This window comes from Streptomyces sp. BR123, from assembly GCF_013401435.1.
In the GTDB taxonomy this organism is placed as follows: Bacteria; Actinomycetota; Actinomycetes; order Streptomycetales; family Streptomycetaceae; genus Streptomyces.
Genome location: NZ_JACBGN010000007.1, coordinates 1 through 54,538 on the forward strand (window position 1 = coordinate 1; position 54,538 = coordinate 54,538).

The window sequence follows — 54,538 nt, forward strand, 5'->3', positions numbered from 1 at the left end:
AGTTCCGCGCGATCGCGACCAGGTACGACAAGCTCGCCGACCGCTACCGCGCCGGAGTCGTGCTGGCCTCGCTGATCCTCTGGCTCCGCGAACCAGCCAGATGATCATTTGTCAGACACTGCCTAGCGCGATGAGCATGTGGGACTTGCCCGTTCCGGAGTCGCCGATGAGGCAGAGCGGCTGGCTCTTCTTGATCCATTCGCAGCTGGCGAGGGTGTGGATGGTGGCCGCGTCGATGTTCGGGTTCGCGTCGAAGTCGAAGGTCCGCAGGGACTTGTCCCGGGGGAAGCCGGCCGCCTTGATCTGGCGCTCGGAACGCGCTGACGCTGCCCACGGGCGAACTCCTCAGCCTCCTGGACCGGGGCTGGAAGCACGCCTTCAAGGTCCTCTCCCCCACCGCCGCCATCACCACGGTCCAGGGGATGCCCACCATCACCGGCGCGCTGTCCGACTGACGCCCCACCGGACCCGCTCCGGTGAAGTGCAGAACCGTGTCCGCCGACCCCACTCCGCCCCGGTCCGGTGCCGTCGTACTTGTCCGCGACGGCACCGGACTGGCACGCAGCAGCAGGCCAGAACCCACCCGAACACCCGTCGACTTCGAGGACCCCGATGCCCGCCCCGGACACCCGACCCAGCGCCCAGCGCCTCGCCGACCGCCTTCCGCCTTTACCTCCGGCCATGCGCGGCAACGCAGGCCGAGAACGTGCCCGTCACGCCTTTGTCACCCGCACCCTCACCACACTGCGTACGGAACAGAGCATCACCGGTGACCGCGCGGAGGACTGGCGCCGGGTGGCCTCAGAACTCGCCATGCTCGGGCAGATGGCCGCCCTCGGGGACGACTTCCAGGTGGCCGTCTTCGAACTGGAAGCGCTCGCCAGGCTGACCGCCGGTCTTGAACCGGCACCCGCAGGTCTTCCCTCCGGCACCGGCCCCCAGGGAGGAGACCTGATCTTCCCCTGGCAGGCCGGCGAGGACGACTGGATCTCGGTGCCGGGCGGCCCGGCGGGGCCCTTCGTGTCGACGGCTATGGCGATGCCGAACCAGGCGGGTATCGCCCGGACCGTGGTCGTGGTCAGCCAACGCCATCGGTACCACGCTGGTTCGTCGCATGCCGATGTCCACATCGAGGACGGAACGCGCATCGAACGTCTGGACGCAGAAGTGGAGCGGGTCCGGGCCCGGAAGCAGTGGAACGAGGACCACTCTGCTTGGCACAACCGCTGACCGGGCTGGGGCGCCTGGCCAGATCAGCCGAGCGACAAGGGGCGACGGTGCCCGGACCGTTCGGTCACCGCGCGTCGTCGTCCGCATCCTCCAGGGCGGGGGGCTCCTGCCAAGTCAGCGTGTCCAGTGGCCGCGGCAGGTTCCGGGCCTCGCCAGGCACGGCTCTCGTCACCGCAGAAGCCTCGTCGCTGAAGAGGGCGACGGGGGCGCCCGGCGTACGGCTGGGCACTGATACTGCCGAGCTTGAGGTCTTCGTCGTGGTGGTCATCTTGTCCCCCTGATTCGTCCCGGGCCGAGCCCGGCTGCAGGCCGGCGCGCAGGCCGGCTGCGAAAGCGTATACAGATTCCGAACTGCGGCCCGAGGAGATTTCCTTCGGGCCGCATTCCCATGTCAAGCCTCGCTCGCTCCCGACCGCCGCTCCTCCTGGCCGCTCGCCTGCGCCACGTCCGCCGGCACGAACACGTCGTCGACCACTGCCTCCGGGCCCGAACCGTCACCGCTCGTCCGCCCCTTCACGCTCACCCCTCGGAGACCACTAGAGCGGTCGCAATGGCCGACTCATTTCGTACACCCAGCGGGTGGGCCCGGCCAGCGCCGGGCCGGAGGCAGGCTGGCGTTACAGGCCTTCGCCGAACGCCGCTCGGTCCGCCGGCGTGATGGGGAATTCCGCTGGACGCCGACTGCGTGCTCGAGGGCCGGGGCCGGCCGGCTCCGCCGCACCGCAGATAGTGGACCGCGGTGCGGCAGGGCATGCGTGAACGGCTCGCGAGACGAGGCGGGGGGCGGACCGGCTGTCAGTCCTTGATCTTGTACTCACAGGGCTTGGGCGACTTGCCGTCCTGGTTGTCAGCGACCTGCTTGCCGTCGACCTTGATCGTGCACGGGGCTGGCTTGAGCATCCCGTCCGGGCCCGTGACCGAGCCGGGCACCACCGAGACCGTGACGCCGACCTTCAGCTCGGCACCCTCCAGCTGCATGGCCTCCGTCTTGGTCCAGGGCAGCGTTACCTGGTCGAAGTGGTTGCTGTTCCCGTTCCACATGACCTGGGCCGCGCCCGTCCCGCCCACCTCGAAGACCACCTGGTGCGGAACACCCTTCTTCCCCGAGGACGAGCCGTTCGCCTCGCTGCTCGCCGAGGCGCTCGGTGAGACCTCGCTTGCCTTGGCCGGGCTGTCGTCCTTCTTCTCGCTGCCGCACCCGGTCACCAGGACCGCCGCCGTGAGCAGACTGATGGTGAGTGTTGCTGTCTTGCTCATGTGCGTATTTCCCCGTTGCTGAAGATCAGTGCTGGTGCGGTAACGACCGTAGATCATGCCGCCGCGCGGGTTGCCATCGCCTGAGGGGCGGGGCCTAGAACAGGGTCAGGGGCGCAGGTGGGGGCGGGTTGGTCTGGTGTGCCCGGATGGCGTCCCGCAGGTGGGCGGGGGTCACGAGGGTGGCGTCGAACGTCTCGGTCCAGCCGTTGGGCATCTGGGCGGCGGTGAGGAAGATGCCGTGCCCGTCGGCGCGGAGCCGGCGCAGGATCGTCTGCTCGACGGACAGGGCGTCGTCGCCGGTGGGCACGTGGCGTTCGTAGAACAGGGCCCATCCGAGGCGGCGGTGCTGGGCGATACGGTCGTTGCGCTGGAGAGCGCCTGCAACGCCGATCTTGACGGCGCCGTGCTGTGCGTGGGTGACGACGTAGACGCGGGCGGGCGCGGCACGGTCGAAGCCGTGGCGGGCGCAGTACTTGCATCTGCGGCCGCTGCGGATCTTGGCCAGGGTGGGGGTCGAGGTGCGGCCGCAGGTGGTGCAGCGGCAGCGCCAGGGCGTCATGGCCGTGGTGTAGGGCTCCAGGGGCTCGAGGCCGGCTTCGCGCATGGAGGCGGTGGCGCGGTCGGGGTCTTCCCGTCGTGCGGCGGCGGCGCGGAGGTCGGCGCAGCGTCGGCATCCGCTCTGGCCGGCGAGGATGGAGCCGAAGGTCGGTGAGGTGATGGTGCCGCAGCCGTGGCACAGGCACCGGGGTGCTTGACCCCGCGGTACGGTTCCTGGGGTTCGAATCCGTGCTCGCGCATCTCGGCGACGGCCAGGTCCTCGTCGTGGCGCTGTGCCTCACCGTTGGCCCGGTCGGCGCATCGTTTGCAGGCCGCACGTCGGCTCCGGCCGGCCAGGGAGCACAGGCGCGGGGAGACGATGGCCCCGCACTTGGTGCAGCGGCTCTTCCACGGGAACGCGGTGCCGAGGTAGGGCTCCAGCGGCTCCAGGCCCGCCGCCCGCATCACCGCGGCCGCGGTCTCGGCGTCGTGGCGCATCGACGCGTTGGCCTTGCGCCGGCCACAGGGGTAGCAGCCGCCCTGCCCCCGCCGGATGGAGCCCAGCGTGGGGGTACCGGGCGCTCCGCACGCCCGGCAGCGGACGGGCCACGGCGTGTCCACTCCCGGGTACGGGGTGAGGGGTTCCAGGCCCGCGGCCCGCATGTCGGCCGCGGCGACGGCCGGGTCGACTGGCGCGTTCGGTGCGCACCACCGGCAGGGTCCGGAGCCGGAGTTGATCCGGACGTAGGTGGGTGTGACCTCGCGTCCGCATGCGAGGTGGCGGCATCGCCACTTGCGGTCGCTGCCGGGGTAGGGCTCCAGGGGTTCCAGGCCCGCCGCCCGCATCACCGCGGCCGCGGCGTCGGGGTCGATGCGGGCCCGCCCGGAGCAGTACACGCAGCCGCGCTGTCCCGTGGTGACGTTGCTCAGGCGGGGGGTGACCTCCCGCCCGCACGTCGTATGGCGGCATCGCCACGGGGCGGAGCTGCCGGGGTAGGGCTCCAGCGGCTCCAGGTCGGCCGCCCGCATAATCTCTTCCGGCTCGCGGGGGTCCTTCCGCGGTCTGCCGGTGCGCGCCATGGGGCCAACTCCCCGCACTTGAAGGGTGAGCGAGGTCGTGCCTCGCTGTGCGGCGCAGCATAGGGGTGGCCACTGACATCGATGCTGGGCCTGGCCTTGTCGCCGATGGGAACGGGTCCCGGGCGGTCCGGCGGCTCAGTGAGGAAGCGGCCTACAGGTGGTGGCGTCGTTCAGGTGGGGGTAGCGGCGGGCCGGGGCCGGGTGCCGAGCCGGAGTTCGAGGCTCGCGGTCCTTCGCCGACGTGGGAGGGGCATGGCGGGTTCGGCGCGGTGTGAGGACCGCGGTGAGAAGTGCTGCGGCCGGCCACAGCACGACGCCGGCGGTGACGAGCGTGAGCGGCGGAAGGCCGGCGTGGGGGGCGGCGACCAGCACCGTGGTGGTCTGCAGGGCGCCGGCGGTCGTCGCGAGGTCGCCGTGCCAGGCCGTGCGGTGGAGCGTGTACTCGACCAGGTGGCGCAGAGCGCTGGCGCAGGCGAGTAGGGCCGGGCCGCCGAGGACGCTGATGGTCAGGGCGGCCGCCCAACGGGAGACGTCGGTGACGAGGATGGTGAACGCCGCGCCGCCGGTGAGGAGCAGGAGGGTCATGAGGGCGGCCGTGGTGATCTTCAACTGTCCGGGGTGCGGTGGCTGGGGCGGGTCGAGAAGGTAGAGGACGGCGAGCAGCAGCCCGGCGAGAGCGCCAAGGCTGGCCGTCCCGGGCATCGGCAACGTGGTGGTGAGCGAGAGGGCTCCGGTGATGGCGGCCGCGGTCAGGCCGGCCGCGCACATCGTGGTGCGGCGCGCGCCCGGCTCGAGGCGGTGGCCGACGCCGTGGGTGGCAGTCAGGGTGGCGACCAGGGTGGGCGGGTGCTGGTGCGCTGGCGCGGTGGGTGCGTCGGCGAACGCGCCCAGCGCGGTGTGCAGCCGGGTGAGCCGCGTGCGGGTGGCGGCCGCGGTGGGCCGGCGGTCGGGGTCCTTGTCGAGGAGCTCCAGGACCAGCTGCTCGAGCTCGCGGGGTACACCGGGGCGCAGGGCGGACAGCGGGGCCGGCGCGTCGTTGATGTGCTGGTTGAGGACCTGCCAGCCGGTGCCGGTGAACGGGACGTGGCCAGTGAGCAGCTCGTGGAGGAGGCAGCCGAGCGAGTAGAGGTCGCTGGGTGCGCCCAGGGTTGTGTCTCCGCGGGCCTGCTCGGGCGACATGTAGGCGGGGGTTCCGATGGCGATGCCGGTCACGGTCAGGGTGTGGTGGGTGGCCTCGGCCAGGCGCGCGATGCCGAAGTCGCACAGCTTCGCAGCGCTGCCGGAGGCCTGGTCGAGCAGGATGTTGGACGGCTTGAGGTCGCGGTGGACGATGCCGCGGTGGTGGGCGGCTTCCAGGGCCTGGCTGATCTGGATCGCCCAGGTCAGGGCCTCGGGGAGCGGGATTGGGCGGCCGGTGAGCGTGTTCAGCGGGCGACCGAGGACGAGGTCCATGGCCAGGAAGAGGATCCGGTGGCCGTCGAGGTCGGCGGCGCTGTGGTCCCGGACGGCGACGACGTTCGGGTGGGACAGGCGCGCGGCGACCTGTGCCTCGCGCCGGAAGGCCGCTTCCCGCACCGGGTCCCCCTCGCCAACCGGAATGATCTTGAGGGCGACGTCGTGGTTCTCGTGGAGGTCCTCGGCACGCCACACGGTGCCCATGCCTCCGCGGCCGATCGCCTCCTTCAGCCGGTACCGGCCGGCGACCGTCGTGCCGAGCATCAAGTCCTCCAGCCCTGCGTGTCCGAGCACCGGGGCCGGCCGGCTCCAGGCGCACCGCGGACGAGGGCGTTGCCCGCGGTGCGCCGGAGCATACGAAAACGCTCCGCCGGGGCCGGGCCGAGCGATGCCGGCTCAGAGGCTCCCGGCCACGACCAAGGGGTGTTTTGCAGGTCAGCTGGGTGATGGCGGCTGTTTCGGGGTGCGTGGCCGGCCGCGTCGTTCGCAGACGCGGCGGGCGTGCTGTCATCGGGTTCCGGTGGAATCCTTCGGATATGGACGACAGGTGTTGCGCGTGGTGCGGCGCCAGGCTTCCAGGTGGGCGGCGCCGCCGGTACTGCCCTCGTCCGCGTTCCTGCCGGCAGGAGGCGTACCGGGAGCGACGGCGGGCCGCGGCCGCTCTGCGGGCCCGGATCGCTCTGCTGCAGATCTCTCGGGAGATCCGGGCCCGGTGCGAGGCCCTGGAGCTGCTGGTGGCTGACGCGATCGGTAGCGAGCGAGCCGGCGCCGGGCTGCACAGCACCGCTGCTGCGGACTTCCATCACCTGACCAGCGAACTGGTGCGGTGCGCGGTGATCGCGGATCGGGAGGTGGGTGCGACCTGGGAGCAGATCGGGCGCCCGCACGGGCTGAGCGCGGACGCGGCCCGTGCCCGGTACGGCCGGGCACGGCTCGTGTGGCCTCCTCCGATGCCCGAGTGATCGGGGTTCGCGGGGAGGAGCTGGTCAACTGCGCCGGGAGGAGGCGAGGACGTCGTTGGCGCCTTGGGCGATGAGGTCCTGGGCGACCGCGTGGCCCACGGCCTGTGGGTCGGGGCCGGTCCGTGTGGCGGCCAGCATCTGCGATCCGTCCGGGGTGTAGACCCGGGCGGCCAGGTGAAGGTCGCCCGCCACGGCGGTGGTGGTGGCGTGGCCTGCGATCGGGGCGTGGCAGTGCCCGGCGAGGGCGCGCAGCAGGGTCCGTTCCGCGAGGGCGGCCCGGGTGGCGGTGGCGTCGGTGAGCGGGGTAAGGAGGTCGAGGAGGTTCTGGTCGTCGGCGCGGATCTGCAGGGCGAGCTGGCCGGCGCCGAGGGCGGGCATCATCCGGTCGGTGTCGATGATCTCGGTGCTTCGGCTTCTCGGCCCAGACGGCGCAGACCGGCGAGCGCGAGGATCACCGCGTCGACGTCGCCGGCGTGGGCGAGACCAAGGCGGGTGTCGGCGTTGCCGCGTACGGGGACGATCGTCAGGTGGGGGTGCGAGGCGCTGAGCTGGGCGATCCGGCGGGGCGCGGAGGTGCCGATGCGGGTGCCGGCGGGCAGGTCGTCGAGTTTGCGTCCGGCGGGGTCGACCAGGACGTCGTGGACGGCGTCGCGCCGCGGGTACAGGCAGAGGGTGCCGTCCGGCTCGGGCTCGTCGCCAGGCATGTCCTTCGCGCAGTGCAGCGCGAGGTCCGTGCGGCCGTCGAGCACGGCCTGGGCCACGGCGCTGGTGAAGGCGCCCTTGCCGCCGACCTCGGCCAGGGGCCCGCTCCAGCGGTCGCCGACCGTCGTGATGGGTACGAACTCTGGTACGACGCCGGGGCTCGCGCGGGTGATCTCTTCCATCAGCCAGTTGACTTGTGCTGTCGCCATGGTGGATGCGCGGCTCGCGATCCTGATGTGCTGCGTCATACCCATGCACCGTAAGCCCGGCGTGGGGATGCACATGCCGGCACGGTGTCCGTTGTGGGGCCGGGTTTCGCCTGTCGCGGAGAATGCGCCGCAGCGCGCGGCACGCGAGGAAGGCCGGCAGCGAGTGAGCCGACGTGTACGAAAGGTGCCGGAGCCGATGGTCAACGGCTTGCGGCCGACTGCCACCGAGCCGTGAAACAGTGGAGCGCACCAGCACGCAGCCGGTGCCCTCAGCCGCCCGCCGCAGGTCCCGGGCCGCCGCAGTCGCCCGGTGAGGCACTGTTCCGACGAGGGCCTTGGCCGCTCCCGGGGAGGGCTGAACTGCAAGATTCACCTGGCCAGCGAGGGCGGTCGTCACCCGTTGGCTTTCGTCATCACGCCCGGACAGTGGGGTAACGCCCCGCAGTTCATACCTGTGCTCGGCCCTTCAAGATGACCGGCCATCCGGAGCCGCCCGGCTGCCAGGCCGGTGATGAAGCGTCGACCGGTGCGCGGCGGTCGCGGTCCACCGTCACCGTGATGCCGTCGCCGGAGGCGGCCAAGTGGAAGTTCGTCACTCCCCCGGCGTGGCGCTGGGCGTTGGTGACGAGTTCGGTGACGACGAGCAACAGCGGGCCCGACTCGGTTTGTGGCGGTATTCCGTGTGCGGTCAGGAAGTCACGTGTGAGGTCGCGCGCCGCCGCAGCGCTCAGCATGCTCGGCGCTGGGGGGGCCGGCTGTGGGCCTTGATCCATCTGCATTCGTCCTCCCCCTCCTGGTGGTGCTGCGTGCCTGCAGCCTACGACGCTCGGCCACGTCGACGGCCCCGCGTCCCGCCGAGGATCTAGCGTGGCCGGGCTCGGTGCGCGTTTGCTGCCGTGTGGCGCCGGCCCGCGTGGGAGCACCCCCGCGCACGGGTGTCAGGGGTTGAAGCGTCCGGTGAAGGTGCGCAAGGAATCGAGGTAGCCGGGGGTGAAGAGGCTGCGGGGGGCGAAGACCGCCGTCAGGAAGGCGCGCGTCTCGGAGCGGATCACGTCGAGGTCGGCCAGGCCGTGGTCGGCCTGCGCGTAGTGCTCCACCTGCAAGGAGCTAGGCGGAAGTTCGCGGCGGTAGACCGTCTCGGTCTCGGCCACGTCGACGTTGCGGTCGTGCCCGGCCAGCACCAGGAGCGTGGGAACGCCGCGGGCGCCGGCCGCTCGTAGGTCAGAAGTGGCGTCGGAAGCCCAGTTGCGGCTGATGAAGTGCCAGCGGTCCGCCGTCATCGCCCGGTCGGAGGGCACGGCCGCGCGGTAGTCGGCGTACGTGCCACCACGGCGCAGCACCGCAAGGGCGGCTTCACGGCGAGCGAGGGCAGCATCCCGCTCGGCCGGCGGTGCGCCGCGGTCGGCAAGCTCGGCGAGGGTGTTGTAGCGGCCTTGCCGCAGCCAGTTGATGGCTGGTGAGACGGCGATGACGAAACGGATGCCGGGGGTGGTGGCCGCGACCTTGGGCAGGACCCAACCGGCCTGGCTGGCGCCCCACAGGCCGACGCGGCGGCCGTCGAGGTCGGGCCGGGTGCGGGCCCATGCGATGGCGTCGGCGGTCTCGGCGGCGCGGTCGGCCATGCTCTGGTCAAGCCAGTTGCCCGCGGACCCGCCGACGCCCGGCTTGTTCCAGGACAGCAAGGCGTAGCCGGCCTGGGCGAACGCCTCCCACATGGGCCGGTAGAAGGTGTCGTGGGTGGCGTCGATGGGTCCGTCGCCGTGGACGAAGACCACCACACCGAACGGGCCCCGGCCGCGGTGGGGCAGGGCCAGGACCGCGTTCAGGGCTCGGCCGCCGGTGTGGATCACTACGTGCTCCTCGCGCAGGTCGTATGTGTTTTGCCAGGCGGCGAGGCCAGTGAGAGCGACGGCAGCCAGCGACAGTGCGGCCGCCGTTGCGGCAATTGCCCGCAGAAAGCGGCGCCTTCGCGAACGCGGTCTGCTCGCGGGGCCGAGCTGTCCCTCGGCTTCCTGCTCGGTCTCGTGGGTGTGCGACATCGGCTTCCTCCCCCTTCGCGCGCCCTCTGACGCGCCCTCCCGCTCTTGCTATTGGATAGCAAACTATCGTTTCACATTCGAACGTACTACAGTTGATCACATGATGGCTTTGACGGAGATCCGGCGGGGCGTGCCCGAGGGCGCCGAGGGACGGGTGGCACAGCTCTACTGGGAGGCGTTCGGGCGCAAACTGGGCCCGGCCCTCGGCCCGTCCGAGGCGGGGCAGGCCTTCCTTGCCGCCCACCTGCACCGCGATCGGGCCGTGGTGGCCCTGCGCGAGGGACGGGTCGTCGCGGTCGGCGGGTACAAGACCGCCGATGGCCGGGGCCTTACGGGCGGTGGCGCGGTGGACGTCCTGCGCGCGTATGGCCCTGTGCGTGGGCTGCCCCGGCTCGCGCTGCTCGCCCTGCTGGAGCGCGATGCGGCAAGGGGGGAGATGGTGATGGACGGGCTCGCCGTCGCGCCGGAGCTGCGGGGCAACGGCATCGGGGCGCGCCTGCTGCGGGAGGTGTACGCGGTCGCGGCAGAGCACGGCTGCGACCGGCTGCGGTTGGACGTGATCGATGTCAACCCCCTGGCCCGCGCACTGTACGAACGCCAGGGCTTTCGCGCCACGGCGACCCAGCGCACTCCCTTCCTGCGGGATCTGATGGGATTCGAGGCCGTGACCACCATGCACCGCCCCGTCACCGCAGCCGACCGCACCCCAGGAGCGACATCATGATGAGCGAGGCCGCGAAGGCCACCGGGCATGCGCCCCGGGCCGCAGCCCGGACCGGGGCCCGCGCCGCCACGGGGGTCAAGGCCCCCGAGATCCCGACCCGGCTCCTGGTCGAGGCCCTCGTACGCGAGGACGGCAGCGTGGACGCGGGCGAGCTGTACGCCGTGGCGACAGCCCTGGGCATGACGGACCAGCAGGTCCGCCTGTGCATCAAGCGGCTGGTCGCGGAGGGGCGGTTCAGCCACGAGGGGCGGGGGCGCAAGGCCGTCCTGCGCGCCGTCACCGACGCTTCGGGGGCGCTCGCCCCGGACGCGGCCTTCGTACGCTTCGCCTATCGCCAAGACCGCGGCCAGGCCCCGTGGGACGGCCGGTGGCACCTGATCGCCTTCGCCGTACCGGAGTCCCGGCGCCCCGCCCGCGACGCGCTGCGCGACCGGCTGCTGTCGCTCGGGGCAGCACCGCTGCAAGGCGGGCTGTACGTGACCGCCAATGACGTCGGGCCGTACGTGAGCGCGGCCGCGGCCGAACTCGGCATCGCTTCGGCCATCACCACGCTCACGAGCACCGATCTTCGTGTCGGGGGGACGTCCGACCCGAGCAAGCTGGCTGCCTGCTTGTGGCCGCTTCAGGAGATCGCCGCACGGTACGAGGACCTTGCCGCGCTCGCCATGGACCGGCTGGCACGCATCGAGGCGGCACTGGACGCCGGAGCCGGACCCGGGCAACTGGGTGCAGTGCAGCGGCTGACGTACGCGGTGGAGACGGCCGCGGAGTTCACGCGGGCCATGACTCCCGACCCGCTGCTTCCACCGGAGCTCCTGCCCGCGGACTGGGCCGGGAGGCGAGCACGGGCGCTGGCGGCTCAGTTGTGGCAGCGGCTGGCCGAACTGCCCGCCGAGCCGAACGAGCCCCGGCTCTTCCGGCTTTACACCCAGGGCACCGGACACGCTCCGAACCCATAGGCGAGCACGACGGCAGCAGGGCGAAGCAGTCGGTCACCCCGCCTGGGGCCGCCCCAGGCAGCTGCCGAGCCGGCTTTCGAGGCCATCCTAGAGCGAAGTGCCAGCGGCGCCCGCCAACTGCCGAGGCTTTGCTCTGACTGGCCCGGCGGCAGGGCGTGTGCGACCACCCGACCCTCCCCGCAGGGCACCATCGGGCTCACCGCCGCCCTGCACAGCCGCTCCGATCCCGGCCCGCCGCGGAGCAGGGACGCGCCCTGGTCGTTATCGTGCGGGCGACACGACGCTGGACGGCTTGGCGCACGCACCGGCCGCCACTGGCTCGCAGGGCCGCCGCACGTCCTCGACGCGGTGGTGGCCGCCACCGCTCCTCCTTCCCGCGCGCATAGACCAGGGGTGAGTGGAAAGGCGCCGACCATGAGGCCCACAGGCAACGAGCAGCACGGTGACAAGCGGCGCGCTGCTCGAGCGAACGCCGATCACAGGGGCGGGGCGGGGTCCGGCCCCGACCGGGAGGTGTCCATCGTGGACTCGACTTCCTGCCGCTGGTGCTGGACCGGCAGGTGACCTTCATGGCGAAGGCGGAGTACATCGACGGAGGTTCCTGGCCGAGGCGGATCGTCTCGGCCTTCATGCGGGGCAGGGGGCAGGTTCCGGTCGACCGCGGGAACCAACGTGCGGCAGTGGCCTCGCTTGACGCGTGTCTTCGGGTGGTGAAGGACGGGGGCGTCTTCTGCATCTGCCCCGAGGGCACACGCTCCCCGGGCGGCCGGCTCTACCGGGCCAGGACGGGCGTGGCATGGCTGGCTCTCACGTCCGGCGCGCCCGTGGGGCCTGCGGCCATGAGCGGCACCGATCGCGTCCTGGCACCCGGGCGCGTGCTTCCGCGTCCGGCCAAGGTCAAGGTCACCTTCGGCAAGCCCGTCGACCTCTCCCTGCACGAGGGCTCCGTCGCTGACGCCGGCGCGCGAAGGGCGGTCTCCGACCTGATTGTGCGGGCCATAGCGGAGGTGTCCGGCCAGGAGTACGTGCCGGTCTACGCGGCGAGCGCGAAGACGCGCGGCTGACCCGGCCCCGTTCTCTCCGAAACTGCGGCGAAGTGACAAGCGCCCCTGTCCTCCGCCACGGCCGGAACGAGCACGCTGAGCTGCTGCGCCGGAGAGCCTCCGACGGGGCGCCATCCCGCCGGGCGGGGGGAGCCGTGACCGGTCCACGTGCGGCGCCCGGTGGCACGACGCCCCCGAACTCAGGAGCGTCGAGGCGTGTCACGCCCGCGATGGTCTTCTGCCCCACCTCGACAGCGGCCTCGACGCCCTCGGGGAGGTAGACGTCGACGCGCGAGCCGAAGCGGATCAGGCCGATGCGGTCACCCTGCTCCACCTTCGAGCTCTGTGGGATGTACGGCACGATGCGCCGCGCGACGGTCCCGCGATCTGGACCATCTCGATGTCGCCGAGCTCGGTGTCGAAGTGTCAGACTGACACTGCGTCCCCTGCTGCCCTACGGCGGCACGGGTGAGGACGGCCACCCGGTGCCCGCACCGCCCGCGGCGCTCCCTGCACCCGGGGACGCCGTCGTGGGGCACGGCGTCGTGGACGATGTGCGCTGGTCGCTCGTCGCACGAACCGACCTCGGCACCCCCGGGGGCACCCCTCGCGGAGCCGGTACGTCAGGCACGGACTGTCAGATGAAGCTCTCCGTGCAGCCGGCGGCCGACTCCGTGGCCCCGGAACGCCGGGACCGCCCGCCGACCCCCGGCTCGGAGGGCCGCTGGTTCCCCTGCCCGCAGCCGCCCGACCCCCGGCTGGAGGCCGACCACGGCGACGGCAGCCGCTGGGGGACCCTGCTGACCGCCCGTGAGACGGGCGTACCCGGCCTCACGATCTGGCTGGGCAGCCCCGGTCCGAACGCCCGTACCGGACGGCTCGTCTTCGAGGACGGGCTGATCCTCATCGCACCCGTCGGCGACGTCCCCGCGATCGGCCGGCGTACCTGCGCTCTCGCCTGGAACACCGAGGAGCACCGGCTCGCGGGCTACCGGGAACTGGACGTCGACGGCCACACCGTCTCCCGGTTCGAGGTCCAGGGTGCCAGACAGCCGGCTCCCTGAGGCGCCTTTCCGTTGGCGCTTCGGCTCCTCGTGCCGAGCATGCCTTTTCAGGGGCGGGCGACGGGTTCTGCGCTGCGGCGCAGGGCGCGGGAGGCCAGGGCGTGCAGGAAGCGGACGTAGGGCGACCAGCCGGCGGAGCGGGAGACGGTGCCGGTGCAGGCGAGTTCGGCGCGGTCGAAGGCGTCCTCCATGCAGGCGTCGTGCATGGGGCGGAAGACCAGGGGCCAGGTGATCCGGGCCTGGCCGCGGGGGGACATGGTCAGGGTGTGATGCAGGCGCGTGCGGTCCGGGCCGGCGGGCAGGACGGCCAGTTCGTGGAAGCCGTGGAAACCGCTGGGGCCGGTGAACTCGAAGCGGATCCACTGCCCCGGCACGTATCCGGCCACGGTGTAGCGGACCGGTCCGTGCCCTCCCGCGGCGCCGGGTCCCAGCGGGCGGTCGAACTCCATCGGCGACCAATGGCGGCCAGGCCAGAGCCGGTCGTCTTCCCCACTGGCCAGCGTGTCGATGAGTGCGCCCACCTCGTCGGCCTTTGCGGCCAGCAGGCGCTCGTGGACGTTGTAGACACCCATGCCATCTCCTCCGCACGTTTTGGAGACATGCCTCTAATAAATTGGAGGGTACTCTCTGTTTCATGGCGAGACCACCCCGCTTCGACACAGGGCAGCTCCTCGACGCCGCCGTCCGCCTCGCCGCGAGCGGCGGACCGGCCTGCGTGACCATGTCGGCGGTCGCCCAGGCCGTCGGGGCGCCGAGCGGATCCGTCTACCACCGCTTCAGCGGCCGCACGGCCCTGCTCGCTGAGGTGTGGCTGCGCACGGTCGAGCGCTTCCAGGAGAGCTACACGGCTGTGCTCGGCAGCCACGACGACCCGCGTCTCGCGGCGCGCGCGGCATCCCGGCACGTGATCGCCTGGAGCCGCCACCACCCCGACGAGGCCGCCCTGCTCCTCTACGGCGCCGCCGACTTCGACCGCGCCCACTGGTCGCAGGAGCACACCGCACGCGCCGACGCCGGCAACCGCCAGACACTCACCGCCGTCCACGACCTCGGCAAGGCCCTCGGCGCCACCGGCGAACAGGCACGCGAGCGCATCACGCTCGCCCTGATCGACTTCCCGCTGTCCCTCGTCCGCCGCCATCTCCGCGCGGGCGCGGAACTCCCCCCGCACGCAGAAGACCTGGCCGAGGAGTGCACCGCAGCACTCCTGTGAAGACCGCACCCGCGCGCGGAACCGCGGCCTGTCGCCCCTCGCCGCCCGGGGCGCGGCCGGGGTGCGATCGGACTGGAGGACACTTCGTGGGCGCGTGAGATCGAGGTGCGCGACTGCGCGGCCGCCGCCAGCCGCGGACCGGCCGCGCTGCTCATCTGCGGTCGGCCAGGAAGGCGGGGATGTCCTCGCGGGTCGGGTAGTTGGGCAGGGGGGCCGGCCGGCCCTGGAGGAACGCGCTGATGACGGCGGCGGCTCGCTCGTCGTTGTCGTCCAGGCCGTTCCACATGTGGTGTCCGACCCCGGGCATGAACTGCGTGCGCTCGACGGCCGGATCACGGGCGAGGACCGCGGTCGCCCACTGGCGCAGCTGGGAGAAGCACTCGGCGATCATCAGCATCGCCGGGGTCGTCGACCGGCTCAGTTGCGGGGCGAGGGAGGGCGAGTCCCTGACCGTCTGCTGGACACGGAGGCTGGCGGCGGGGCTGAAGGAGAAGTTCTGCGGTGTGTCCTCGACGGGGATGCGGTGCGCGTCGCGCGCGCAGTAGGCGGATGCGGTGTCGCCGCCGAGGTCGGCGGCGGTGAAGGCGTTGTCGCCCTCGGCCTGTCCGACCAGCCCCGTTTCGGGTGTGAGCAGTCCCAGCCGCATGAGGCCGAACGCCGCGGCGTAGCGGGGGACGTGCGTCGATCGCGGTCCGGCGGGGGCAGGTGCGAGGCCCCGAGCCGACGGCCGGCCCTTGTGTCCGTCGGCGCGCGCGGTGGGGCCGTCCATGGGGCCCGGCTCGGCGATCACGGCGCGGTGCAGGCGCCCGGCGACGTCCGGGTCGGCCAGGGCCCTGGCCAGGACCGCCCCGCCCGCGGAGAAGCCGAGAACGTCGACCTCGCCCTTGCCGAGGCGGTCGACGAACGCGGCGAGGTCGCGGACCGACCTGGAGACCGTGTACTGGCCCATGGGCAGCAGGTCGCTTCGGCCGCCGCCGGCCTGCTCGTAGGCGTAGACGTCGTAGCCGCGCCGTGCCAGCAGCTGCAGGAAGCGGTGGTCGAGCACCGAGATGCCGCGGACCGGTCCGCCGTGGAGGTACACCAGCGGAACGGGCTGCCGGGCACCGGGGCCCGCGGACGGATAGTGGTACACCGCAACGCGGCTGCCGGTGGCCAGGCTCCAGTGCTGCGTGGCCACGAACGGCAGGGCGGGCGGGGCCTGCCGGGCGGTCGGCACCGTCGGAATGCAGACGGCCGCCGACAGGGCCGCCGCGACGACGACCAGCAGGAACGGCACCAGCTGCGCCGGCCAGGCGCGCCGCCGTCGCCGCACCCGCCACACGGCGAGGGCCGATCCCACCCCCAGGGCCGTCAGCCATGCCGGGAGGCCCGAGCCCGCGCCGTCCGTGAGGACGACCAGCACGAGAAAGACGACGACCAGCGCGGCAACGGCCGCCACGGCCAGGGATAAGCGGCCGATGGAGCGTACGAGACGTATGGCGGGTGAGGGCAAGGCGGACCTCCGGACAGTTTCGGAACAGTGTTTTGAAACGACGTTATCAGAGAAGGTAGGCTGCGGGACGTGGGTAGGCCGAGAACGAACGACGACGCCGTCAGGGAACGGCTCGTGGCATGCGCGACCGAGATGCTCGCCACCCGCCCCAGGGAGTCGGTCACCGTCCGCGCCGTGGCCGCCGCGGCCGACGCGTCCACGACGGCGGTGTACTCCCTCTTCGGCGGCAAGGACGGGCTGATCGGCGCGGTGCGCGACAGAGCCGTCGCCGGCCTCTTCCGGAGCCTGTCGGCGGTGCAGCCCTCCCCGGAACCCCTCGCCGACCTCTACGCGCTGGCCGCCGCCTACCGCCGCTGGGGACTCGGGCACACCCACCTGTACACGGTCCTGTTCGGCGGTGTTCAGGCCTTCGACCCCGCCGGGCAGGTCGGCGCCGCCGACCCCGTCCGACCCCTCATCGAAGCGATCGACCGCGCACGGGCGGCGTCCCTCCTCGCCGGCGAGCCGACACCCATCGCCCTCTCGATCTGGGCCACCCTCCACGGACTCGTCACCCTCGAACTCGCCGGGGCCCTCGACACCGCCACCGCCGACACCGCATTCCGGTCGGCGATCCACGCCACACTCCGCGGATGGACCACCCCCGCGGTGTTCCGGACCCTCCGCCAGAGCGAAGCCGCCCCCTGACCACGCGGCCGCGGCACCGGCACCGGGCAGGGGCGGGGCGCGGCATTGCAGGAGCACGAGGCGGGACGTCCGGGACGGTCGGGCCGCCTTGCGCATCAGGCACGGCAGTTGCCCACTGCCGACACGCCGGCGTGCTAATCGAAGGCAAGGCCTGCGACTGGGGTTTCGACCGGGTGCGCCACCACCACACCCGCTTCACGCCGCCGTTCCCGCTGGAGGACACCCAGGCGTACACGATCGCCAGCGACAAGATGATCATTACCGGGTTCCGGGGCACCGAGCCCGCGCAGGGTTCACCGACCACAGCCTCGGCGGCGCACTTGCCATGCCCGCCGGATGCCGCATGTACCTGGAGGCCCCGTGCCTGCAGGCCGACGGCATCTCCACCTACGGCCAGCCCCGTACCTGCGACCGCCTCCTGGCCGCCTCCTGCAACAAGGGCTTCAAGAACCGCCTGCAGCTACGTCGACAACAACGACATGTCCCCCAGCTGCCGCCCGAGCCCGCCTGCACCCATCTCGAGACCCTGCACTACATCGACGCCAGCGGTCGCGTCCGCTCCTCGCCGATTGAAGCACTACGTCGCCGCCCTGGAGAAGAACCTCGTCTGCGCCGGCTGCGGGCTGTGCTGCCTGGCGGTGTGGTCGATCGTCGAGGGTGGGGACACGGCATTCTCCCGGCCGGCGTCGAGGATGGGTGGGACCTCCGCGGAGCGGCCCGCGGGTGACCAGCCCGGCGCGTGGCGGCCTGCGGAAGGGCCGTCGCGAGGCCGGGTACCGAGACGCTGGCTGGGGACCGGTGCGGCGTGAGGGCACCACCGCCCGGGTGGCCTACCGGAACGATCCCGCATCACCCGTACGCCGTGAAGGAGGCCCACTCGCCTGGTCCACATAGCCTGGGCGGCGCGCACCGCCCGCCGGCCTTCGACCGCGAGGCAGCGAAACACCGTCGAGCGCTGCATCAACAAGCTCAAGCAGCGGCGCGGTCGAGCCACTCGGTACAACAAGACCGCCACCATCTACCTCGCCGCACTCCACCTCGCCGCCATTTCATCTGGCCGGCAAGGTGATCCGGAGGGAACGGCCCACACCAGGCCGGCGATCGAGGGCATCCGCGTCGGCCGCCCCTACACCGAACTCGGCTGGACCTGACCCGGGGGGAGCGGCCGCTTCCTCACCGGGTCAGCCGGTGATCGAGAAGAAGATCGAGCCGTCCTCGGCCCACCACCAGGCGCCCTCGCCCTTGTTCCACTCCGAGGCCCAGCCGTCGAGGGCCTCGATGAGCTCCCCGAGGTCGTACCGGAGATCGGCGTCGACGCGGTCCAGCACGGCGCGGTAGGCCTCCACCGCGGGGCCGGCCTTCGCGAGTGGCCAGCAGCCGATCTCCGGTGAGCCCTCCAGGGGATGGGGTATGTGGAACCCGATCTCCGAGGGCGGGCCGCTGAAGACGTACTGGTAGGGCAGCAGGTCGGCCGGGACGCCCGCCGAGCTGAGGGCGTCGTCCAGGGCGGAGAAGTAGGTGACGGGGCTCCGGTAGCTCGCCAGGGTCGAGCTGTCGCTCGCGTTGTGGTCGATGATGATCTGGAGGGCCGCGTAGTAGGCGCAACCGGCGTAATCGGCGGAGGAGTCGGCCCGGCCGGAGACCAGCTGCTCCAAGGCGTCCGGGACCGACAGCCCCCAGTCCACGCCCTGATGGTCGAGGCTGTCCTGACGTGCCTTCGCCCTGACACGCATGTTGTCCAGGCGTCGTGATTCGTCGGCGCTCAGGTCCAGGGCGGGCACGAAGCGCACGATCGCGCCGCGGTTCGCCATGCTGTAGTTCACTACCTTGCTCATGGATTCATGCTGCCAAAGGGCACTGACAGCCCGGTGTCCGGGAGCGGGTCTACGCCAACGTCCTGCGCCCGGGGCGGGAGCGCCCGTAGCGGGAGCCTGGGCAAGCCGCCCTCGCGGTGGGCTTGCCCAGGGTCGCCTAAGTGCCTGTTTCTGAACCTCTACGGCGGGATTCTGAGCGGGAGCATCGGGCCAAGCCCGTGCTTGTGGGAGCCAGCCGAGGGCGGACATGGCCCCAGTAGGGCACGGCTGTTCCGTGGAACTACGGTGGCTCGTTATGAACTCTGAAGACTGGTTGGCAGACACCCAGGCGTCCTACGACACCGTCGCCGTCACCTACACGGACCAGGTGCGCGACCTCCTGGATGAAACGCCCTACGAACGTGCGGTCCTGGAGTTGTTTGCCGGCCTGGTGACCACCGCAGGCGGAGGACCGGTGGCTGATGTGGGCTGTGGACCGGGGAGGATCACGGCCTACCTGCATGGACTGGGCATGAACGCGTTCGGAATCGACCTGTCGCCCGCGATGATAGAGATAGCTCGGCGTGAGCACTCTGGTCTCCGGTTCGAGGTCGGTTCCATGACGGACCTAGACCTAGCCGACGCCTCGTTGGCCGGCCTGGTCGCGTGGTACTCACTGATCCACGTTCCTGACGATGAGATCAGCTCAGTTCTCACGCACTTCCGGCGAGTGCTGCGGCCCGGTGGGCCGCTGCTGCTCGGCTTCCATGTTGGTGACGAGTCGAGGCTGAAGACGGAGGGCTATGGCGGCCACCCGATGAAGGTCTACGTCCATCTGCGTCAGCCTGACCAACTGGCCGCATGGCTCAACGATGCCGGCTTCAGGGTCGAGGCACAGATGACTCTCACCTCAGCAGAGAGTCCGCTCGGAGGGATTCTCTTCGCGCGTCGCCAGCCGGATACTCAGGAAGGTCCGGGCAGCGAGAAGTCCTGACCTGGGCGGTGCCGTGAACGGGGCAGGAGCGGGGTGACGGTCGCCCGGGCGACCGTCAGTCTCGTTCGCCCTCGCGAGAGAGGGCTTGACCGGTCCTTCGGGACTGCCGACGGGTGATTCTCCTGGTCATGAGCGTGATCGCGGCCCAGGTGATCAGCGACTCGGAGTGCTGGATGAGCCGTTCGTAGTCGCGGGCGTGTCGGCGGGCGTGCATGATCCAGGCCAGCGACCGCTCGACGACCCAGCGGCGGGGCAGGATGACGAACCCGACGGCTCCCTTGGGCCGGCTGACGGTCTTGAGCGTGAGGTTCAGATACTTCTTCGCCCAGTTCACGAGCTGTCCGGCATAGCCGGAGTCGGCCCAGACGATGGTGATCTCGGGGTGCATGAGGCGGAGCCGGAAGAGGACTTCCTTGGCCGCGTCGCGGTCGGTCATGTCGGCGGGGGTGACCATGACGAACAGTGGCAGGCCCTTTGTGTCCACGACCAGGTGCCGTTTGCGGCCGTTGATTTTCTTTGCTCCGTCGTAGCCGCGTGAGTCCTTGCCGACGGTCTCGGCGGCTTTCACGGACTGGGAGTCGATGACGGTGGCGACCGCGCCGGGGGCCCGGCCCATCTCGCGGCGGATGCGTTTGCGGAGCTGGTCGCGGATCTGTCCGACGATACCGGCCGCCACCCAGCGGGCCATGAAGCCGTAGCAGGTCCGCCAGGGCGGGAAGTCTCTGGGGAGGGCTCGCCACTTGCAGCTGGTGTCTACGACGTACCGGATCGCGTCGACGATCTCACGACGGGGGTGTTTCTCCGGGCGTCCGCCCCTGCGGCTCTCGCAGGCCGGTGACGGCAGCAGCGGTTCGATCAGGGCCCATTCGTCGTCGAAGGTGTCGGAGGGGTAGCAGCGGCGCCGGGCCAACGGTCCCTCCCTGGAAGACGGGCCGGGGCCGGCCGCTTCGCGGCTGGCCCCGGCGGTCAGGCGTCGATGAAGTCGGCGATCACATCGAGCGTGGACTCCACCGAGCTGAGCTGGGTGTTCAGGTGCTTGATCCACCGTCCCTTCGGTTGCAGGGCGGCGTGCGGGGCGACGACGCCGGTGATGAACCGGCGGATCTCGGTGAGCTTCTCTCGGATGATCGCGACTTCGTACGCCTGGAGCTCGGCCAGGTCGGAGCAGAACTTGTAGCCGTCGGTCCTGGTCCAGATCAGGGGCGGCCAGCCGCGCTCGGTGATGATGTCTCTCAGGCAGGCCAGGCCCGCGCGGGCCTGGCTGGGCGACAGCTCGCTGGATCGGATCAGCTGGTTGAAGGCCAGGCCCGCCGGCCTCGCCTCGAAGAGTACGAACCGGACGGTGTCGGCGTGTCGCTGGGCGGCGGGTGATCTGCGCTCGGCAGCGCGGGGCATCGCCTATTCACCTTGCAGGAGACGGGCCAGCTCTCTGTCGACGTCAACCTTTCCGGTGTCGACGGCCGTCTCGATCCAGTCCAGCGTCGCCCGGACGCGGGCGATGTTCTCGTGGACGACTCCGCGTTCGTCGTCGCCGAGCTGGCGGTCGCGCAGGCCCGGGACGACACGACCTGCCGCCGCGACGAACGCGTGGCAGGCGGTGACCAGGTCCAAGAACTCCACCGACCGGTCGATGCTGCGGATCGCCGGAGCGACGGGGCTGGTCTCCTCGAAGTGCTCGCGGGCCTGCCGGCCGCGTTCGACCTGGGCGTGGTTGACCTGGTGGCGGGCGGTGTCGTCCGACATTGCGCGGAAGGCGACGTCGGGACGCCGCAGCAGGCCGGTGGTCACCGTCGCGGCGACCTGGTCGTCGCGGGTGAGTTCTTCGACGGCCCGGACCTTGTCCTCCTGTCTGACCTGGGCGACCACTGTCGGACGCCGCAGCAGGTCGCTGGTGACGGTGGCGGCGACCTTCTCGTCCCTCGCGAGGGTGTGGATCGCGCTGACCTTCTCCTGCGGGGTGATCGGGTGCTCGACCTGTCGGCCGACCCGGCGCCGGGCCTCGTCCGCGGTCCACCGCGGTTTGCCCTCCGGCGGGGTCAGGATCGCGGCGAACCGTTCCCGCTCGTCGCCGATGCCCGCCAGGATCTTGTGGACGGTGAAGGACACCGTGCTCTGCCGGTGTTCCTTCGGCCAGCGTGAGGCCGTCCACCTGGCCTCTTTCACCGTCGAGTACGACAGTCCGATGTCCTCGGCCAGGCGGAACATCGACTCCTTGACCGTGAATAGCTCCTCGCCCCGCTCCTGGCCGCCGGCCTCGCGCATCGGCTCGATCTCCAGCGCGTAGTCGCCGATCGTGAACTGGCCCCGGGTCTGGTTCTCCACCACCGTGCGCAGCTCGGCCACGATCTGCTCGTAGCGGCTGGAGCTGACGCTGCCGACCATGTCGGCGTTCTTGATCTCTTCGGGCATGGCATTCACCACCCACCGCGGGCCGGGGCACAGCCCCTCGGCCGTGACAAGACGCGGCCCGCTTCCTGGCCCGAGAGTCAGACCGGAAATCCTAAGATCACAACGAACGACCACGAATGACCGGAATCTGACCGAAGGTGCGATTCTGATGCGTTCGCGATGCGGTCACTGTGACCGTTCGCCGAACGTTTCCTTCCGGGCCCGCCAGGCCCTCACGACGCACCGACGTGAGCAGTAGACGGCGTTCGACCGCCGGTCCACCCCCGCCACCCAAGCCGTCCCGCACTCGGGACACTCAGCCCGGCCGGCACCACTCAACTCCGCGGCCACCCGCTTGCGCAGACGGCGGCCCCGGCGCCACTGCCTGGCACGACAGGCCGTCGAGCAGTACACGGCATCGGGCCGCGCTTCCGGCCTCAGCCGTTCACCGCAGCCCCCACACACCCGCTCTCCGGCCCGCCCGAAACGCTCGGACACCACGCCAGCGTAGGCCCCCTGAGGCTACTCAGCACGGCAGTTCAGAAACAGGCACTAAGGCTTGCCCGGCCGCTCAGGCTGCCCGGCAGCCGCTTCAGTGCACCATGGTGCGCGGATAGGACGACCGGCCGTCGTGCGGGAGAGAACTCGTGTGAACGGTGATGTCGATGACCGGCAGACAAGAGGGACGCATACCCCCGCCGGTACGCCAGCAGCGCTCGCACCTCGGCCGGACCTCGGGCTGGTGGCGCCCGCACCGGGCGGCTGGCACGGGCGTCTTCACCACGCGGGGTGCCGGCGTCAGTTCGCCCATACGGGCGCCCACAGGCTGACGCTCCAGATGTCCCCGTGCCCCACGTGGTAACCCCTCTCCTCCTCCTCGTCGTCCACGACGATGACGGAGACACAGGACGCCTCCGACCGGTACTCCAGGAAACCGCCCTGGTCGGTGACGGTGAACTCCGGAACCGGAGCGACGTTGGAGAGCGCCTGCCGCACGTCCGCCCAGGCGGTGTATGGGGTGAACTCGACGCCCGTGCTGCCGCTCCACCGCGTCGCCGGCTCGAGGGCGTTGGCGAGGCGGTGCAGCTCGATCGACCCGCCGGACATCACCCGCTCCTCCCCGAGTGTCGGGCCCCCAAGTGGGTACCGAAGGAGACCCCGAAGTGCCCTCTCAAGGAGCTCCCTTCGGCTTGCCCAGCCAGCGCGCGGCTTGCCCACGTCCAGGTCGACGCGCGGCCGGGCCGCCGACCGCACGCCGTCTCCCGGGCGGCAGTGGATCGTCGCCATCGTCGTATCTCCTTCACTCCTCCTTCACCGCCCCCCAGCGTGCCACGCCCGCGCGTGCACGCCTCATGGCGGTGCCCCATTACGCACGCCTAGCTCCTACCTGCGCTTCCCCACTGATATGCCCAGCGGAGGGTGCCAGCACCGCGCCTGTGGAAGTCGTTCCCGGGCGCGGTGGTTCACAGGGCCCCTGACGGGCCGAGGTGCGGCGGCTTCGGTGAGGCGGTCGAGGCGCTCGTGGGCGGCGCGGATCAGGCGGGCTCGCCACTGGGCGCAGCGGACGGTGCCGTGCGGGGCGGTGCCTGCTACGCGGCCAACGTCGCGTAACGCCTGGACACGCCCGGCGCCCGCGCGTTCCCCGCCCCGCTCGCCCCACTGCCGTAGCGGGCAACCGCCCTGCGCCCCCGTCCGGACTCGGACAACTGTTCATGACCGCCTGCGCAGGGCGGTGCCGTGCCCCTACGCTCGGCCTGGGCAGACGTGCAGTCGACGGGGACGGGGTGGGATGCGTGGAGATCGGGTTGGCGGACGCCGTGGCGGCGGTGCGGGACGAGCTGCTGGAAGCCGCGGCGAGCGGTGCGGGACACGAGATCTCGTTCGTGGTCGGGCCGGTGGAGATGGAGTTCGAGGTCGAGCTGCGCGCCGATGCGCGGGCGAAGGCGGGCTTCCGGGTGTGGGCCGTGACGGCGGACGCGGAGGCCGGGGTGGCCCGCGGCCGGACGCACCGGGTGTCGTTCACCCTCACCCCGAGGAGTCCCGCCGGCGGCGATCTGCTGGTCAGCGGGGGCGCGGACCGGCCGGCCGGTCCCGGCGACGTGAGCGGCCGGATCCAGGACTGACCGGGCGTCGCCGTACGGAACGGGGGATGCGATGAGGCGGGATCGTCTGGTCGCGGTCGGAGGACCGGGCGGGCCGGGATCGGGGTACGTGATCGGTCCGCGGCTGGTGCTGACCTCGGCACACGTGGCCGGTCGGCGCGGCACGCGGGTGCAGGTGTTCCGGCCGGGCGGCAACGCGGTGTTCGGCGGGGCCGTGGTGTGGTGCGGCACGCCCGGCGGGCGCGACGATGCGGCCCTGGTGGAAGTGGACGACGCCGGGTGGCGGCCACCGGCGGGCGCGGGGGTGCACTGGGGCCGCCTGGTGACCGAGCAGCCCGGCCAACCCTGCGCGACCTGGGGCGTACCGGACGTGGTGCAGCGGCCGGGGGCGGCGGTGGAGGCCGCGCAGCTGGCGGGGACGGTGAATCCGGGCAGTGGCTTCGTGGCCAACCGGCACGTGATGGACCTCGGCCCATATCCGCCGGTCTGGCCGACCGACGGGTCGTCGCCGTGGGGCGGGCTGTCAGGGGCCGCGATGTTCTGCGGCCGCCTGCTGACCGGGGTGGTCGCGGCCGACGCGGGCCGCTCCGGGCATGCCGCGCTCTCGGTGGTGCCGGCGTACGTACTGCACCACGACGCGGAGTTCCGGGCCGTGCTGGCCGAGCACTGCGCCGGTGCGATGGTGCTCGAAGCGGTGGAGTTCCAGGACGTGGCCGAGGCCGGTCCGGTGGCGCCGGCCGGCGGTCTGGGCTCGGCGGCGGCGCTGCTGCAGGCTGGCCGGCAAGTCGTGGCGTTCCACGGCCGCGAGGAACTGCTGGGCCGGTTGGCTCGCTGGTGCCGGCAGGAGGGGTTCGGCAGCTGGCTGCTGCACGGCCCGGCCGGGCAGGGGAAGACCCGGCTGGCCCACCAGCTCGCCGCCACCCTGGCTCCGGACGGCTGGGCGGTGCTGTGGCCGCGCGCCGGTGCCACCCCGGCAGAACTGCGGGCGGTGGGCCGGGCCGCCAAGCCGCTGCTGGTGGTGCTGGATTACGCGGAGACCCGCGCAGCACAGCTCGCCGCGATCCTGGAGGCCGCCGCCGAGCACGGGGGTGCCACGCCGTTCAAGGTTTTCCTGCTGGCCCGGACGGCCGGGGACTGGTGGGCCAGCGCGCAGGCAGTGAGCCGTACCGCCGAAGAACTACTCGACGGCACCCCGGTGGCCGCGCTGCCGGCGCTGGAGAGCGATGCAGCCGCGCGTCCGGAGGCGTACCGGCGGGCGGCGGAGGCCTTCGCGGCCGCGCTGCCCGAGGTGCGCGGCCGGCAGGGGCCCGACTGGCCGGCGCTGGCCGCCGCCCTCCCCTCCCTCGAGGTGAACCGGGCGAGCATGGACAACGCGCTGACCCTGCACATGACCGCCCTGGCCGATCTGCTGGACGCCGCCGACCCCGGTCCGGCCGAGGACGGGGCGGGACCCGCGGCCGGCGTCGAGGACCGCCTGCTCCTGCACGAGCGCCGCTACTGGGAGCAGAGCGCGACTGCCTGCGGTCTCCGTCCGGCGCTGAGCACGGCCACCCTCGATGCCGCGCTCGCCGCCGCCCTGCTGGTGGGGGCCGCCGGCCGCGATCAGGCCGCCGAGGTCCTGCGCAAGGTCGGCGGGCTGGCCGACCAGCCGCGCGACCGCCGCGATGCCGTACTGGCCTGGATCGCCGCCCTCTATCCTTCGGCCGATCCGGGTCCTTGGGGCAGCCTGCAGCCCGACCGGCTGACGGAGCGTCTGATCGGCCGCCGCCTGGAAGCGCAACCCGGGCTGGCCCACGACCTCGTACCGGGCATCACCGAAGAGCAGGCGGGCCGGCTGCTGACCCTCTACAGCCGCGCGGCCGCGCACGCCGTCTTCGCGGGGCAGCTCGACGACCAGCTGACCGCGCTGTGCGTCCGGCACCGCACCGTCCTGGCACCCACGGCGATGGCCGCCGCCACCCAAGTGGAGCGTCCCGGCCCGCTCGTGGCCGGCCTGCAGCAGATCGCCGCGGATCCCCGGACCCCGCTGGACACCCTCAGGCAGCTCGACGACCGAGTCCCGCGCAGCCAGCGCCTGGCCGTCTGGGCCTGTGACCTGGCCTGGCACCTGGTCGCCCGCCACCGCGGGCTCCCCCACAGCCCCGACCTGGTGTGGAGCCTGCATTCCCTCTCCTCGCGCCTGGCGGCTCTGGACCGACGGGAGGAGGCGGTGGCCCCCGCCGAGGAAGCCGTCACCGTCGCCCGTTCACTGTCGGACGCCGTCCCCCTGATCGCGAGCCTGAACGCGTACGCCGACCGGCTGCGTGACCTCGGGAGCCGTGAGGAGGCCCTGGCCACGATCACAGAAGCCGTGGCGCTCTCCCGCAGCCTTGGCAGCGGCCGCACCTCCGACCTCGTCGAGAGTCTGAACAAGCTCGCCGCCCTGCTGGGCGATCTCCGGCGACAGGAGGCGGCACTGGCCGCGTCCGAGGAGGCGGTGCGCCTGCGTCGCGATGCCGGGACAGGTTCGGACGCCGAGGCCCGCCAGCTCGCCCGGAGCCTGAACGTCCACTCCGAACGCCTGTGGGACCTGGGCCGGAAGGAGGAGGCCATGGAGGCGCTCATCGAAGCCGCCCGGCTGCACGACGGCCTGGCCGGTGCAGGCTCTGCGTACTCTCCCGCCCATGTCGCGACGCTGAGCGAGATGGCGGTCAAAGGTGCGGAGATGGGCTGGCTGAAGGGGGCCCTGTCGGTGGCCGAACGCGTGGTGCACCTCAGCCGCGCCATGGCCAGGACCCGTCCCGACGCCCACCTGCCCCAGCTGGCCCAGAGTCTGGGTCGGCTGGCCTGGGCCCTGGAGGACTCGGGCCGGAAGGAAGAGGCCCTGGCCGCCGCCGAAGAGGCCCTGGCCATTCACCGGGGCCTGGTCGCCATCCATCCCGACGCCCACCTGATGGCGCTCAACGCGAGCCTGAGCACGGTCGCGGCGCTCCACGCGGCCCTGGATCGGCCCGAGCAGGCACTCGCCGCCACCGAGGAGTGCGTACGGATCCTCCGCGGCCTGACGCGCGCCTACCCCGAGGCCCACCTGTCCCACCTGCCGGTGCAACTGCACACCCTCGGCACCCGGCTGGCGGCCGTGGGGCGCACGGAGCAGGCCCTGGCGGCCCTCGAGGAAGCCCTCGACATCCGCCGCACCCTCGCTTCCCGCGACCCGGACGCCCACCTGCAAGGGCTGGCGAGCAGCCTGATCGCCGTGACCGTACGGCGGGAGCAGTCCGGCCGGCCGGGGGAGGCCCTCGCCGCCCTCGAGGAAGCCGTCGCCGTCTATCGCACCCTGGCCGCCACCCGCCCCGCCCACGTCCCCGACCTCGCCAAGGCCCTGTACACGCTCTCCCGCAGGCTGGAGGGGCAGCACCGGTGGGACGAGGCGCTGGCCGCGGCCCGCGAGGCGTTCCGCCTCCTGCCCGAACTCGCGCTGTACGAGCGGCGCTGATCCGGCGGGCGTCGTGCGGGATCCCGGCGAGCCGGGGCTGCGGGGCGCGGGCTTCGGCGCCAGGTGGACCTCGGGGGCGAGCATGCACCATGCGTTCACGCTGTAGCGGGCGAGGATGCGGGTGGCGAACTGCTCGCGGACCTCCGGGCCACCAAGGGCGCAGGCCACTTCGACGGCCGGGGAGGTCTCTTGGAAGAGCCGAACGATTTACAGTCCCGGGCCCGGCCGCCGCCGTACCCCCGCCCTTGGCCAGCCACTCGGGCGGCACGGTGTCCGGGTAGTCCTCGACCCGGCGCAGCGGGAACTCCCCCAGGCCCGGGGGCAGGGCGTGGGTGCCGGACTCCGGCAGCCGCAACGTCCGGATAGAACGGGTCTACACCCCTTGACCAAGGAACAGTGCATTTCCATCGACCCGTACCGAACCTGTCACCACGGACCCTTCATCCCGTTCGAAGCCATAATCGCCGCAGAAGCGCCGGTCGAGCCGGATCGTTACCTCAAGTTTCGCCCAGATCCAGTGACACCGAGGCGGCAGCATTCTTAGCTTCCTCTTACACGCGTCTTGACGCTTCTACGTACCCCGCGGTTCCACGCGCACCGGCGATCCCGCTCCGCGTCCCGCGTCCCCGAGGAAAGAGTTGCAACATGAAGGTCCCCAAGGCTGGCGCGATGGCCGCTGTGATCGGCCTCGCCCTGACCGCCACCGGCTGCGGCGGCGACGAAGGACCCAAGGGGACCCTCTCCATCGGCATCGCCTTTGACCAGCCCGGTGTCGGCCTGCGCGAGGCGGGGGGCACCTTCTCCGGCTTCGACGTGGACGTCTCCAGGTACATCGCCAAGGAGCTCGGCTACAAGCCGGAGCAGATCGAGTTCAAGAAGGTCGACAGCTCCGAACGCGAGCTGCTGCTCCAGTACAACGAGGTCAAGTTCGTCGCCGCGACCTACACGATCAACGACAAGCGCCGGGAGAAGGTCGACTTCGCGGGCCCGTACTTCACGGCCCACCAGGACCTGCTCGTCCGCGCCAACGACGCCACAATCACCAAGGCCGAGGACCTCAACAACAAGACGCTCTGCTCCACCGCCGGCTCCACCTCGGCGCAGAACGTCAAGCAGAACCTGGCGCCGAAGGCCAGCGTGCTGGAGCTCGACGGCTACTCGGAGTGCGTGATCGCCCTCCAGGACGGCGTGGTCGACGCCATGACCACGGACAACGCGATCCTGGCCGGGTACGCCGCCCAGAAGGGCAACACGGGCAAGTTCCGGCTCGTCGGGCTGAGCCTGAGCAACGAGAGCTACGGCATCGGCATCAAGAAGGGCAACAAGGATCTGCACGCCAAGATCAATGCCGCCCTCAAGAAGATGGTCCAGGACGGCTCCTGGGACGCGGCCGTGAAGAAGAACTTCGGCCAGTCCAACTTCAAGCACGAGCCCGCCCCGCAGGTCACCTCCGCGGGCAGCTGACGGCGCCCGGGGCGGCGGCAAGGGAGAACCGGAAACCCCCTTGCCGCACCCGGGTCAGGTCAGCGGCGCCTTGTCGGCCAGCACCTTGAGGAACTCCCGCTTCCAGGCCGGGTGGTCGGGCCAGGCCCGGGCCGAGACAAGGGTGCCGTCGACCACGGCCTCGGAGTCCTCGAAGGCCGCCCCCACCGCCTTCATGTCCGGCTCCAGGGCCGGGTACGCGGTCACCCGCCGACCGCCCGGGAGGGCCTGGCCGAGCTGCTGGACCGTGAGACGCCGCTCAGGCCGGAGCAGGCGGCAGCTCGGCTCGGCGTCCGTCGGGTCGATTTTGAGTGGATGCGCCGCCTGGGCTGGATCGCTCCGATCTCCTGGGGCTGCGTCCAGTTCGGCGCGAGCAAGGCCGGCGCCGTCGACGTCCCCCGCTTCTCCGCCGGCCACGTCGACGACCTGCCCAGGGCACACCCCAGGTCGACTGGGCGCAGCTGCGCACGGTCGGCAAGGGCCGGCGCTCTCCCCTCGCCGGACTCCAGGCGCAGCCGGCCTGAGCTCCGCGGCCCGGCCCTGAAGGGACGACACCTCTTCCCCTCGGCTATCGCGTGGGAAAGACACCTCATGCGGTTAAGCCGTCAAGCGAAGACCGGTCCCTTGCGGAAATCGGATACTCGCCGCGGATACGGCCTGCGAGGCTGTGGGGGTGACTGAGACGACCCCTTACGACGCCGACCGTGCCCGATTCACCCGCCAGGCTCTGGCACGCCTGGTCCTCTGCGACCACTCCGTGAACGTGGCCGACCACGCGAGTGGCTTGGTGGCCACCGAGTGGGACGCCGACACCGGTCCCGGGGGCCGGGTAAGCCAGGCATTCCAGCTCATCGAGCTCGCAGAGCGCGCTCTGGCCGCGGCCGTGATCTACGAACGCGAGCGCGGCAGTTCCTGGGCGGAGATCGCCCAGTACCTGGGAATCGGTCCGGCGCAGGCGGAAGAGCGTTTTGCCGCGGACCTGGACGGCTGGAACACAGCTTTCGACGTTCCCTACCGCCTCGACGAGACCGGCCGCAAGCGCATACCGCAGCTGCCCACGGCAGCGTACGACCCCGACTCGGCCTGCTACCTCCTCAACCGCTGGGCCTCCGTCCAGCGCGTGGGGATCGACGCCGTGAGCTCGGGCCTGGTCATGGCCGCGCCGGAGGAAGAGTGCCCGTCAGTCACCCCGTAGCGGCGTTCGCGGGGAAAGCGATCGCTTCGTCGAACAGACTGCGCGTCTGAAGGCAGTGGTGGAGTTGGCCGAGCATCCGGTTGAACAGGTGCCGGAGGGCCTGCGTGTGCCAGTCACCTCCTGCTCGGCGGCGCCGGTGGTGGGAGTCCGCGCCGGATGAACCGCTGAGGGAGGTGAAGGCCCACAGGTGGCCGACGTGGTTGAGCCGGTTGTTCTTGACGAACCGGCGTCCGACGTAGCGGCGCTTACCGGAGGCCCGCGTGATCGGGGCCGAGCCGGCGTACGCCTTCAGTCCTCCAGCCGTGGCGAACCGGCTCCTGCCGTCGCCGATCTCGCCCAGGATGCGGGCACCGACCTGGAGGCCGATCCCGGGGAAGCTCAGCATGATCGTCGCGTCCGGGTGTGACCGAAAGGCCTGCTCGGTGGCGCTCGCCAGGTCATCGACCGCCTGACAGGCCGCGTCCAGCTGCAGCAACAAGGCCAGTGCCTGCTTGCCCATGGCGTCCTCGACGAGAGGCAGCTGCCGAGGAGCTTCCTCGCGGAAGAGCTGCTGGATTCGCTCCGCGTCCGTCTCGATGCCCCGGCGGCGGCCGGCTCGCCGGAGCATGGCGGTCAGCTTCCCCATCGGCAGCTTGGCCGCCAGAGCAGGTGTGGGCGCGACGGCCAGGATGCGGCGGGCATCGGGGCGGGTCAGGGTTCCCGGCTTGTCCCTGAACGCCTCGATCATCGCCGGGAAGTACTCCCTGAGCAGGGACCGCAGCTGATTGGCGACCTGCTGCCGGTTCCAGACCGCGTCCTGCTGTGCGCAGGCCAGGACAGAGACGGCTTGGGCCAGGTCGTTGTCAGCGGGTAGCGGGTAGCGGGGCGGTGTACCGGCGCGTCGGTGCGGATGATGTTCGCGAGCACCAGGGCGTGGCCCGGGTCTGACTTCTTGCGGCTGACTCCGTGCCGGTCGCGGTAGCGGGAGGCAACCATCGGGTTGACCGCGTAGATCTTGCGGGGGCCCTGCCGCAGCGTGGCGACCAGCAGGCCGCGGCTGGTCTCGATGGCCACCGGGATCGGCGCTTCCGCGGTGTCGCCGTGCTCGGCCAAGAGGTCCAGCAGCAGCCGGTAGCCGTCCAGGTCGTCGTTGATCCGGCACTTGGCCAGCAGCTTGCCGGTGTCATCGACGAGCGCGACGTCGTGGTGTCCCTCTGACCAGTCGATTCCGCAGAACACGTCCATGGATCCCGCCCCTTCTCCGGTGCTGTTCTCGAAGGCGAGCACGCAGGGCCGCACGGCGCACTAATTCCAGGGCTCCAAGGCCCGCCACCTCATCAGCCGTGCGCGGCACCGCCGGACCGCACGGGCGCACGCCGTGTCCAGAGCTCGAAGCTGGCCGTTCCCGACGACCCGCCACACTCGGCCGTCGGCTCCGTCGCGGGTCAGCCGGGGCAGGGTGGTGGTCGCCACGGTGAGCCGGTAGTTCACGTTCCCGACCCGGCGGGCCCGCTCGTGGAAGACGGCCCCTCGTAGCCGGCGCCGCGCGGCGCGGGGCCGGGCGAAGGCGAACAGCACCGCCGGGAAGGGCCGCGCCAGAGACGGCCCGGCTTGCCACCTGAGCAACCCTCACCCACCACCGCGAGGCCTGAGCCGCAGCGGATACGGCCTCGCGGTGATGCACGTTTCCGGCAGGAACTGGCGAGCCGCTACCAACGCGCTGTCTTCCAGGTCACCGACTGACGTACTCGAAAACGCCTCCGTCCGGGTGCCGCAAGACCGCCCGACGTCCGTTCGGCGTGACCGCAGGAGCGGCGATCACCTCAGCGCCCGCCGCCTCGCAGGCCGCGACCGCGGAGTCCAGGTCCGGGACGGACAAGGTGGCTGCCACCCCGGCGAACCGCTCCGCGGCCTCCCTCGGCCCAGTGAACAGGAGAAAGGGGCCCGTGCTGGCCAGCTTCAGCCCCGCGAACTCAAACCGGACCGCCGGCTCACCAGTCAGTCCCTCATAGAAAAGCGCGGCCGATTCGAGGTCGTCCACACGCCGTCGCAGAACCACTGAGTCAATCGCCATGATCACATCATCGCAGCAGAGCGGCGCCCATCCGAGCGATCAGCATAAATCCCCTTGCTGATCAAGTAGCCCGCCGCAGAACTCTGCACACGACCCCGTACTCAGCTCTGCAGATGAACTCGTACGCCGACACCACCTGGAGGAGCCGGCGGCACGCTGCCGATTGAGCCCGGCGAGGTGATGCATCAGGGCGAGGACCTCGGGTGGTGGGTGCGCAGCCAGGAGCTGGCCCGCATCAGCCACCACCAGCACGAAGGCGCCTCATGCTTGCCGATGCAGGTGATCGTCGTCGGTGGCGAGGGATGTCAAGCGTGCTGCCCAGGGCGGGTCGGCGCCGGGGACGGAGCAGGTGAGGGCGGCCACGTGCGCTGCGAAGGAGCAGGCGTTGGCGGTGTCATCGAGGGTCAGGGTGTCGAGTCGGCCGCCGAGGTGACCGAGTGCGGTGAGGCGGTGGAGCAGCCCGGCGGTGAAGGAGTCGCCGGCGCCGACGGTGTCGACGACTTCGACGGCCGGTGCGGGGACGGTGACGCGGTGGCCGTCGAGGGAGGCGAGGGCGCCGCGGCTGCCGAGGGTGATGACGACGAGGCGGGCTCCGGCCTCGTGCCAGGTGTCGCAGGCCTGCTCGGGAGTGGCTCCGGGAAGAAGCAGGGCGAGGTCGTCTTCGCTGAGGCGGAGGATGTCGGCGAGGGCGCACCAGCGGTGGAGTTGCCTGCGGTAGGCGGCGGGCGGTACGAGCAGGGGACGGACATTGGGGTCGATGGAAACGCTGGCGTGCTCGCGTGCGTCGGCGAGGTGGTCCTCGATGTGGCTTCCGCCGGGCCGGCGGATCAGTGCCAGGGATCCGGTGTGCAGGGCGGCGGTGTGCCCGTCCGGTGCGGTGGTCAGTTCGTCGGGATTCCACTGCCAGTCGGCGGCACCGTCGGCAAAGAAGGAGTAGGTGGCCTGGCCGGCCTCGTCGAGGTTGGCGATGGCGAGGGTGCTGGGCTCGGGGGCGTTCACGCTGTCGGTCAGGTCGACGCCGGAGGCGGTGAGGTGGTTGCGGAAGAGGGTGCCGAAGACGTCGTGGGAGATGCGGGCAAGGAAGCGGGTGGGAGTGCCGAGCCGGGCGAGGGCGACGGCCGTGTTGGCGGGGCCGCCGCCGGGGAGGACGTTCAAGGCGAGTTGGGCGGGGACGGAGTGGGAAGCGTCGGTGAAGGCGTCGGCGACGCATTCACCGATGACGGTGATGCCGCAGGTGGCCGTGCTCATGAAGTGTCTCTCTGCGGGGGTGGACGTGGGGTGCGCACGCAGGTGCGGGTGCTCGGTCGGTGGGTCAGCCCTTGACGGCGGAGCTGGCGACGCTCTGGACGAACCACCGCTGGAAGAACGCGAAGACGATCAGGACGGGCAGGACGAGCAGGACGCCGAAGGCGAGGACCTGGCCCCAGTCGACGGGCGTCTGTCCCTGGAAGACGCTCATTTCCAGCGGCAGGGGGCGGACCGAGGGATCGGAGACCATGAGGACGGGCCAGAGGAAGGAGCCCCACTGGGTGAGGAAGGTCAGGATGGCGACCGAGGCGAAGACCGGCTTCGACATCGGGACGATGATCGCGAAGAAGGTCCGCCAGGGGCCGGCGCCGTCGATGCGGGCTGCCTCTTCGATGCTGGGCGGGATGGCCCGGAAGAAGGTGGCGAACTGGTAGATGGAGAAGGCGTTGGCGATGAAGGGGATCGCCTGCATGTAGATGGTGTTGCGCTGGTTGTTGAACATGTAGAACAGCGGCACGGCCACCGCTTCGAACGGGACCAGCATCAGCAGCAGGATGAGGGCGAAGACGACGCCCTGACCTTTCCAGCGCAGGCGGGCCAGCCCATAGGCGGCCATGGAGTTGACGATCAGGCCGCCGAGGACGACGACGGTGGACAGCAGCAGGGAGATGCCCATGAAGCGCCAGAAGTAGCCGGTGGCGTCGGAGTCGAAGCTGTCCAGGACGGCGCTGTAGTTGTCGAAGGAGAGGTGGGTGGGCAGGAAGCCGGTGAGGCCGCTCAGGACTTCGTCCGAGGGCTTGAAGCTGCCGAGGATCAGGTAGAGGACGGGCAGGACGAAGATGAAGGACAGCACGCTCAGGACGGCGTAGTCGAGGAAGCGGCGCAGGGAGCTTCGGGTCTGGGCCATGGGGATCAGTCCTCGTTGCCGGTGCGGAGGACGCGGCGCTGGATGAGGGTCAGGGCGACGACGATCAGGAAGAAGACGACGGTGATCGCGGATGCCTGGCCGATGTTGTTCTGGTCGAAGGCGGTGGTGACGGCCTGGTACATCACGGTGCGGGTGGCGTCCTCGTCGAGTCCGCCGCCCTTGACGAGGACGTAGACCTGGTCGAAGACGCGGAAGGACAGCACCGAGGTGAGCATGGCGACGAAGGCGAGAGTGCCACGGATGCCGGGCAGGGTGACGTGGCGGAACTGCTGCCAGCGGGAGGCCCGGTCGAGTTCGGCGGCCTCGTAGAGCTCGCCGGGGATCTGCTGGAGTCCTGCGAGGAGGATGACCATCTGGAAGCCGACACCTTGCCAGATGGACAGCACGATGATCGAGGCCATGGCGGTCAGACCGTCGCCGAGCCAGTCGAAGGCCCCCCAGTTGCCGAAACTCACCGCGTCCAGCGCGGAGTTGAGCAGGCCGTCGCCGCTGCGGGCGAGGATGAGCCGCCAGATGACGGCGACCAGGGCCATGGGGAAGACGACCGGCAGGAAGAACAGCGACCGGAAGACGCCGATGGCCTTGAGTTTGCGGTTGAGCAGGATCGCGAGTGCCAGCGCGAGGCCGGTCTGTACGGGGACCACGACCACGGTGAAGGTGAGGTTGTTCAGCAGGGCCCGCAGGAACGGGCCGGACATGTCGGGGTCGGTGAACAGGCGCCGGTACTGCTCGATGCCGAAGAAGCGGGGCGGCAGCGGGGAGCCGAGGCGGACGTTGTAGAAGGAGAGCACGACGGCGTAGACGAAAGGTACGCCGACGAAGGCGATCAGTCCGCCGAGGGCGGGCGCGGACATGAGCAGTCCGCGCAGCCAGTCGCGGTTCCTGCGCCCGGGTCGTTTGCGAATCCGGGAGGTCGATGGCGGAGTCGGTTTCCTGCCTGCGGGGGCGGCGGGTGCAGGGCTCACGGTGGTCACGGTAGGGGTCCTCTCCCGGCTGCTGGATGCCGGCTATGGCGACTGACCGCCGGCTACGGCAGCTTGTAGCCGTCGTTGTCCGAGAAGTCCTGGTCGATGGCGCGGGCGGCCTTCTCGAGGGCGGCCTTCGGATCGGCCCCGCCGTAGATGCCGGCCAGCGCCTGGCTGAACTTGGCAGTGACCGTGGGGTATCCGGCGGTGACCGGGCGGGTCACGGCGACGCAGGACTTGTCGCTCCGGGAGTCGCCGCAGGGCTTGGCGAGCTGGTCGGCGAAGAGCTGGAGCGGGCCGCCCTGCTTGTACAGGTCGCTCTTGGCGAGCACGGACGTGGTCCCGGGAGGGGCACCGTTGGCTGTGGTCATCGCGGTGACGTTGGTGTCGTTGAGGAGGGAGTCGAGGAAGGCGCCGGCGGCCTTGCCGTTCTTGGTGTTGGCGCCGATGCCCCACTGCCAGGAGCCCTGACCGGTCTTGGGGCCGTTGCCGAAGTCGGGCAGCGGCAGGACGACCAGGTCGTCGCCGAGGGCCTTGCTGTAGGTGGGGTACATCCAGTGGCCGACCCAGCTCAGGGCAACGCGGCCCTTGGCGAAGGCGTTGCCGTCGGTGTTGGGGTCGGTGTACTTCTTCCAGTCCTGGAACGTCTTCAGGGCCGACGCCACCGCCGGGGTGTCCAGGACGCCTTCCGCCTTGCCGTTCTCCAGCAGCGAGCCGCCGGCCGACCAGATGATCGGGGCGAAGCCGTAGGTGCCCCATTCGTTGGCGTAGCCGCCGCTCTCCTGGAGGTCCAGGCTCTTGCCGTCGGAGTCCTTGGCGGCGAGGTTCGTGACGGCGGCTGTGAACTCGGCCGCGGTCCAGTCGTCGGACAGCCCAGTGGGGTACTTGATCCCGGCCGCGTCGAGAAGCTTCTTGTTGCCGTAGATACCGAGCCCGGAGTCGTACATGCCCAGGCCGTAGTGCTTGCCGTTGATCTCGCCCTGGGCCTTGATGGCGTCCGTGGCGTTGGCCATGGTCTTGACGGAAACGTAGTCGTCGATCGCGGCGAGCTTCTTGTTGTAGACGAAGTTCGCCATGGTCGGACCGTCGAACTCCATCACGTCCGGCAGCTTGGAGGCGTCGGTCGCGGTGAGGGTCTTGGTGTAGTCGGTGTCCGGAATCAGGGTCAGCTTGACCTTGACCTTGTCCTGGGAGGAGTTGAACGACTTCACCGCGTTCTGCAGGGCGGTCGACTCACCGGCCTGGCCCTGGTGGGCCCAGACGGTGATGGTGCCGGTGCCGCTGCCCTTCTCGGCGGAGGTGGCGGTGTTGCTGCCGCCCCCGCAGGCGCCCAGCGCCGCCAGGGGAAGGGCCAGGGCCAGGGCCGTACAGGCTGTCCGGCGTGATCTCCTGCTCGGCGTGTTCATGGTGGGTTCCTCCGGTGTCGGTGCGGGTGAGGGTGGGTGGTGCGCAGGTGCATGGGGGGGGATTCGCCCTTGCCGGTGTACGGCGTGGTGGCCTCCGCCTTGGCGGACGCGCCCTTCGCGACCTTGAGGGCGGTCGGGATCACCTCGGGCCGTGGCCACGGCGGCGGGATGACGGATCCGTCAGGGGGACTGCTCGTGCAGCAGTCCGGTGTCGGCGCTCGGCTCCTTGACGACCAGTGGGCGCAGGTTCCAGGCATCGACGGTGTAGCCCAGGCGTGTGTCCGGTGCGCTGTGGGCCTGCAAGCGCCACGGGGCGTCGCCGGTTGGGTAGAAGCGCAGGGTGAGAACCTGACCGGTGGAGGTCAGGAAGACTTCGGCGACGGAGTGGTCGACGACCACACGCAACTCGACCGGCCGGCCGGCGGGGCAGGGCATCCGGTAGGAACCGGCCCGTGCGCGGGCGTCCAGCGAGGCGTGGTCGCGGTCCACGACCAGCTCGCCGGTGGCGGCGTCACAGCGGATGTCGAGGTATTCGGAGCCGTCGGGGGTGGTGAGCAGTCGCAGACCGGCCCCTTCGGCGGGCTCCAGGCGGGCCACCAGCTCGAAGGCGCGGCCGATGGAACCGAGGTCCACCGGATCCGGGCCGTGCATCTCGCCCGAGGCATGGACGGCGTGCTCGCCTCGCAGGGCGAGCAGTTCAGCCGCCGGCTGCTGCCGGAGTGTACCGTCGCCGCCGACCTGGACCTCGCGAGGCAACGTGAGCACCCCAGCCCATCCGTCGGCGACCGCCCAGCTTTCCTCGCGGGCCTCTGCGGACCAGCCCCACAGCAGCCATCGGCCGCCCGGTGCACGCAAGAGGGCGGGCGCGTAGCAGTCCGGGCCGTAGTCGACGAGAACGGGCTGGCCGGCTTCGAAGGCGTCCCCGTTCTCCTCGCCGATCAGGGCTGTGACGCAGCGGTCGCCGTCGTGGTCGTTCCAGGCACTGAAGATCAGGGCACCGCGGTGTCCGGACTGCGGCGGCAGGTACTGGGGGCACTCCCAGCCCTCGCCGGTGTGCAGACCGGTGCCTCCGATCGGCTCCTGCTCGCGCCCCTCGAAGGGGCCCAGATAGGTCCAGCTCCCCAGGTCCGCCGACTCGTACAGCAGGGCCGCGCCCCGGCCGTCCGCGAGGGCCGCGCCGACCAGCATCCGCCACCGCTCGCCCTCCCGCCACACATACGGGTCGCGGTACATCGTGCAGTCGTCGGGCCATGCGGGGATGACCAGGTCGTTCCGTGGAGTGAAGGTCCGGCCGCCGTCGAGGGAGGTGGCGGTGGTGACCGGCTGGTGCTGGGGCGAGCGGTCCCAGCGGTTCGCGGAGTAGAAGACGACGAGGCGGTCGCCGTCGGAGACGGCGTTGCCGGAGAAGCACCCGTCCGCGTCCACGCCGCCGGGGGTCGGGACGAGGGCGATCGGCAGCGGTTCCCAGCTCAGCAGGTCGGGGCTGCGGAAGTGACCCCAGTGCATGTTCGCGTGCGTCGCGCCAGAGGGGTTGTACTGGTGGAAGACGTGGTAGTGGCCGTCATGGAAGACCAGCCCGTTGGGGTCGTTGATCCAGTTCCGGGGCGGGCGCAGATGCGCGATCGGCCGGTACGGATCGCAGGGCGCGGTGGACACACGCGTGCCTTTCGGTATGTGCAGCAGAGCATGCGAGGACGACGGGCGCCGGACGCAGCCGGCCACGATCCCCTCGGGGGACTCAGTGAAAACGCCTGCCCCCGGCAACCGCTGCCAGCCCTCAAGGCAGAGCATGGGAGGACCGGCACGGCGAGATGCCGACGGCGAAGGGTGGGAAGGCGGTCTGAAGCGCCGGCACAGGGACGGCGGGAAGAGCGCGGCTCAGTACTCCGCGGCGCTGTCGGACATCAGGCGGGAATGCCGCCTGGACCGCTCATCGAAAATCTCAGGCGACATCTGTGTACCCTCACTGTGTTCCATGTATTGACAGGACCGACGACCGGTCGCAACGGTCGCCTGTCACGGTGTGAAGTGCTTCGCCGTCCCGGGGTCAGAGTCGGGGCGGCGAAGCGACCGATGCCCGCGCCACCAGCGGGCAAGGCAGCAATTCCTTCATGTCCGGGCCCGGTGGCCGGCCCGGGGACTTGGTGAGAGCGAACAACCGAGCCACAGCCTGTGCCCCCATCTCGTAGTGCGGCAGCTGAACCGTGCTCAGCTGCGGGTAAACCGACTCGCAGACCAGCTCCTGGTTGTCGAACCCGATGACCGACAGGTCACCGGGGATGGACAGCCCCAGCTCGGCAGCAGCTCGGTAAGCACCAGCCGCCATCCGGTCGTTGAAGCAGAACAACGCCGTGGGGCGCTGCTCCGCCGTCAGCAGCCGCCGCGCGGCCCGGTAACCCGCCTCCACGTCACCGCCGACCGTGTTGAACGGCACCGCCGTCTCGGCAGCGACCAGCGACGGGTCGTAGGTGACGCCGACTTCCGCCAGCGCCTTGCGGTAGCCCTCCAGGCGGCCCCGCCGGGCGGGAAGGTCGACGGTCTGCACGGTCACTCCTATCCGGCGATGGCCGTAATCGGTCAGCTCGCGCACCGCCGCGTAGCCACCCTGGACCTCATCGGGTACCACCGAGGGGACGGCAGGATCGGCCGAGCCCGCGTCGAGCAGCACGGTCGGCGTGGCGTGCAGGGCGCCGGGCAGTTCCACGATGCGGTGGTACATGGCCGCGTACACCACGCCGTCCACCTGCCGCTGGAGCAGCATCTGGATGCTTGTGCGTTCCAGTTCGGCGTCCCCGCTGGTGTTGACCAGCAACAGAACCACACCCTCGGCCGCGGCGGCCTCCTGGGCTCCCAGGATCATCCGGCCCGCGTGGGGGGTGGTGGCGATCTGGTCGCTGACGAAGCCGATGGTCTGCGACCGCTGCATCCTCAGCCCGCGAGCCAGTCCGTTGGGCGCGTACCCGAGCTCATCGGCAGCCTTCCAGACGCGCTGACGCGTCTCTTCGCTGATCCGCTTGCCCTCGACCCGGTTCAGGACGTGCGAGACGGTGGCGGTCGACACACCTGCCGCCGCAGCCACGTCCTTGATCCCGATCCGGCGCATCGTTGAACCTTCTCAAATTGGTCGATAACGGTTTGCCTAATCGTTTAGCCAACCGTGTGGAGATGAGACTGCCTCCAGCCGAAGCCACTGTCAATGGCTCGTTACGAACTCGTGGCCACGGCATGTCGGGCGACTTTGCGGGTTCCGGCCGCTCACCTACCGACGAGACGGCGGCACGGACGAGCGGAACAACCTTCGCCTCGTGCACTCCGAATGCCACCGCCAGCATCACGCTGGCGACGGCAGACGGGCCACGTGACCCTGCTGACCTGCGAAGCCATCGTGGCTTGCTTCAGCCGGATGCGCTGAAAGGTGCACGTCCGGTTCTGAGGGGCGGGGTCACGGCAACGTGATCCGGCTACCCGACCACAGCTGCCTGTATCCACAGGCCGACGGCTGTAGAAGGGAGGTGTCCGCTTCCGGGTGTGAGGTGCCTGGACGCACACCGAAAGACATCTCACGGCCCTACTGATCTTGTCGTAAGCTCGGTGGGTGTAGTGGCGGTGTGGGTGGGAGGCTGTCGGGGTGGCTTATCAACCTTCGCCTTCTACGGCCAGCGCCTGCCTTCCGCCGTTGTCGCGACCTCACTTGGCGGAGGCGCGTCGTGTCCGGGCGGTCGAGTTGTTCGAGGACGGTGTCTCGAATGCGGAGATCGCGCGGGCGGTGGGGGTGTGCGCCGAGAGCGTGCGGCGATGGCGGCGGGCGTGGGAGGAAGGTGGTGCTTCGGCCCTGCGGCGGCGTGCCGCCACCGGTCGCCCGCCCAAGCTGACGACGCCCAGGTCGAGATCGTCCGGGCCGCGTTGGAGCGGGTTGCCCAGGCCCATCGTTTCGAGGCTGACCTGTGGACCCTGGAGCGAGTCGGCGCCGTCGTTGAGCGGGTGACGGGAGTGGTTCTGTCGAGGGCGTCGGTGTGGCGGTTGCTGACCGGCCGACTCGGATGGGGTCTGCAGCGGCCCGAGCGGCGGGCGGTCGAGAGGGACGAGTCGGAGATCGCCCGCTGGATCGCGCACGAGTGGCCGCGCATCCAGGGGCTTCAAGGTCATCCCGCGGCGATGGGTCGTGGAGAGGACGTTCGGCTGGCCCATGCACCACCGCCGCCTGGCCCGCGACTACGAAACCCACCCCCACCGCTCCGAAGCCATGGCCCGCCTCGCGGTGATCGACTTCATGAGCCGAAGACTGACGAGAGAGTCGACTCCGAACTGGAAGTCACGATCCGTTTCCACCAGCTCCAGCGGGCACGCTGAGCCGCGGAGAACTTAAATGCGTCGACAGCGCCCCTCGGCACCCGGCACAGTGGCCACCCGTGACGAGCAGTGAACTGTGGACCCGCGCGACCGCCGACCGCTACGACGCAGAGGAAGCCGAAGCCTCCTCGGCTACCGTTCTCGGACCGACCCTCGCCTTCCTCGCCGAGCTCGCCGGAGACGGCCGGGCGCTGGAGTTCGCGATCGGAACCGGACGGGTGGGAGTCCCGCTCCGGGAACGCGGCGTGCCGGTGTTTGGCATCGAACTGTCCGAGCACATGGCAGCGGTGCTGCGGCGCAAGGTCGACGAGGGCACCCTCCCGGTAGTCATCGGGGACATGACCACCACCGTCGTTCCCGGAGCGTTCACCCTGGTCTACCTCGTCTACAACACCATCACGAACCTGCTCACGCAGGACGAGCAGGTCGAGTGCTTCCGCAACGCCGCACGGCATCTGGAGCCCGGCGGTCGGTTCGTCATCGAGCTGGGTGTGCCGCCGCTGCGGCTTCTGCCGCCCGGCCAGGTCGCGGTGCCGTTCGACGTCTCCCAGCAGCATCTCGGCTTCGACACCTTCGACCTGGTCGAGCAGATGCTCGTCTCGCACCACTTCACCCGCGACGGCAACGACGGCCGCTACCGCCGCGAAAACTCCCGACACCGCTACGCCTGGCCGGCGGAGCTCGACCTGATGGCGCGGATCGCTGGGCTAGAGCTGGAACGTCGCGTCGCGGAATGGGACGGGTCTCCGTTCACCCAGGACTCCGCGAAACACGTCTCCGTGTGGCGCAAACCAGCCTGAGGCCGGCCACCGGGCCATCAACGTTGGCCGTGCCTGTCTTGAACTTCTATCGGGAGTTCAGGCGTCGCCAGCAGATCAGTGCGCATCCGAGGTTGAGGAAGGCTTCGTGGATGTCGTCGCGTATCTCCCAGCGGATCCGCAGGCGGCGGAACCAGTGCAGGTGGGCGAATGCTCGCTCCACGACCCAGCGGTGGGTGCCGAATCCGGAGCCGTGCTCGGTGCACCGGCGGGCGATCAGCGGCTTCACGCCGAGATCCCGGACGAGGCGGCGGTACTTGTCGTGGTCGTAGCCGCGGTCGCCCAGCACCACGTCCGGGCGGCGCCGGGGCCGGCCTCGCTTGCCCCTCACCGGCGGCGCCGCCTGAAGCAACGGAATCAGCTGGGTGACGTCGTTGCGGTTGCCACCGGTCAAGGTGGCGGCGAGCGGGATACCGGTGGCGTCGGTGATCAGGTGATGCGTGCTGCCCGTCCTGCCCCGGTCAACAGGGCTTCGTCCCGTCGTGGATCCCCCTTTCAATGCCCGTATGTGGGAGCCGTCGACGGCCGCCTGGGAGAAGTCCAGGGCGTTCACGCTGCGAAGCTTGGCCAGAAGGACCTCGTGCAGCCGGGGCCAGACTCCAGCCTCGGTCCACTCGGCCAGGCGGCGCCAGCAGGTCATGCCCGAGCCGAAGCCGAGTTCCTGCGGCAGATGCTCCCAGGCGATCCCGGTGTGCAGGACGAACAGGATGCCCTGGAACACCAGCCGGTCCGGATGCCGCCTTCGCCCAGGGTGCCGGGGCCGACGTTTCACCTTCGGCAGCAGCCGCTCGATCACCCCCCACAGCTCGTGGTCGACATCCCACGGCTTCGACCGAGCCACTCCAACCCCCGGATCGTCAGTCCCGGAGTGATCCAACCACCTTGTAGATCATTTCGTTAGGAGTTCTAACTCCTTGACCAGCTAGAGAGCTGGCCGGTCAGACGTGTGGTGCGGCGCTGATGGCGCTCCAAGAGCCCGGGAACCTGCTCTCGGAAGGTCTGCCACCTGCAGCCCAGGACCGGACAGACCAGCCGTCGTATTCCTCACCCGCACCACGACCTGTCGGCCGTCGACCGACACATCCCGCACCATCCGGCCCTGATACCCGTGGACCCTCCCCGTCACCACCCCGCACACGGGACAGGGAACGGGAACATCCCGAGTCCGAGCCGAAACCCGGACTCTCTCGTCACCGTCCGCCACATCCTCGATGACCAACGCCGACAACCCCGAAAACACCGTTCCTACAAGCGCTTTCGCATCCTGCACGCTCAATGATCACAGGCGAGCACTCAGCGTCACCACCGACTACGGAACAGACCCCCGGCGCCTGTCCGGCCTCGGCGACGGTACGGGCGGCTGGACCGTTGTCCGAAGGGTTGCTTTCGGCGGGGAACTGGGAGTGTGACCGAAGGTGTGAACCCCTGAAATTGCCGGCTGCCGGTTTGCCCAGATCAATCCAGAGGAAAGCCCTTCCCGACGTCGACAGCTCTTTCCATGCGATAGCCGAGGGAAGAGGTCTGCTTGGGTCGGGGCTGCTGGCGCTGTGAGGGGTGCATGTCGGCTGCTCTTCGCTGCCGTCCCGTGCGTCGACCGCGATGTCCTCGCCCAGCTGGAGCAGCGCCGGGCCCTGGCCGCATTCCTTTGCTGGGGCTGATCGCCGGGGTGTGGTGTCGTTGCGGGGGTGAGGTCGTACGGTCGCAGGTGGCGGTCGGCGTGGGTTCGGCCTGGATCGGGAGGCGTGCGTGGAGTCGCCGAGGGTGACGGTGAGGCCCGAGCCGGACGGCGTGCGGGTGGTCGTCTGCTCCGGTGCGTTCGACATGGACACGACGGGGAAACTGGCGGTCGCGTGTGATCGCGACGCCGCCGACGCCCGGCTCCTGGTGGTCGACGTCGCTGGCGTGACGTTCGCAGACTCGTCCTTCCTCAACCTCCTCATCCGGCTGAACAACAGCCGCTCCCTCGCCCTGGCCGGGCCGCTGCCGCACCGGTTGCAGCGGCTGCTGGAGACGACAGGCGCGCTGGCCCTGTTCACGCTGCGCGACGGCCACACACCGACAGACTGACCCGGCCCCGAAGAGCGGTCCCCCTCAGAAAGCGCCGACTGCGCAGTCGAACACGACCAGCAGCCACTCGACGCCTCGAACTCGACGCTCAGGCCGACTGCCTCAGCTGCCGCCGTGGCCAGTGCGAAGGCGTGCCGCAGCCCCGGTAGATCACCAGGAGCGGATCGGCGGCCGCGTCGAGGAACCGGCGGCGATTCCTCGAACCCCGCGCCAGCCAGGACTGCCCGGACACGGGTCGGCAGTTCTGGGATCGCCGCGGCCGCGCGCCGGTCAGGTGTGGATGCGGCTGTTGGGGCCGTCCTGGTCATCGGCGGTGTCGTCGTTGAACCAGTAGTCTCCGGCGGCGAGGTAGCGGAAGGAGTGGGTGCTGCCCTTGGGGAGTTCCACGGTGACAGCCCGGTTGCCGTCCTTGCGCGGGGTGAGGGCATGAACGCCGGGACGCCAGTCGTTGAAGTCCCCGACCACGCTCACTTCGGCCGCTGGAGTGTCGGAGGGCAGGACGAAGGTGACCTTGGCGGAGTTCTTGCACACGGCGCGTTCCAGCACGGTAGGGCTCCTGACGGGCAGGGTGAGCGGGGATACGGGACCATCCTCGACTCCGGGCGTCGGCTGGGCGCGCTGACGTCGCCGTACCAGCCGACGGGTCACCCACCCGCCGCACCGGGCACGCCCTGAGGTATCCCCGCGTGTGACAGTCCCGGGTGGGAAGACCGGATGACGGGTTGCTGTCGCGCCGGCCCCCCGCAGCGCTCTGGGTCAGACCTTTGACGACGATGCCTTCGACTCCGGGCACCCCGGTCCACGAGTCCGGCCACTCCTGGGCAACTTGATGGTCGGTGGTCATGGGGCACAGCGTCCACGGCGGCGCCAGCGCGTGCTCGGTGAAAAGTCCCTTCAGGGCGGTGCGGCGCTGCTGGTAGGGCTCGGCGAGCAGTTCCCGGCCGTCCTGCTGGAGGATGTCGGAGGTGATGAAGGGGCGGGGAAGGCGGCCGTGAGCCGAACGGCCGTGGGGTCGGCGGTGACTGCGCGGGTCCGGAGTTTGTCGAGCCCGCCGAGGCGTCCGGACCGGCATAAGGTGGAAGTGGGCTTGCTGCCGTTTCAGGGCGTGCGCATCCAATCGGGCCAGCTCCCCGAAAGCCGGGCGGGCGCGCATCAAGCCGGCCGGTCACGGCGAGGTGAGACGGCATGGAATGGGAGTTCGGCATCACCGTGCGGCGCTACGGTCCCGCCGTGCACGTAACACTGGCCGGTGAACTCGATCTGGACAGCAGATCCGCCCTCGACGACCTGCACGCGGCCTGCGGCGAGGGCATCGACGTGCTCCTGTGCGACATGTGCCACCTGACGTTCATGGACGTCACCGGCCTGCACCGGCTCATCGACCTCGCCCGTAGCGCCGACGAGCGAGGAATCACGTTCTTCGCCTACAACTGACAGCGACAGCCCCACAGGCTCCTGGACCTCATCGACAGCCTCTACCCACCCGAAGGGGCCGGAAAGCCCTGCTCTGGCCCCGCCCCCGCCTGCTGCGCCGCACACTGCAGGATGCTGCAGCATCCCACCGCGCCACCGGCGCCGAGCCGGCCCATGGGGCGCCGTCCCGGCGAAAGCTGTGATCGGCAGCGGGAGGCAAGGCAGGTGTGGCCAGGCCGGGTGTTTTCCGCGAAGCCGGCGATCCGGTCGGGCCCGGGGCGGTTGGGCGGCACGAAATGAGCCGGAGTTCCTGCAGCCTTCCTCTGCATCACCGGCGGTATCTTCAGCCCCTGGCCACGAGCGAAGTGGGGTGTGCGTGAGCAGCCTGATCGGCTTTTCGGAGGGGTGCCTTGATGCCTTCCGCCACCTGAGGGAGACGCGGGAGATCAATACCGTGATCCTCCAGTACATCGACACCCTCGAGGTCCTGGTGGCGGAGGTGGAGGGCAATCTGACCCATGACGAGCTCATTCAGGCCCTGCCCGAGGACAAGCCACGTCTGGTCATCCACGAGCTGTCCTTCGCCACCCGGGAAGGCAAGCGCAGGAACGAACAGCTGCTGGTCTTCTGGATGCCGCCCGGTGGCAGCGGACAGGAAGAGGCCTACACAGCCCTCTACACCGTCCTGAAGGGGTACCTCGCCGACGTTCACGTTCGCCTCACGGCCAGGCGGGCAGATGAGCTGGACTACCACAGGCTCGTTGCCCTGGCCGGCTGACGAGACTCCGGCCGCGCGGGCCAGGTGTTCTGGCCAGAACGAAACTCGGCAACATGGGGTTGTCCTGTCGGCACTTAAGAGGTCGCTGGTTGAGCCGCGCGTTCGCTCGGGGTAGAGCTGGTTCATGCTGCCCTCGGGTAGGTAGCGGCGAGGGAAGGGGATCCTTCCTGGACGCCCTGGCCGGCGTGGGCTCACGTGCTCAGGCGAGCCGCACTGGCGCGGCGCTCGGACCCCGGTCAGGCCCTCGTTCCTTGTGCCGCTGCCACGCCGGTCGGCCCGTCGCCCACGGCCACTGTGTCCGTTGCGCGGGCTGTCGAGGGGTGTCGATGACCGAGAGGGTGTCCGAGTCGAAGTTGCTGACGTAGACCGGGGAGCCGCCCGGGCTGACAGCGAGGCTGCTGGGGCCATCTCCCACGGCGACGGTGTCGGTGACGGCACGGCCGCGGGTGCTGATCACGGACACGTTGTCGGACCCGATGTTGGCGACGTAGACCTGGCGGCCATCCGGTCGCACCCGATTCCAGCAGGCTGGTCCCCGACTGGGATGCGGTCCGATTTTCCGCGCCGTCCTGAACGTCGCCCCACCGACACGTCGTCCGAGGTCAGGGCGGAGACGTACAGGCGACGGCCGTCGGGGGGTGAGCACCAGAGCGGTCGGTCCGCTGCCGACGGGCGCAATACGCGCCGCTCGGCTGAGGGCTACTCGTTCGCATGGGCAGCCCAGCGGACCCATGCGTCCAGAGTGTGGCGAGTATCACCGCGCTCGCGTGGCGGCTCTCCAGACGCTCGGTGTATGCGGGGAGCCGGTGCTGCGAGCCTGTTGACCATGAAAGATCTCCCGCGGCCAGCCGCGCGAGTTCGCCGACGGTGGTCTTCGAATTGCCGGAGGCAGGCGCGGAAGCCTTCGTCCGGGCCGGATCGGTGCCGCTCGTCCGAGGCCAGGTCGTCGCCGACGAGTCCCGCCCTGATGCATTCGGCCGCCGATCGGTCACGCTCCAGCCTGTCCGGCTGCGGGCACGTGCGTCTGGGGGGCCATTTGGGAAAGGAGCGGCTGCGGCCCGGGTGGGTCGCGAGCCGCGGCACCACGTGCAGCGTCCGGCATCGCAGCACCCGCGCCGTGCCCCTTCTCGGCGCACGGCCCGCCCGCGACCGGTCCGGCTACCAGGTGGTGATGATCTTTTCGTGTCCGTTGCATGCGCTGCATGAGTAGCCCACGTAGGTCCCGTTGTGTACCCAGCCGTTCACCCGGCCTGTGGGGGAAGCGGTGAAACGCCGTCCCGCGCCGCCGAACGAACCCCTACCGGCACGGCGCGACGGGGTTCGATGCCTCGTCGTGTGGGCGAGGTTGATGGCTGAAACCTGGGGCAGGCGCACTCCGGGCGGGGACTTTTGATCCTTCGATTGACCAGGAGGAGCCTTGAGTGACTTCCAGGAATCGAGCCGCCGGCAGGACAGCAGCGCGGCGGCGGTAGCGCAGACGGCGCAGGACAAGGCGAGCGAGGGCGCCGCTCTCGTCGGAGGCAAGGCCGCCGAGGTAGGCGGAACGGCGAAAGAGCAGGCGGCCAACGTCGTCGGCGAGGCCACCTCCCAGGCCCGCAATCTGGCCAGCGACCTGCGCGATCAGCTCCAGGGGCAGGCACAGGCCCAGACTCAAAGCCTGGCGGAGAACGTGCGCCGGCTCGCGCAGGAGCTGAAGGAGATGAGCGAGAGCGGCAAGCCCGACTCCACCATGGCCGGTGTAGCGCGGAAGATGGCCGACGGCGGCAACCAGGCCGCCGACCGGATCGAGCAGCGCGGGCCCGGGGGGCTGGTCAGCGACCTGCAGAACTTCGCCCGCCGCCGCCCGGGCACCTTCCTGGCGGGCGCGGCCATTGCCGGGTTCCTCATCGGGCGGGCCGAGAAGGGGGTAATCGCGGCCGCCTCCGCCGACACCGGTACGGGCGAAGGCAGCGGTCCGGCGGCTGGTGCAGGTGACCGGACTGATGGAGGCGTTCCTCCGGTCCAACCGGCTGGCATACCGGCCGGTTACGACGACCTGACCGACACCTACGGCCAGTCGCAGCCCCCGCACGTGGTCCCAACACCGTCCTCCCACCCGCCGGCCGGCGGTGCGCAGCCGTACGGCGGTTCGTCGCGGCAGGCGGAAGGGATGTGACCGTGGCCACCGCATATCAGGAACGACCGATGCGCCCCGCCCCGCCTCACCGTCAGGTTGCCGAGCCGTCGATCGGTGATCTGGTCGAGGCGATCGGCCAAGACGTATCCGGACTGGTCCGCACCGAGATCGAACTGGCGAAGGCCGAGCTCACGCAGGAGTTCGCCAAAGCCGGCAAAGCGGGCGGGATGCTCGGCGGCGCCGGCTACGCCGGCCACATGGTGATGCTGTTCGGCAGCCTCACGGCTGTCTTCGCGATGGCCAACGTGATCAACATTGCGTGGGCCGCGCTGATCGTCACCGCCCTGTGGGCCGCCGTCGGCGCGGCGCTCTACGTGAGCGGACGTGCAGGCTGGCGCAACGTCCACCTCAAGCCCGAACAGACCGTGGAGTCGCTGAAGGAGGATGCGCGATGGGCCCGACACCCGACGAGCTGAGGATCGACGCGGAGTACCGGCGTGAGCATCTGGCGCGTAACGTCGACGCCCTCGCGGACAGGATGAGCCCCCGCAGGATGGCGCAGCGCAAGGCCGCTTCGGTGCGCCACCGGGTCAGCGGAGTGAGGGAGCGTGTGATGGGCACGGCACAGAGCACGGCGCACGGGGCCTCCGAAGGCCTGAGCCAGGCCGCCGGCACCATCACGGAGACCGCGAAGGACGTCAGCGGGACGGTGAGCGAGACCCTCCAGCAGGCGCCTTCGCAGGTGAAGCGGCAGACCCAGGGAAGCCCGCTGGGCGCGGGGCTGATCGCCTTCGGCGCCGGCATGCTCACTGCCGCGCTCCTGCCGACCACCGAGGCCGAGGAACGTGCCGGACGGCAAATGAGGGAGCACTCCGAAGAACTGCTGGAACCGGTCAAGCAGACGGTCGTCGAAGCAGCCCAGGAGGTGAAGGAGGAGATGAGGGAGCCCGCGGCACAGGCCGTGGAGGCGGTGAAGAGCACCGCCCAGGAGGCAGCGGAGACCACCAAGGACCACGCCCAGAGCGCCGGCCAGGAGACAGCGCAGGGCCTGCGCCAGGTGGGCCAGGACGCTGCCGAAGAAGTGCGCCCCACCCCCGGCACCTCCGGTTCTGCTTGAGCCCCACCCTATAGATGGGGACTTCTGAGAACGGTGCGGGCTCGCGGCATTCCCGCGGGCCCGCGCTCGCGCGTCGGTTGAACGGGTGCCCCGAAGACGTCAGTCCGCTCAGCCGAGGCAAAACAAGGGGAGGGGCCCGCCGGCCGAGCGGACGTCCCCCAATGGGTTCTTCCCCGACCGGTGTCAGCGGTCGCGCATGTCGCCGTCTGTGTCGGCTTCGACCTTCTCCTTGCGGACCTCGCCGGTGACCGCTTCCTCGACGGTCTGCTCCTTGGTGGTCAGGCGGACGCGTTCCAATCTCGCCTACCTTCCTACTGTGTGGGCAACGCGCTTGTGTGGGCAGCGCGCTCAGGCCGCCCGGCCTCCGGTCGGTGCATGGGAGTGGGTGTGGGTGGAAAGCCGCCATGTATGACAGGTACGCCGAAACCAGAGGACGGCGAGGACCGCGAGCCCGCTGCGGGCGGGACTGGCAGCGTGGGTCCCGATGAGCGGGTTGAGGAGCGGGCGCCGGATCGGCTTTCGCAGATGCCGAAGCGGTCGTGGACGGCGGTGCTGCGCGGCACGCTGAAGGAATTCAAGGACGACGAGCTGGCCGACCGGGCCGCTGCCTTGACGTACTACGGCGTGCTGGCGCTCTTTCCGGCCCTCCTGGTGATGGTGTCGCTGCTGGGCATCGCCGGCGAGTCGGCGACGAAGCAGGTGCTGGACAATGTGCACAAGCTGACACCCGGCTCCGCGCGTGACGTGATCAGCAACGCGGTGCAGCAGCTCCAGGGCACCAGCAGTGTCGGCTCGATCCTGGCCCTCGTCGGCCTGGCGGTTGCGATCTGGTCCGCCTCGGGCTACGTGGCCGCCTTCATCCGTACCTCGAACGCCGTCTACGACATGCCCGAGGGCCGGCCGGCCTGGAAGGTACTACCGCTACGGCTGGCGCTGACGATCACGCTGATGATCCTCGCGGTGGTCAGTGCCCTGATCGTGGTGTTCACCGGCGGGCTGGCCCGGCAGGCGGGCGCCGCCCTTGGCGTCGGTGACACGGCGCTGGCCGTGTGGTCGATCGCGAAGTGGCCGGTCCTGGTCCTGCTGGTGACGATCATGATCGCGATCCTCTACTGGGCTGCCCCCAACGCCAAGGGCCGCGGATTCAAGTGGATCACACCCGGGAGTCTCCTGGCGCTGGTGATCTGGATGATCGCCTCGGCCGGCTTCGCCTTCTACGTCGCGAACTTCGGCTCGTACAACAAGACGTACGGCACTCTCGCGGGCGTCATCATCTTCTTGATCTGGTTGTGGATCACGAACCTGGCGATCCTCCTGGGCCTGGAGTTCGACGCCGAAATGGTCCGACAGCGCGCCATCGCTGGCGGACACCCTGAAGACGAGGAGCCCTACGTCGAGCCCCGGGACACTCGGAAGTGGAGTGATGAAGACCGCCGCCGCATGGAGTGAGCCCCGTGTGGCGCGGCCGCGGGCGGGCAAGCGGCGAAGCATGGAAATCCTGACGTCCCTGCGCAGCGGTGATCATCGGCTCACCAAACGGATGGCCGCGTGGGACTCCGTCTTGGCCCGCCAGTTGCTGCCGCCGCTGGAAGAAGCGGCCGAGCACACGAAACTGTGGTGGGCGGCCGCCGTGATCATGGCGACGGGCGGGGGCGGGCAGGGCCGCAAAGCCGCGGCAGCCGGGGTCACGGCCATGGCCGTGGCGGAGCTCCTGTCCAACGGGGTCGCGAAACAGCTCGTCGAGCGTCGCCGACCGCCCAAGGAGTGGGTCCCACACGACAAGGTCGAGGACCGGCCCGACAGCTCCTCCTTCCCCTCCGGCCACACCGCCGCCGCCGTCGCCTTCACCGCGGCCATCGCGCCCTCCTGCCCCTGGGCCGGCGCGGCGTGCGCCGTACCGATGGCGCTGGTGGCGATCGAGCGGGTCCACAGCGGCGCGCACTACCCCTCCGACGTCGCCGCCGGCGCCGCTATCGGCCTGGCCGCAGCCGCCCTGGTCCGGGCGACACCTCGCCTCGTTGTCCGCCACATGGGCTGACCACAAGCCGCTGCGGGGGACCAGAAGGTTGCGGGGTAAGCGTGCTTTGACAGAAACGCTTCGGCGTGGGCGGCGGCCTGGTCGGCATCCTCGCCACGCAGGTCTTGGTCGGCGCCGTCGCAGCCCTCGCCCTGCTCCTGCCGTCTGGGCGTCCGCCTTGATCACCGCCGCCCTGCGGGCAGCCGTAGCCGCCGGGATGGCTGCTGCCGGGAAGAAGCAGATCGCCAAGGCCGGCACCCCTGCACCCGAGCAGATCAGCGACCGCGTCAAGGACGACATGGCCGAGATCAAGAAGACAGCACACCGATGAGTACCCCCTCCCAGGGCGACAAAGAAGCCGCACCTACTCCCGAGGAGCTGCGCGAACAGGTCGAGCAGTACGGGCCGCCCGCCGACCGCGGCGGACTCGGCTCCGACCGTCCAGAAGGCGGCGAAGACCACCGAAGACGAGGCGCGGAGCGGGGACCAGGAAACCGAAGGTCCAGGTAGCCACGCACAGGCCCGTTCCGGCGCATACCGGGCCCCTCGGAATGCTGCACATGTGCGCTCGGGGCACGTGTGCTCGATCCGGCCGCACTGCGGCGCGGCCGCGTAGGAGAGCTATCGGAGGCATGAGGTCAGCGCAGAACCGTGATGCTCATGCCGACTGCGGCTGCCGTGACGGCGACGACGGCCCCAAGCGCCACCGCGACGGTGCGGCGGCGCAGCACGGCGTAGCGGTGGCCGTATTCGCCGCGTAGTTCGTGGGCGCGATCGATCGCCGCTCGCAGCATCTGCTTGCGCAGGGCGAGGTGGTGGTCGGCGAAGCGGCGGGCGATCTCGTCCTGTTCGTGGGGGCCGAGCCAGGAGAAGCAGCGGGCGAACGTCTCGCCCGCCGTTGCGGCTTCCTGCAGGGCGGTTTGGCTCATGAGGTAGCCCTCCAGCCGGGCGAGGCCGGCCGTGGTCTCCTTCCGGTCCATGGGCGCGCGCCGCCTACCGTGTGGCCGGGCCCGGGCCGGTGCCCGGCGTCTTGCGGGCACCCGCCTCGTCGACGACGTCCCGCTCGCCGTGGTCGCCGGTCCACTCCAGCGCGGCGATTTCCGGGTAGTGGAGGTCGAAGGCGGGGGATTCGGAACGTACCCGGGGGAGGGTGACGAAGTTGTGCCGCGGCGGAGGGCAGGAGGTCGCCCACTCCAGGGAGCGCCCGAAGCCCCAGGGGTCGTCGACCTCGACACGGGGCGCGGTCTTGGCAGTCTTCCACACGTTGTAGAAGAACGGCAGCGTCGACAGGCCGAGCAGGAACGCGCCGACGCTGGAGACCATGTTCAGGGCGGTGAAACCGTCGGCGGCCAGGTAGTCGGCGTACCGGCGAGGCATGCCTTCGGCACCCAGCCAGTGCTGGACGAGGAAGGTGCCGTGGAAGCCGATGAACAACGTCCAGAAATGGATCTTGCCGAGGCGTTCGTCGAGCATGGTGCCGGTCATCTTCGGCCACCAGAAGTAGAAGCCCGCGAACATCGCGAAGACGACGGTGCCGAAGACCACGTAATGGAAGTGGGCGACGACGAAGTAGGTGTCCGTGACCTGAAAGTCCATCGGCGGCGAAGCCAGAATGATGCCGGTCAGCCCGCCGAACAGGAACGTCACGAGGAAGCCGATGGACCACAGCATCGGCGTCTCGAACGACAGCGAGCCCTTCCACATGGTGCCGATCCAGTTGAAGAACTTCACCCCCGTGGGGACGGCGATGAGGAACGTCATGAAGGAGAAGAAGGGCAGGAGCACGGCCCCGGTGGCGAACATGTGGTGGGCCCACACCGTCACCGACAGTCCGGCGATGGCGATCGTCGCGGCGACGAGGCCGATGTAGCCGAAGATCGGCTTGCGGGAGAACACGGGCAGGATCTCGGTGATGATCCCGAAGAACGGCAGGGCGATGATGTACACCTCGGGGTGGCCGAAGAACCAGAACAGGTGCTGCCACAGCAGAGTCCCGCCGTTGGCCGGGTCGAAGACGTGGGAGCCGAACTTCCGGTCCGACTCCAGCACGAGAAGCGCGGCGGCCAGCACCGGGAACGCGAACAGCACCAGCACCGAGGTCAGCAGCACGTTCCAGGTGAAGATCGGCATCCGGAACATCGTCATGCCGGGGGCGCGCATGCAAATGATCGTGGTGGCGAAGTTCACCGCGCCCAGGATGGTGCCGAAACCACCCATCGCCAGCCCCATGATCCACATATCGGAGCCGATGCCGGGGCTGCGTGTCACGTTGCTGAGCGGCGTATAGGCCGTCCAGCCGAAGTCAGCGCCGCCCTGCGGGGTCAGGATCCCGGCCAAGGCGATGATCCCGCCGAAGAGGAACAGCCAGTACGACAGCATGTTCAGCCGAGGAAAGGCCACGTCCGGCGCCCCGATCTGCAGCGGCATGATCGCATTGGCGAACCCGGCGAACGTCGGCGTGGCGAAGAGCAGCAGCATGATCGTGCCGTGCAGGGTGAACGCCTGGTTGTACTGCTCGTTGGAGAGGATCTGTGTCCCCGGCCGGGCCAGCTCCGCCCGGATCGCCAGCGCCAGCACCCCGCCCACCAGGAAGAAGACGAACGAAGTGATCAGGTACAAGTGACCGATCTTCTTGTGGTCGGTGGTGGACAGCCAGGTCACCACCACCTGCCCCGGCGTGCGCCCCGGCGTCGGGACCGGAGCGACCGGCTCGGTCGATGTCATTGCCATGCGGAATCCCTCGCGTGAAGTAGCGGTGAGTATCGATCTCCTGGCTCACCGCTACCTGTCTACGCTCCTCAACGCCGATTCGTCCGCCCTGGCGAAGGCGCGTACGGGTGAGGCCCAACGGTCCCCGCCGGGCGGATGCCGCCATAGCCCGTCCCTCGGCAGTTCACGGGCGTGGCGTGCCGGAGCGGGGGTAGGCGGCTGGCATCGCCGTGCCAGTCGGCAAGGAGGACCCCATGCCCGTCTCCACGCAACCCCTCACCCGGCAAGACCGGGCACATGTGCTGCGGCAGGGATTCCATGACGAGATCCTCGGCCTCCTCATGTTCGCTGCTGCCCTCGCCCTGTGGCTGTTCACCATGATCACTCAGGACGGACCCAAGGACGCACAGGTAAATGAAGCCTTTGTCGGTCTGGTTCTGATGTTCGTCGCCGGTCGGCGGCTGTACCGGG

At 70.4% G+C, this 54,538-nt stretch carries 52 protein-coding genes and 14 pseudogenes (1 of these 66 cut by a window edge); 33 read left to right on the plus strand and 33 right to left on the minus strand.

Going from position 1 to position 54,538, the window contains the following annotated elements; genetic code table 11:
- Positions 1-126: pseudogene (locus HYE82_RS01865) on the plus strand (IS5/IS1182 family transposase); the annotation flags it as partial.
- Here the strand turns inward: HYE82_RS01865 and HYE82_RS01870 are convergent.
- Positions 118-318, minus strand: a pseudogene (locus tag HYE82_RS01870) (ATP-binding protein); the annotation flags it as partial. The pseudogenes HYE82_RS01865 and HYE82_RS01870 overlap by 9 nt on opposite strands.
- 363 nt (positions 319-681) lie before the next feature.
- Here HYE82_RS01870 and HYE82_RS01875 point away from each other — a divergent pair.
- On the plus strand, positions 682-1,230 hold the full coding sequence (locus HYE82_RS01875; protein WP_179172125.1) for a hypothetical protein: 549 nt from the start codon (positions 682-684) through the stop codon (positions 1,228-1,230).
- Between the two features lie 795 nt (positions 1,231-2,025).
- Here HYE82_RS01875 and HYE82_RS01880 read toward each other — a convergent pair.
- From HYE82_RS01880 to HYE82_RS01895, 4 genes are all read right to left on the minus strand, one after another.
- Complete coding sequence (locus tag HYE82_RS01880; RefSeq protein WP_179172126.1) at positions 2,026-2,487, minus strand: hypothetical protein; 462 nt, start codon at positions 2,485-2,487, stop codon at positions 2,026-2,028.
- A gap of 94 nt (positions 2,488-2,581) precedes the next feature.
- Positions 2,582-3,046 carry a hypothetical protein gene (locus HYE82_RS01885; RefSeq protein ID WP_179172127.1) on the minus strand — a complete coding sequence of 155 codons (465 nt, stop codon included), beginning with the start codon at positions 3,044-3,046 and terminating at the stop codon, positions 2,582-2,584.
- On the minus strand, positions 3,043-4,053 hold the full coding sequence (locus HYE82_RS01890; RefSeq protein WP_179172128.1) for a hypothetical protein: 1,011 nt from the start codon (positions 4,051-4,053) through the stop codon (positions 3,043-3,045). Before HYE82_RS01890 ends, HYE82_RS01885 begins: the two co-directional genes overlap by 4 nt.
- Positions 4,054-4,239: 186 nt before the next feature.
- Positions 4,240-5,823: a serine/threonine-protein kinase gene (locus HYE82_RS01895; protein WP_179172129.1), complete on the minus strand. Its 1,584-nt coding sequence runs from the start codon at positions 5,821-5,823 to the stop codon at positions 4,240-4,242.
- Positions 5,824-6,293: 470 nt separating this feature from the next.
- Between HYE82_RS01895 and HYE82_RS01900 the strand changes: the two genes are divergently transcribed.
- Entirely contained in the window at positions 6,294-6,521 is a 228-nt protein-coding gene (locus tag HYE82_RS01900) for a hypothetical protein (RefSeq protein WP_179172130.1), read from the plus strand.
- Positions 6,522-6,545: 24 nt separating this feature from the next.
- Here HYE82_RS01900 and HYE82_RS38820 read toward each other — a convergent pair whose 3' ends face one another.
- Both HYE82_RS38820 and hemC read right to left on the minus strand, forming a co-directional pair.
- Positions 6,546-6,902, minus strand: a complete 357-nt coding sequence (locus HYE82_RS38820) for a hypothetical protein (protein ID WP_306439533.1) — start codon at positions 6,900-6,902, stop codon at positions 6,546-6,548.
- Positions 6,899-7,471 carry a hydroxymethylbilane synthase gene (gene hemC / locus HYE82_RS38825; RefSeq protein ID WP_306439534.1) on the minus strand — a complete coding sequence of 191 codons (573 nt, stop codon included), beginning with the start codon at positions 7,469-7,471 and terminating at the stop codon, positions 6,899-6,901. The genes HYE82_RS38820 and hemC overlap by 4 nt, the downstream gene beginning before the upstream one ends.
- A gap of 295 nt (positions 7,472-7,766) precedes the next feature.
- Here hemC and HYE82_RS37505 point away from each other — a divergent pair.
- Positions 7,767-7,892 (plus strand): annotated as a pseudogene (locus HYE82_RS37505) (IS5/IS1182 family transposase); the annotation flags it as partial.
- On the opposite strand, the gene HYE82_RS01915 reads toward HYE82_RS37505, so the two are convergent.
- Complete coding sequence (locus HYE82_RS01915; protein ID WP_179172131.1) at positions 7,879-8,166, minus strand: hypothetical protein; 288 nt, start codon at positions 8,164-8,166, stop codon at positions 7,879-7,881. The pseudogene HYE82_RS37505 and the gene HYE82_RS01915 overlap by 14 nt on opposite strands.
- A 204-nt stretch (positions 8,167-8,370) precedes the next feature.
- Positions 8,371-9,282: a CocE/NonD family hydrolase gene (locus HYE82_RS01920; protein ID WP_309144166.1), complete on the minus strand. Its 912-nt coding sequence runs from the start codon at positions 9,280-9,282 to the stop codon at positions 8,371-8,373.
- A 289-nt stretch (positions 9,283-9,571) separates the two neighbouring features.
- On the opposite strand from HYE82_RS01920, the gene HYE82_RS01925 reads away from it, so the two are divergent.
- From HYE82_RS01925 to HYE82_RS37510, 4 genes and pseudogenes are all read left to right on the plus strand, one after another.
- Positions 9,572-10,195: a GNAT family N-acetyltransferase gene (locus HYE82_RS01925; RefSeq protein ID WP_179172133.1), complete on the plus strand. Its 624-nt coding sequence runs from the start codon at positions 9,572-9,574 to the stop codon at positions 10,193-10,195.
- Positions 10,192-11,154: a PaaX family transcriptional regulator C-terminal domain-containing protein gene (locus HYE82_RS01930; RefSeq protein WP_256986839.1), complete on the plus strand. Its 963-nt coding sequence runs from the start codon at positions 10,192-10,194 to the stop codon at positions 11,152-11,154. Before HYE82_RS01925 ends, HYE82_RS01930 begins: the two co-directional genes overlap by 4 nt.
- A 545-nt stretch (positions 11,155-11,699) precedes the next feature.
- Positions 11,700-11,987: pseudogene (locus HYE82_RS39425) on the plus strand (lysophospholipid acyltransferase family protein); the annotation flags it as partial.
- A gap of 6 nt (positions 11,988-11,993) precedes the next feature.
- Positions 11,994-12,218, plus strand: a complete 225-nt coding sequence (locus HYE82_RS37510) for a hypothetical protein (protein WP_256986840.1) — start codon at positions 11,994-11,996, stop codon at positions 12,216-12,218.
- A 187-nt stretch (positions 12,219-12,405) separates the two neighbouring features.
- On the opposite strand, the pseudogene HYE82_RS01940 reads toward HYE82_RS37510, so the two are convergent.
- Positions 12,406-12,623 (minus strand): annotated as a pseudogene (locus tag HYE82_RS01940) (phosphatidylserine decarboxylase); the annotation flags it as partial.
- Between the two features lie 215 nt (positions 12,624-12,838).
- On the opposite strand from HYE82_RS01940, the gene HYE82_RS01945 reads away from it, so the two are divergent.
- Entirely contained in the window at positions 12,839-13,261 is a 423-nt protein-coding gene (locus HYE82_RS01945) for a hypothetical protein (RefSeq protein WP_179172135.1), read from the plus strand.
- A gap of 47 nt (positions 13,262-13,308) precedes the next feature.
- Here the strand turns inward: HYE82_RS01945 and HYE82_RS01950 are convergent, their stop codons facing one another.
- On the minus strand, positions 13,309-13,833 hold the full coding sequence (locus HYE82_RS01950) for an SRPBCC family protein (protein WP_179172136.1): 525 nt from the start codon (positions 13,831-13,833) through the stop codon (positions 13,309-13,311).
- A 62-nt stretch (positions 13,834-13,895) separates the two neighbouring features.
- Here HYE82_RS01950 and HYE82_RS01955 point away from each other — a divergent pair, with 62 nt between their 5' ends.
- Positions 13,896-14,474 (plus strand): TetR/AcrR family transcriptional regulator, encoded by a 579-nt coding sequence (locus tag HYE82_RS01955; protein ID WP_179172137.1) that lies wholly within the window; start codon positions 13,896-13,898, stop codon positions 14,472-14,474.
- Between the two features lie 151 nt (positions 14,475-14,625).
- Here HYE82_RS01955 and HYE82_RS01960 read toward each other — a convergent pair whose 3' ends face one another.
- Positions 14,626-15,966: an alpha/beta fold hydrolase gene (locus HYE82_RS01960; RefSeq protein ID WP_179172123.1), complete on the minus strand. Its 1,341-nt coding sequence runs from the start codon at positions 15,964-15,966 to the stop codon at positions 14,626-14,628.
- 69 nt (positions 15,967-16,035) lie between these two features.
- Here HYE82_RS01960 and HYE82_RS01965 point away from each other — a divergent pair, with 69 nt between their 5' ends.
- From HYE82_RS01965 to HYE82_RS01975, 3 genes and pseudogenes are all read left to right on the plus strand, one after another.
- The gene (locus HYE82_RS01965) at positions 16,036-16,653 is read left to right on the plus strand and encodes a TetR-like C-terminal domain-containing protein (RefSeq protein ID WP_179172124.1); all 618 of its coding nucleotides are present in this window, start codon (positions 16,036-16,038) and stop codon (positions 16,651-16,653) included.
- 131 nt (positions 16,654-16,784) lie between these two features.
- A pseudogene (locus HYE82_RS37515) lies at positions 16,785-17,209 on the plus strand (lipase family protein); the annotation flags it as partial.
- Between the two features lie 342 nt (positions 17,210-17,551).
- A pseudogene (locus HYE82_RS01975) lies at positions 17,552-17,804 on the plus strand (hypothetical protein); the annotation flags it as partial.
- Positions 17,805-17,834: 30 nt separating this feature from the next.
- On the opposite strand, the gene HYE82_RS01980 reads toward HYE82_RS01975, so the two are convergent.
- Complete coding sequence (locus HYE82_RS01980) at positions 17,835-18,488, minus strand: hypothetical protein (protein WP_179172138.1); 654 nt, start codon at positions 18,486-18,488, stop codon at positions 17,835-17,837.
- 274 nt (positions 18,489-18,762) lie between these two features.
- Here HYE82_RS01980 and HYE82_RS01985 point away from each other — a divergent pair, with 274 nt between their 5' ends.
- The gene (locus HYE82_RS01985) at positions 18,763-19,440 is read left to right on the plus strand and encodes a class I SAM-dependent methyltransferase (protein WP_179172139.1); all 678 of its coding nucleotides are present in this window, start codon (positions 18,763-18,765) and stop codon (positions 19,438-19,440) included.
- Between the two features lie 55 nt (positions 19,441-19,495).
- On the opposite strand, the gene HYE82_RS01990 is transcribed toward HYE82_RS01985, so the two are convergent.
- The 4 genes from HYE82_RS01990 to HYE82_RS02005 all read right to left on the minus strand — a co-directional run bounded on the left by HYE82_RS01990 (position 19,496) and on the right by HYE82_RS02005 (position 22,935).
- Complete coding sequence (locus tag HYE82_RS01990) at positions 19,496-20,350, minus strand: IS5 family transposase (protein ID WP_179172140.1); 855 nt, start codon at positions 20,348-20,350, stop codon at positions 19,496-19,498.
- A 56-nt stretch (positions 20,351-20,406) separates the two neighbouring features.
- Positions 20,407-20,835, minus strand: a complete 429-nt coding sequence (locus HYE82_RS01995) for a RacP protein (RefSeq protein ID WP_179172141.1) — start codon at positions 20,833-20,835, stop codon at positions 20,407-20,409.
- A gap of 3 nt (positions 20,836-20,838) precedes the next feature.
- Positions 20,839-21,849: a DUF6192 family protein gene (locus HYE82_RS02000; RefSeq protein ID WP_179172142.1), complete on the minus strand. Its 1,011-nt coding sequence runs from the start codon at positions 21,847-21,849 to the stop codon at positions 20,839-20,841.
- 777 nt (positions 21,850-22,626) lie between these two features.
- The gene (locus HYE82_RS02005) at positions 22,627-22,935 is read right to left on the minus strand and encodes a hypothetical protein (RefSeq protein ID WP_179172143.1); all 309 of its coding nucleotides are present in this window, start codon (positions 22,933-22,935) and stop codon (positions 22,627-22,629) included.
- A gap of 686 nt (positions 22,936-23,621) precedes the next feature.
- Here HYE82_RS02005 and HYE82_RS02010 point away from each other — a divergent pair.
- Both HYE82_RS02010 and HYE82_RS39190 read left to right on the plus strand, forming a co-directional pair.
- Positions 23,622-23,951, plus strand: coding sequence for a trypco2 family protein (locus HYE82_RS02010; RefSeq protein ID WP_179172144.1), 330 nt, complete (start codon positions 23,622-23,624; stop codon positions 23,949-23,951).
- A gap of 88 nt (positions 23,952-24,039) precedes the next feature.
- Complete coding sequence (locus HYE82_RS39190; protein WP_179172145.1) at positions 24,040-27,405, plus strand: tetratricopeptide repeat protein; 3,366 nt, start codon at positions 24,040-24,042, stop codon at positions 27,403-27,405.
- Positions 27,406-27,643: 238 nt separating this feature from the next.
- Here HYE82_RS39190 and HYE82_RS39195 read toward each other — a convergent pair.
- A pseudogene (locus HYE82_RS39195) lies at positions 27,644-27,838 on the minus strand (hypothetical protein); the annotation flags it as partial.
- A gap of 212 nt (positions 27,839-28,050) precedes the next feature.
- Here HYE82_RS39195 and HYE82_RS02020 point away from each other — a divergent pair.
- Complete coding sequence (locus tag HYE82_RS02020) at positions 28,051-28,869, plus strand: glutamate ABC transporter substrate-binding protein (RefSeq protein ID WP_179172146.1); 819 nt, start codon at positions 28,051-28,053, stop codon at positions 28,867-28,869.
- A gap of 54 nt (positions 28,870-28,923) precedes the next feature.
- Here the strand turns inward: HYE82_RS02020 and HYE82_RS02025 are convergent.
- A pseudogene (locus HYE82_RS02025) lies at positions 28,924-29,103 on the minus strand (DJ-1/PfpI family protein); the annotation flags it as partial.
- Positions 29,104-29,560: 457 nt separating this feature from the next.
- On the opposite strand from HYE82_RS02025, the gene HYE82_RS02030 reads away from it, so the two are divergent.
- Entirely contained in the window at positions 29,561-30,082 is a 522-nt protein-coding gene (locus HYE82_RS02030; RefSeq protein WP_179172147.1) for a hypothetical protein, read from the plus strand.
- Here the strand turns inward: HYE82_RS02030 and HYE82_RS02035 are convergent.
- The 8 genes and pseudogenes from HYE82_RS02035 to HYE82_RS02070 form a co-directional block, all read right to left on the minus strand.
- Positions 30,072-31,306: pseudogene (locus HYE82_RS02035) on the minus strand (IS110 family transposase). The gene HYE82_RS02030 and the pseudogene HYE82_RS02035 overlap by 11 nt on opposite strands.
- A 487-nt stretch (positions 31,307-31,793) precedes the next feature.
- Positions 31,794-32,135: a VOC family protein gene (locus HYE82_RS02040; protein ID WP_179172148.1), complete on the minus strand. Its 342-nt coding sequence runs from the start codon at positions 32,133-32,135 to the stop codon at positions 31,794-31,796.
- Positions 32,136-32,396: 261 nt separating this feature from the next.
- Complete coding sequence (locus HYE82_RS02045; protein ID WP_179172149.1) at positions 32,397-33,383, minus strand: carbohydrate kinase; 987 nt, start codon at positions 33,381-33,383, stop codon at positions 32,397-32,399.
- Positions 33,384-33,447: 64 nt separating this feature from the next.
- Complete coding sequence (locus HYE82_RS02050) at positions 33,448-34,290, minus strand: carbohydrate ABC transporter permease (RefSeq protein ID WP_179172150.1); 843 nt, start codon at positions 34,288-34,290, stop codon at positions 33,448-33,450.
- Between the two features lie 5 nt (positions 34,291-34,295).
- On the minus strand, positions 34,296-35,285 hold the full coding sequence (locus HYE82_RS02055; protein ID WP_179172151.1) for a carbohydrate ABC transporter permease: 990 nt from the start codon (positions 35,283-35,285) through the stop codon (positions 34,296-34,298).
- A gap of 53 nt (positions 35,286-35,338) precedes the next feature.
- Positions 35,339-36,682 (minus strand): sugar ABC transporter substrate-binding protein, encoded by a 1,344-nt coding sequence (locus HYE82_RS02060; protein ID WP_179172152.1) that lies wholly within the window; start codon positions 36,680-36,682, stop codon positions 35,339-35,341.
- Between the two features lie 180 nt (positions 36,683-36,862).
- Complete coding sequence (locus HYE82_RS02065) at positions 36,863-38,338, minus strand: glycoside hydrolase family 32 protein (RefSeq protein ID WP_179172153.1); 1,476 nt, start codon at positions 38,336-38,338, stop codon at positions 36,863-36,865.
- A gap of 391 nt (positions 38,339-38,729) precedes the next feature.
- Entirely contained in the window at positions 38,730-39,785 is a 1,056-nt protein-coding gene (locus HYE82_RS02070) for a LacI family DNA-binding transcriptional regulator (protein ID WP_179172154.1), read from the minus strand.
- Positions 39,786-39,954: 169 nt separating this feature from the next.
- Here HYE82_RS02070 and HYE82_RS02075 point away from each other — a divergent pair.
- The 5 genes and pseudogenes from HYE82_RS02075 to HYE82_RS02090 form a co-directional block, all read left to right on the plus strand.
- Positions 39,955-40,044: pseudogene (locus tag HYE82_RS02075) on the plus strand (HNH endonuclease); the annotation flags it as partial.
- A gap of 266 nt (positions 40,045-40,310) precedes the next feature.
- On the plus strand, positions 40,311-40,667 hold the full coding sequence (locus tag HYE82_RS39430; protein WP_369009799.1) for a helix-turn-helix domain-containing protein: 357 nt from the start codon (positions 40,311-40,313) through the stop codon (positions 40,665-40,667).
- Between the two features lie 5 nt (positions 40,668-40,672).
- Positions 40,673-40,732, plus strand: a pseudogene (locus tag HYE82_RS39435) (hypothetical protein); the annotation flags it as partial.
- Positions 40,733-40,811: 79 nt separating this feature from the next.
- Positions 40,812-41,048, plus strand: a pseudogene (locus HYE82_RS02085) (hypothetical protein); the annotation flags it as partial.
- 43 nt (positions 41,049-41,091) lie between these two features.
- Positions 41,092-41,832 carry a class I SAM-dependent methyltransferase gene (locus HYE82_RS02090; protein ID WP_179172156.1) on the plus strand — a complete coding sequence of 247 codons (741 nt, stop codon included), beginning with the start codon at positions 41,092-41,094 and terminating at the stop codon, positions 41,830-41,832.
- 46 nt (positions 41,833-41,878) lie between these two features.
- On the opposite strand, the gene HYE82_RS02095 is transcribed toward HYE82_RS02090, so the two are convergent.
- Positions 41,879-42,691, minus strand: coding sequence for an IS5 family transposase (locus HYE82_RS02095; protein WP_179172157.1), 813 nt, complete (start codon positions 42,689-42,691; stop codon positions 41,879-41,881).
- A gap of 80 nt (positions 42,692-42,771) precedes the next feature.
- A pseudogene (locus HYE82_RS02100) lies at positions 42,772-43,090 on the minus strand (transposase family protein); the annotation flags it as partial.
- 506 nt (positions 43,091-43,596) lie between these two features.
- Between HYE82_RS02100 and HYE82_RS02105 the strand changes: the two are divergent.
- The gene (locus HYE82_RS02105; protein ID WP_179172158.1) at positions 43,597-43,917 is read left to right on the plus strand and encodes an STAS domain-containing protein; all 321 of its coding nucleotides are present in this window, start codon (positions 43,597-43,599) and stop codon (positions 43,915-43,917) included.
- Positions 43,918-44,187: 270 nt separating this feature from the next.
- Here the strand turns inward: HYE82_RS02105 and HYE82_RS02110 are convergent, their stop codons facing one another.
- The gene (locus HYE82_RS02110) at positions 44,188-44,463 is read right to left on the minus strand and encodes an isoamylase early set domain-containing protein (protein ID WP_179172159.1); all 276 of its coding nucleotides are present in this window, start codon (positions 44,461-44,463) and stop codon (positions 44,188-44,190) included.
- Positions 44,464-45,102: 639 nt separating this feature from the next.
- Here HYE82_RS02110 and HYE82_RS02115 point away from each other — a divergent pair.
- Complete coding sequence (locus HYE82_RS02115; RefSeq protein ID WP_179172160.1) at positions 45,103-45,351, plus strand: STAS domain-containing protein; 249 nt, start codon at positions 45,103-45,105, stop codon at positions 45,349-45,351.
- Between the two features lie 355 nt (positions 45,352-45,706).
- On the plus strand, positions 45,707-46,108 hold the full coding sequence (locus tag HYE82_RS02120; protein WP_179172161.1) for a cofilin family protein: 402 nt from the start codon (positions 45,707-45,709) through the stop codon (positions 46,106-46,108).
- Positions 46,109-46,307: 199 nt separating this feature from the next.
- Here HYE82_RS02120 and HYE82_RS39440 read toward each other — a convergent pair whose 3' ends face one another.
- Entirely contained in the window at positions 46,308-46,841 is a 534-nt protein-coding gene (locus HYE82_RS39440) for a YncE family protein (RefSeq protein ID WP_369009800.1), read from the minus strand.
- Between the two features lie 684 nt (positions 46,842-47,525).
- Between HYE82_RS39440 and HYE82_RS02130 the strand changes: the two genes are divergently transcribed.
- The 6 genes from HYE82_RS02130 to HYE82_RS02155 all read left to right on the plus strand — a co-directional run bounded on the left by HYE82_RS02130 (position 47,526) and on the right by HYE82_RS02155 (position 51,689).
- The gene (locus HYE82_RS02130) at positions 47,526-48,263 is read left to right on the plus strand and encodes a hypothetical protein (RefSeq protein WP_179172163.1); all 738 of its coding nucleotides are present in this window, start codon (positions 47,526-47,528) and stop codon (positions 48,261-48,263) included.
- 2 nt (positions 48,264-48,265) lie between these two features.
- Positions 48,266-48,700, plus strand: a complete 435-nt coding sequence (locus HYE82_RS02135) for a phage holin family protein (protein ID WP_309144167.1) — start codon at positions 48,266-48,268, stop codon at positions 48,698-48,700.
- Positions 48,676-49,341 (plus strand): DUF3618 domain-containing protein, encoded by a 666-nt coding sequence (locus tag HYE82_RS02140; protein ID WP_179172164.1) that lies wholly within the window; start codon positions 48,676-48,678, stop codon positions 49,339-49,341. Before HYE82_RS02135 ends, HYE82_RS02140 begins: the two co-directional genes overlap by 25 nt.
- Before the next feature lie 408 nt (positions 49,342-49,749).
- The gene (locus HYE82_RS02145; RefSeq protein ID WP_179172165.1) at positions 49,750-50,790 is read left to right on the plus strand and encodes a YihY/virulence factor BrkB family protein; all 1,041 of its coding nucleotides are present in this window, start codon (positions 49,750-49,752) and stop codon (positions 50,788-50,790) included.
- Positions 50,791-50,830: 40 nt separating this feature from the next.
- Entirely contained in the window at positions 50,831-51,379 is a 549-nt protein-coding gene (locus HYE82_RS02150) for a phosphatase PAP2 family protein (protein WP_256986842.1), read from the plus strand.
- A 157-nt stretch (positions 51,380-51,536) separates the two neighbouring features.
- The gene (locus HYE82_RS02155; protein WP_256986843.1) at positions 51,537-51,689 is read left to right on the plus strand and encodes a hypothetical protein; all 153 of its coding nucleotides are present in this window, start codon (positions 51,537-51,539) and stop codon (positions 51,687-51,689) included.
- A 307-nt stretch (positions 51,690-51,996) separates the two neighbouring features.
- Here HYE82_RS02155 and HYE82_RS02160 read toward each other — a convergent pair whose 3' ends face one another.
- Together HYE82_RS02160 and ctaD are read right to left on the minus strand one after the other, a co-directional pair.
- Complete coding sequence (locus HYE82_RS02160; RefSeq protein WP_179172166.1) at positions 51,997-52,338, minus strand: hypothetical protein; 342 nt, start codon at positions 52,336-52,338, stop codon at positions 51,997-51,999.
- A gap of 13 nt (positions 52,339-52,351) precedes the next feature.
- Positions 52,352-54,088 (minus strand): cytochrome c oxidase subunit I, encoded by a 1,737-nt coding sequence (gene ctaD, locus HYE82_RS02165; protein WP_179172167.1) that lies wholly within the window; start codon positions 54,086-54,088, stop codon positions 52,352-52,354.
- 233 nt (positions 54,089-54,321) lie between these two features.
- On the opposite strand from ctaD, the gene HYE82_RS02170 reads away from it, so the two are divergent.
- A protein-coding gene (locus HYE82_RS02170) for an SPW repeat protein (protein WP_179172168.1) crosses the window boundary here: on the plus strand, positions 54,322-54,538 show its 5' portion. It continues 248 nt past the right edge of the window; 217 of the gene's 465 nt are visible here — the first part of the coding sequence; its start codon is at positions 54,322-54,324; its stop codon lies off the right edge, out of view.

Excerpts from the sequence above, each read along its gene's own strand:
- ctaD (WP_179172167.1), bottom strand. The coding sequence starts at position 54,088 with ATGGCAATGACATCGACCGAGCCGGTCGCTCCGGTCCCGACGCCGGGG.
- HYE82_RS38820 (WP_306439533.1), bottom strand. The coding sequence starts at position 6,902 with ATGATGCCCGCCCTCGGCGCCGGCCAGCTCGCCCTGCAGATCCGCGCC.
- HYE82_RS02160 (WP_179172166.1), bottom strand. The coding sequence starts at position 52,338 with ATGGACCGGAAGGAGACCACGGCCGGCCTCGCCCGGCTGGAGGGCTAC.
- HYE82_RS39440 (WP_369009800.1), bottom strand. The coding sequence starts at position 46,841 with ATGGGTCCGCTGGGCTGCCCATGCGAACGAGTAGCCCTCAGCCGAGCG.
- HYE82_RS01945 (WP_179172135.1), top strand. The coding sequence starts at position 12,839 with ATGAAGCTCTCCGTGCAGCCGGCGGCCGACTCCGTGGCCCCGGAACGC.
- HYE82_RS01995 (WP_179172141.1), bottom strand. The coding sequence starts at position 20,835 with ATGCCCCGCGCTGCCGAGCGCAGATCACCCGCCGCCCAGCGACACGCC.
- HYE82_RS02045 (WP_179172149.1), bottom strand. The coding sequence starts at position 33,383 with ATGAGCACGGCCACCTGCGGCATCACCGTCATCGGTGAATGCGTCGCC.
- hemC (WP_306439534.1), bottom strand. The coding sequence starts at position 7,471 with ATGACGCAGCACATCAGGATCGCGAGCCGCGCATCCACCATGGCGACA.
- HYE82_RS02000 (WP_179172142.1), bottom strand. The coding sequence starts at position 21,849 with ATGCCCGAAGAGATCAAGAACGCCGACATGGTCGGCAGCGTCAGCTCC.
- HYE82_RS01930 (WP_256986839.1), top strand. The coding sequence starts at position 10,192 with ATGATGAGCGAGGCCGCGAAGGCCACCGGGCATGCGCCCCGGGCCGCA.
- HYE82_RS02145 (WP_179172165.1), top strand. The coding sequence starts at position 49,750 with ATGACAGGTACGCCGAAACCAGAGGACGGCGAGGACCGCGAGCCCGCT.
- HYE82_RS02020 (WP_179172146.1), top strand. The coding sequence starts at position 28,051 with ATGAAGGTCCCCAAGGCTGGCGCGATGGCCGCTGTGATCGGCCTCGCC.
- HYE82_RS01985 (WP_179172139.1), top strand. The coding sequence starts at position 18,763 with ATGAACTCTGAAGACTGGTTGGCAGACACCCAGGCGTCCTACGACACC.
- HYE82_RS01925 (WP_179172133.1), top strand. The coding sequence starts at position 9,572 with ATGATGGCTTTGACGGAGATCCGGCGGGGCGTGCCCGAGGGCGCCGAG.
- HYE82_RS01895 (WP_179172129.1), bottom strand. The coding sequence starts at position 5,823 with ATGCTCGGCACGACGGTCGCCGGCCGGTACCGGCTGAAGGAGGCGATC.
- HYE82_RS02070 (WP_179172154.1), bottom strand. The coding sequence starts at position 39,785 with ATGCGCCGGATCGGGATCAAGGACGTGGCTGCGGCGGCAGGTGTGTCG.
- HYE82_RS02050 (WP_179172150.1), bottom strand. The coding sequence starts at position 34,290 with ATGGCCCAGACCCGAAGCTCCCTGCGCCGCTTCCTCGACTACGCCGTC.
- HYE82_RS01915 (WP_179172131.1), bottom strand. The coding sequence starts at position 8,166 with ATGCTGAGCGCTGCGGCGGCGCGCGACCTCACACGTGACTTCCTGACC.
- HYE82_RS37510 (WP_256986840.1), top strand. The coding sequence starts at position 11,994 with ATGAGCGGCACCGATCGCGTCCTGGCACCCGGGCGCGTGCTTCCGCGT.
- HYE82_RS02150 (WP_256986842.1), top strand. The coding sequence starts at position 50,831 with ATGGAAATCCTGACGTCCCTGCGCAGCGGTGATCATCGGCTCACCAAA.
- HYE82_RS02140 (WP_179172164.1), top strand. The coding sequence starts at position 48,676 with ATGGGCCCGACACCCGACGAGCTGAGGATCGACGCGGAGTACCGGCGT.
- HYE82_RS01890 (WP_179172128.1), bottom strand. The coding sequence starts at position 4,053 with ATGCGGGCGGCCGACCTGGAGCCGCTGGAGCCCTACCCCGGCAGCTCC.
- HYE82_RS01980 (WP_179172138.1), bottom strand. The coding sequence starts at position 18,488 with ATGAGCAAGGTAGTGAACTACAGCATGGCGAACCGCGGCGCGATCGTG.
- HYE82_RS02115 (WP_179172160.1), top strand. The coding sequence starts at position 45,103 with ATGGAATGGGAGTTCGGCATCACCGTGCGGCGCTACGGTCCCGCCGTG.
- HYE82_RS02005 (WP_179172143.1), bottom strand. The coding sequence starts at position 22,935 with ATGTCCGGCGGGTCGATCGAGCTGCACCGCCTCGCCAACGCCCTCGAG.
- HYE82_RS01955 (WP_179172137.1), top strand. The coding sequence starts at position 13,896 with ATGGCGAGACCACCCCGCTTCGACACAGGGCAGCTCCTCGACGCCGCC.
- HYE82_RS01880 (WP_179172126.1), bottom strand. The coding sequence starts at position 2,487 with ATGAGCAAGACAGCAACACTCACCATCAGTCTGCTCACGGCGGCGGTC.
- HYE82_RS01875 (WP_179172125.1), top strand. The coding sequence starts at position 682 with ATGCGCGGCAACGCAGGCCGAGAACGTGCCCGTCACGCCTTTGTCACC.
- HYE82_RS01950 (WP_179172136.1), bottom strand. The coding sequence starts at position 13,833 with ATGGGTGTCTACAACGTCCACGAGCGCCTGCTGGCCGCAAAGGCCGAC.
- HYE82_RS01885 (WP_179172127.1), bottom strand. The coding sequence starts at position 3,046 with ATGACGCCCTGGCGCTGCCGCTGCACCACCTGCGGCCGCACCTCGACC.
- HYE82_RS02060 (WP_179172152.1), bottom strand. The coding sequence starts at position 36,682 with ATGAACACGCCGAGCAGGAGATCACGCCGGACAGCCTGTACGGCCCTG.
- HYE82_RS02040 (WP_179172148.1), bottom strand. The coding sequence starts at position 32,135 with ATGGCGATTGACTCAGTGGTTCTGCGACGGCGTGTGGACGACCTCGAA.